Below are 57671 nucleotides of genomic sequence, written 5' to 3'. Positions count from 1 at the left end.
GGTGCACGCCATGACGGCGGTGCCCATGCCCGGCCCCGTGCGCGGGCTGCTGAGCCAGGTCGGCGAGCTGTTCGTGGTGGCGCTGGAGGGCATGCGGGGCAGCTTCGACGTCCGCGCGTGGTGGTGGGAGTTCGCCGACCAGTGCACGTTCCTGGCCAGAGTGACGAGCATCCCCGTCATCCTGGTCGCGCTCCCGCTGGGCGCGACGGTGGCGCTGCAGGTCGGTCAGCTGGCCGCGCAGCTCGGCGCGCAGTCGGCGACGGGCGGCGCGGTGGTGGTCGGCCTCGTCCGCGAGGTCGCCCCGATCGCCGCGGCGCTGGTGATCGCCGGGGCGGGCGGCTCGGCGATGGCCGCCGACATGGGCGCGCGGCGCATCCGCGACGAGCTGTCGGCGATGGAGACCATGGCGGTCAACCCGGTGCACCGCCTGGTGACGCCGCGGCTGTGGGCGGCGAGCCTGATCTCGACGCTGCTGGTCTCGCTGGTCATCCTGGCGGGCGCGGCCGGCGGGTTCTTCTTCAACGTGCTGCTGCAGGACGTGACGCCGGGCGCCTACTTCGACGGCGCCCTGTCGCTGCTGCAGATCTCCGACCTGGTCGTGACGGTCTTCAAGGCGTGGCTGTTCGGGCTGATCTCGGCGGTCGTCGCCTGCTACATGGGCATGAACTGCGCCGCCAGCCCGGTCGGGGTGGGGCGCGCGGTGAACCGCTCGATCGTGGTGTCGTTCATGCTCGTCTTCGCCCTCAACTACGTGATCACGACCGTGTACTTCGTCGCGTACCCGCCGAGGACATGATGGCCGGCCTCCAGCTACGCGAGGGTCGCGTCTCGCGCACCGTGACCGAGTCGGCCGAGCGCTTCGGGCGGCTGTCGGACTGGCCGGTCTTCGTGGCCAAGGTCCTGCTCTACTGCGTCGGGGACCTGATCCTGCGCCGCAAGTACGGCAAGACCGTGCTCCGCCACGTCAGCGACATCGTCGTCGGGGTCGGCGCCACCGTGGTCGGCGGCGGAATGATCTTCGTGATCTTCACGATGGCGTTCTTCGTCGGCACCGAGATCGGCCTGCAGGGCTACACCGGGCTGCAGTCCATCGGCGCCCAGTCGTTCATGGGCATCGTCGGCAGCTTCGCCAACGTCCGCGAGATCACCCCGGTCATCGCGGCGACCGCGCTCGCGGCGCAGTGCGGCTCGGCGTTCACCGCGGAGCTCGGCGCGATGCGCATCTCCGAGGAGATCGACGCGCTGGAGGTCATGGGCATCAGGTCGTTCACCTACCTGATCTGCACCCGGGTCGTCGCGGCGCTGATCGCGCTCATCCCGCTCTACCTGATCGCGCTGTTCGCCAGCTTCTTCGCGACCAAGCTCATCAGCACGCAGTTCTTCGATCTGGCGCCCGGCGTCTACGACTACTACTTCCGGCTGTACCTGCCGACCATCGACCTGGTCTACAGCTCGATCAAGGTCGCGGTGTTCGCGTTCGCCGTCATCGTCATCCACTGCTTCTACGGCTACTACGCGACGGGCGGGCCGGTCGGGGTCGGCCGCGCGGCCGGCCGGGCCATCCGGCTCTCGATCATCGTGATCGTCAGCCTGAACCTGCTGCTGTCCTACCTGTTCTGGGGCAGCGGCGCGACCGTGAGGCTCACCGGATGAACACTGACATGCCGCTCGGGCGGCGGCTGCTCATCAGCACGACCACGCTGGTCACCGTCGCGGCGCTGCTGTACGTGCTGGTCGCCCGGCCGTTCGAGGACCAGGGCGTGCGCGTCGAGGCGCGCTTCGGCCGGGCGGGGCAGTCGCTCGGCAAGCAGTCGCAGGTGAAGGTGCGCGGCGTGAGCGTCGGCTCGGTGTCGAAGGTGGCGCTGAACGACGACGGCACGGTCGAGGTCGTGCTGCGGCTGGACAAGGGCGTACGGATCCCCGACTCGGTGACGGCCGCCATCGAACCGGCGTCGGTGTTCGGGCCCAAGTCGGTCAACCTCATCCCCGGCGGGCACGAGGCGAACGGGCCCTTTCTCGCCGACGGGGCGCACATCGCCCGTACCTCCGACCCCAAGGACCTCTCCGACGTCCTCGGCGACGCCGGCCCGGTGGTCTCGGCGATCGACGCCAAGGACGTGTCGGTCATCGTGCGGACGCTGGCGACCGGGATCGGCGGCGAGGCACCGCGGCTGCGGGCGACCGTCGACGACGTCGACACCCTGTCGCAGGTGGCCTACCGGCGCCGGGACGAGGCGCGGCAGTTCCTCGGCGACGGCGCCGACGTCGCCACCACGCTGGCGGGCTCGGGCGACGACCTCACCGGCATCGCGGGCAACGCCAACACGCTGATCTCCGACCTCGCCGCCGGGCGCCAGGGACGGCTGGGCGACTTCAGCGTTCAGCTCGGCCGGCTGTCCGGGCTGATCGGGCACGGCCTCGACAAGCGCGGCGCGCAGATCGGCGAGGCGTTCCGCAGCAGCGAACGGGTCGTGGCCGTCTTCTACGCCCAGCTGGGCCTGCTCGGCAAGGCCGTTCGCTCCGGAAACCAGCTGCTGCCCATCTACGACGGCCTCACCAACATGCAGGGCCCCGGGGGCAAGCATTACGTCGGCGCCATCGCGCTGCTGCCGACCAACCCGTGCCAGTTGATCGTGGGCGTCTGCCCCAGCGGAGGACGGTGACATGGCGCGAGGTTCCGAACGGGCCCGCTCGAGAGCGTTCCTGCTCGCACGGATGTCGGCCTATCTGCTGGCGACCGGCGCGCTGACCGCGTTCATCGCCATGCAGATCGCGCGGGTCGGCTTCACCGGCGGCTACCACCTGACGGCCACCTTCGACGACGCGAGCGGGCTGCACGCGGGCGACCGGGTGAAGATCGCCGGCGCGCCGGTCGGGCAGGTGAGCGGGGTCGCCGTCGTGGACGGCCGCGCCCGCGTCTCGCTCACCGTCGACGAGGACGTCACGATCCCCTCCGACAGCGAGGCGGCGATCCGCTGGCGGGACGCGATGGGCCACCGCGTGGTCTACCTCATCCCGGGGACCAGCACCGAGAAGATGCGGCCCGGGACGCACATCTCCCGGACCCGGTCGGTCGTGGACGCCAGCGACCTGCTCGACCAGCTCGCGCCGCTCACCCGCAGCCTGAACGCCGACGACGTCAACACCCTGCTCGGCGCGCTCGCACAGGCGCTGGACGGCAACTCCGGCAACGTCAGCAGGCTGATCGCCAACGTCGACACGCTCTCGTCCACCATCGCCGTACGGCGCCGGACGCTGTCGCAGATGCTGTCGGACTACGGCGCGGTGACGGGCGTGATCGCCAAGAGGGACAAGCAGATCCGGCAGGCCATCGACAACCTGGTGACGTTGAGCGACGCCTACACCCGCAACAGCGGCCTGGTGGACGACACGCTGGTGCAGGTCTCGCGGATGAGCAAGACCGCCGACGACGTGTTCGGCAAGAACGCCGACCAGGTCGCCACGACGCTGGACCGGCTGGCCGTGCTGACCAGCGGGACCCGCCGCAACACCGACCTGCTCGTCAAGGTGCTCGCGGACGCCGGGCCGAAGCTCCAGCACTTCTTCTCCACGGTCGACCGAGGACATTTCATCAACCTCGCCGCTCCGTGCGTCAACATCGCGGGCCCTCCCTGCCCGTACGCGACCAAGCTGCCCGAGCGGACCGGATCGATCGCCTCGACCCGGTCGCTGGAGGACCTGCTGATCGGACGGCGGCCCTGATGCGCACACCCTCGTTCCGCACCCCAACGCTGCGCCGGCCGTCCCTGCGCGGCATGTCGTTCCGCGACCGCGATCCGATCGCCGTGGGCCTGGTGTCCTCGCTGGTCCTGGTGCTGCTGGTCGTCACCGTCTTCTTCACCGGCACCATGGGCCTGCTCCAGGACCGCTACAGCATGTCCGGGGTCTTCACCGGCACGGGCGGGATCAGGTCGGGGGACGAGGTCCGCGTCGCCGGCGTGCGCGTCGGCGAGGTGACCGGAGTCCACCCCGACTTCCGGAACGGCCAGGTGATCATCGACTGGAAGGTCGACAGCAAGGTGCATCTCGGCACGGCCACCCGCGCCGAGATCAAGACGGCCACGATCCTCGGCGGCCGGTATCTGAAGCTGTCCGGACCGGTCTCGACGCCGTACGTCCAGTCCCTGCCCGCGTCGCGGCGGCGCATTCCCGCCGACCGCACCGGCACCCCCGAGACCGTCAACGACGTGCTGAAACGTACGACCCACGCGGTGGACAAGCTCGACACCGCCGACCTCAACAAGGTCATCGACCAGATCGGCGGGATCAACGACCAGACCCGCGGGCGGCTCGGCCACTCGCTGAAGAACCTGTCGGCCCTGGCCTCGGAAGTGGACGAGAACGACCCCAAGATCCGTGAGCTGCTGGAGAACGGCGACCACGTCCTCGGCATCGCCGCCGACAAGGACCAGCAGCTGTCGCAGCTGCTGCAGGGCGCGCAGGCGATGCTCGCCGAGCTCCGCAGGCGCCGGGACGAGCTGACGACGTTCCTGGGCAGCGGCAGCGCGGCGCTGGGCAGCATCTCGCAGCTGATCGACAAGCAGCAGGCCAAGCTCGTCTCGGTCGTCGCCGACCTGCGCAGCACGCTGAGCAGGCTGCGTCCCGAGCTCGGTTCGCTGAACAGCCTGCTGACCTGGGCGGGACCGACCCTCAGCGGCATGTCGAGCGTCGGCGGCTACGGCCCGTGGGTCGAGGCCATCGCCACCGGTCTCGGCCCGCTGTCCCCGGGGGACCTGGCGCGGCTCGCGGCCGCCTCGCCGAAGGGAGGCTCATGAGAGCCCCACGCCCGACCGTCCTCAGGCGAGCCGCCGCGAGCGTCCTGGCGCTCTCGGTGGTCGCCGCGACCGGCGGCTGCTCCGTCGTCGGAACGGGACCCTCCACGTACCGGATGACCGCCTACTTCGCCAAGACACCGTCGCTGTACCCCAAGGCGCGGGTGCAGGTGATGGGCGCCAACGTCGGCACGGTCGAGTCGATCCGGCCCGAGAACGGGCACGTGCGGGTCGAGATCTCCGTCCGGCGCGACGTTCCGGTCCCCGCCGACGTCCACGCCGAGATCGCCGCCATCGACGCCCTCGGCGAGCGCAACGTCATCCTCTCCCCGCCGTGGCGGCCGGGCATGGCGAAGGCGGCGGCGGGCACGCGGATCCCGCAGGAGCGCACCGACCTGCCCGTGGAGGTCGACGACGCGCTCGCCGCGTTCACCAAGCTGACCCGGTCGGTCGACCCCGGCCAGCTCCGCAAGCTCACCAAGGGCGGCGCCGACGCGCTGAACGGCAACGGCGCCGACATCAACAGGACACTCGAAGCCACCGCCGGCCTCACCCACGACCTCGCCGGTCAGGACCAGCGCATCGTCAGCCTGGCCACCAACCTGCGCACGTTCGCCGCGGGCCTGAACCGCAAGGACCGCGACCTCGGCGGCACCATCGACGACATCGCCGAGGCCGGTCGCCTGCTCACCCAGGAACGCGCCCGGCTGCAGAACTTCCTGTCCGGGATGATCGCGATGATCCGCAAGAGCGGCGTGCTCATCACCGCCTACCAGGAGACGCTGCCGAGCGCGGCCGCCGACATCTCCAACATCGTCATGTCGCTCAAGGCCAACAGCGGATCGCTGAACCAGACCATCGGCGCGCTGTCGCGGTTCACCAAGGTCGTCATCTCCGGCTGGGACCGCAAGAACCACGTCGCGGTGCTGCGCGTGGTCCTCAACGCCACCGTCCGGGCCTGGCTCCAACCGCTGTTCGACGCCATGGGCTGGGGACGGGTGCCCTGCATCCCGGACAACCCGGCCCTCGCCAACTGCCCCAAGACGAGGGGAAGCAAATGAGGACACCGGCCGTCATCGCCACGGTCATCGTCACGGTGAGCGGCGCGTCGGTCTTCGCCACCGGCTGCTCGCTCCAGACCGCGGGCGCGCCCAAGGGCGGGGAGAACCTCTCGGCGACCTTCGACGATGTGCAGAGCCTGGTGGTCGGGCACGGTGTCCAGGTGTCGGACGTACGGATCGGCACCGTCACCCGGATCCGCCTGGCGGGCTATCGAGCCCAGGTCACGATGTCCCTGCAGAAGGGCCGTCGGCTGCCGGTGGGCACCACCGCCACGATCGCCAAGACCTCGCTGCTCGGCGAGAACTACGTGCGTCTCAACCTGCCCGCCGGCCGCGGCATGAGCACCGGCCCGTTCCTGCCCGACCACGCGGCGATCACCCAGACGTCGGTCGCGCCCGACCTCGAGGAGATCACCACGCAGGTCGGGCCGCTGCTCGCCGCGCTCGGCGGGCAGGACGTCTCGACCATCGTCGGGACCTCGGCCGCGACCGTGAACGGCAAGGGGGAGCAGCTGAACAGGCTGATCGCCCGGGTCAGCACGGTCAGCGACAGTTACGCGGCCGCCAGCCGCGACCTGGGCACGGCCCTGGACCAGCTCGCCAAGCTCGGCCGTTCGCTGGAGGCGGGCAAGGAGGACATCGACCGGCTCCCGGGCAACGTCGCCCTCGCCACGCAGCGGCTCAAGGACGACCGGGGACGGCTCAAGGAGGGCATCCAGGGGCTCCTCGACCTCGGCCGCTCGTTCAACGCGCGGATCCAGGAACGCCACGCGCCGCGGCTCGCCGCGCTGCTCAAGCGGACGAACGCGCTCCTCGCCTCAGCCGTACGCGGAAAGGAAGACCTCAAGACGCTCGCCACCGAGGTGCTGACGTTCCTGAGATCCCCGCGCGTCACCTATGAGGGCCAGGTGCTCCTGTACTTCTGGGTCAAGGGCTTCCTCCCGTCATCGGGTGCCCAGAACGCGCAGACCCCTCCGGCGAAGAACGCCGGTCCGAACGCCGGCCCGTCGGCGCAGCCGCGGCCCTCCAACATCCTTCCGGACCTGGATCACCTGGTGGGGCCGCGCTGATGAGACCTCGCATCCTGATCAACCTCGCGTTCTTCGCCCTGCTCGGCATCGTGCTGGCGTTCTGGGCGGGCGGGACGCTGATCCGCGTCGACGCGGTGGAACGGCCGTACCACGTCACGGCCGACTTCACCTCCTCGCCGGGGCTCCGCCACGACCTGGAGGTCACCTACCTCGGCGTCGGGGTCGGCCGGGTCGGCACCGTGCGGCTCGAGACGGGCAAGGTCACCGTGCGGCTCGACCTCGACCACGGCACGCACATCCCGGCCAACGCGCGCGCGACCGTGCTCCGCAAGTCCGCGATCGGCGAGCCGTACATCGACCTGTCCCTCCCGAACGAGTCACCAGGGCGCCCGTTCAAGGACGGCGACAGCATCCCGCTGTCACGGACCGCCGGGACCGTCGACTACAAGCGGCTGTTCGACGACTTCAGCAAGGCGCTCGAGGCGGTGAACCCGAACGACGCCCACACCGTCGTGCGGGAGCTCGCCGTCGGCCTCGCCGGGCGCGGCGACTCGATCCACGGGATCATCGGCGACACCCACCAGCTCACCTCGACGCTGGCCGACAACTCCGCGCTGCTCGACGACCTGTCGGTGCAGCTCACCCAGCTCACCCACACCGTGGCCGGTCACCGGGGGCAACTCGCCTCGGGCGTGAACGACCTGGATTCCTTCACCGCGTCGCTCACCGCCTCGCGCAAGCAGTTCGACGCGATCCTGGAGCAGGGCCCGACCTTCCTCGAACGCGCCCGGACGATGGTCGACACGGCCCGCCCGAGCCTCGACTGCCTGCTGGACGCGGCCGCCACCCCCGGTCCGCCGATCTTCACCGCGAAGACCTCCGCGACGGTCCGGCAGATCCTCATCACGATCCCGACCTTCAGGGCCCTGGCCGAGGACGTCACCCTGACCACCGGCGGCCACACCTACATCAAGGCCCGGCCGATGATCAGCGTCGCCGGCGTCCAGGCCGCCGAGGAGTATCCGACCCCCATCCCGCAGCCCGTCGCGCCACCGGTCTCACGCTGCCCGGCCGCCACCACGACCAGCGCGAAGACCGGCGAGAAGAAGACCGGCAAGGGGACGGACGTCGCGGACACGACCCCCTCGGCGAGCCCGGATCCGACCATCACCGGCTCGCCGGTCGCCGGGAACGAGCCGTCGAACTCCCCGGGGATCGACACCGCGCGGCTGCTGCCCCTGCTCCCGATCGTCCTCGGCGGCGTCGTCCTGCTCTGCGTCGTCGCCAACACGCTCCGCGTCGCCGTCCGCCGGCGCTCCGAATAGTCCGCCTACGCCTCGAGGAGGCCCGCATGAAGACCGACACCGAGAAGGCTGCACCCTCCGAAGAGACCGAGACGGCTGAAGACGCCGTTCAGGAGGAACCGACCGAGCCCGCCGAGGCCGAGGCTGAAGAGAAGAAGCCCGAGGAGAGCGAGCCCGAGCCGCCGCAGAAGCAGTCGTCGGTGCGGCGAGCGCTCGAACTGGCGCGTGGCTCCGCCCTGGCGACCCGGGTCCTGGTCCTCCTGGTGCTGGCGGCCTGCGTCATCACGGCGGGGCTGCAATGGCGCGAGGCGGGCAGGCTGAACGACCGCGAGAGCACCCGCGAGCAGATCCGGACCCGCGCCGGCGAGTTCGGGCAGGCCCTGCTCAGCTACAACCACAGCGACCCGGACGCGGCCCGTAAGCGCGTCCTCGGGTTGTCGGCCACCGACTTCGCCAAGTCCTACGACGTGGCGTTCAACGACGGCCTCAGGGGGATCATCACCAAGCTGAAGGCGGACGCCACGGCCAGCGTGCGGACGGTGTACGTCGACAACGTCCAGGGCGACAACGCCAAGGCCATCGTCGTCATGGACTCCGAGGTGAAGAGCACCGCGGGCACCCGGCGCGTCCTGGGCTCCTACCTGGAGATGGACCTCGTACGGCAGAGCGGCGCATGGATGATCAAGTCGGTGAACTCGATCGGGGCGCTCAATGAGAGCCTCACCAAGCCCGACGGGACACCGGTCTCCCCGTCACCGTCCTCCAAGCCCTCGAACGACCCGCTGAGCCCCCCGACCGGCTCCGGCGACTAGCGGGCCGGCGGGTCGAGCGGGCCGGCGGGTCGCCGCTCCTCAGCCGACAACGAAGGGGAGGCGCGCGGCGAGCGCGCCTAGCTCGGCCCGCTCGGCGTCGGTCGGGGCGCGGCGTCCGGTGCCGACCCGCAGGGCGTCGCTGTCGGAGAACGAGCCGGGGAACGCGGTGCCCGCGAACTGCTCCAGCATCTCGCGGGAGCGGGCCAGGCCCTCGGCGGGCGGGCCCGCCACGTCCGGCAGGTGCGCCACCAGGTCGAGGTGGTGCAACGTCCATTCCCACACGTAGGCGGACAGGTAGTCGCCCGCGGTGAGAACCATGTCCTGCGTGATGACGCGCAGGGCCGGGTCGGCGAGCTCGGCGGCGCGGCCGGCGGCGGCGCCGACGTCGTCGAGGTGGAACTTCAGCAGCCGCGGCTCCTCATAGGCGGCGGCCAGCCGGACGATCAGCGCGTCGAGGTCGTCCTCCCCGGTCGGCGGCGTCTGGGACACGGTCCAGTAGGTGATCGCGTCGTGCGTCGGCTCGGTGCCGGCGGGCGTCACGAGGGTGATCAGAACGTCCTGGGCGTCGATGACCAGGTGGCAGACGAGGTCGCGGACGAGCCATCCGGCGCAGCCCGACGGCCGCTCGAAGTGTTCGTCCGGAAGCTCGGCGACGGCCGTGAGCAGCGCCGCCCACGTGCGTGAGAAGAGATCCACATCGGCACGCTAGTGCGCGTTCTTGAGGGTGAACAAGCGCATTTCGCGGTCACACCGTGCCGCCGCCATCCGTCATATCAACAAGTGAGGAATTCAGGCGGAAGGAGCGACGATGGCATCGTTCGTGCACGAGATGGAGATCGCGAGGCCGCCGGACGTGGTGTTCGGCTACGCCTGCGACCCGTCGCGGTTCCCCGAGTGGCAGCGCGACGTGGAGAGCGTGCGGGTGGAGGGCGACCGGGTGGAGGGCGACCGCTTCGTCACGACCCGCCGGATCGGGCGGTCGCGGCGGACCATGACGCAGGAGGTCACGCGGAACGAGCCCCCGGTGGCCTGGGCCGCCCGGGGGACCGGCGGGCCGGTGCGGCCGAACGCGGAGGTGGTGATCGAGCCACTGGACGGCGGCACGCGCAGCCGCGCCACGTTCGTCCTCGACTTCGAGGGTCGGGGCATCGGCCGGCTGCTGGTGCCGCTGGTGGTCCGCCGGATGACGCGCAGGTACGCGCCGCTGAGCTTCCAGCGGCTCAAGGAGATCCTGGAGAAGAGCTGAAGGGTCAAGAGCCGGGGCGCCAGGCCTCCTGGTAGGCGGGGTGGTGGTCGTACACCTCGGCCAGGAGGCGCAGCGTCGTCTCCCACGGATCGACATATTGCTCGCCGCGGCCCTGCGAGGCCCGCCAGGCGTTCTTCTCGTACTCGGCGATCAGGCGGCGCCTGGTCTCGACGTCGCGCAGCACGCGGGCGGGGTCGTGGCGGGCGATGTGCTCGGCGTAGGTGAGGTTCTCGGCGGACGCGACGGGAGCGGGAGCGGGGGCGGCGTCGGAGTCGGGTGAGTCGACGACGATCTGGCCGGCGGGCAGGGCGCGCCAGGGGGCGGCGGCGCACGCCCGGGCCAGCGCCTCGTCCTTGTCGATCCGGGCGCGGAGGAAGTCCACCAAGTCGCTCATGCCGCCATCTTCTCCCGAGCGTCGGACGTTCCCCAGGCGATGGCGAAGAGGTCAGACCACTTTCGAAAAAAACTGCATGTAAGCGCTTTCTATCGCCCGGATTCCGTGTGAAGATCCGACCTATGTGGAGAGCGCTGGTAGCCGTGTTCAGTCTTGTGGTGTTCGCCGTCGCCCCCATCCGAGCGGAGGCAGCCGTGCCCGACTCCCCGGACCTCGCCCTGCCGGACGGCCTGGCCGCGACGCCGCCGATGGGGTTCAACAACTGGAACGCCACCGGATGCGCGATCAACGAGCAGATGATCCGCGACACCGCCGACCTGTTCGTGTCGACGGGCCTGAAGGACGCCGGATACCGCTACGTCAACATCGACGACTGCTGGGCCGAGCCGCAGCGCGACCCGCGGACGGGCCGGTACGTCGCGCACCACGAGCGGTTTCCGAGCGGGATCAAGGCCATCGCCGACTACGTTCACGCCAAAGGCCTGAAGCTCGGCATCTACACCAGCGCCGGCACGCAGACCTGCGCGAAGACCATGCCCGGCAGCCTCGACCACGAGGACCTGGACGCGCAGACGTTCGCAGACTGGGGCGTCGACTACCTCAAGTACGACAACTGCAACAACCAGGGCCGCGCGGCGCTCGAGCGCTACACCAGGATGCGGGACGCGCTGAAGAAGACCGGCCGCCCCATCGTCTACAGCCTCTGCGAGTGGGGCGAGAACAAGCCCTGGGAGTGGGGCAGGGACGTCGGGCACCTGTGGCGGACCACCGGGGACATCACCGACACCTGGACCTCGATGGTCGGCATCCTCGAACAGAACGCACCCCTCGCCCCCTACGCCGGCCCGGGCCACTGGAACGACCCGGACATGCTGGAGGTCGGCAACGGCGGGATGACCGGCCGCGAGTACCGCTCGCACTTCAGCCTCTGGGCGACGATGTCCGCACCGCTGCTCATCGGCTCCGACCTGCGCAAGGCGACCCCGGAAACGCTGGAGATCCTCGGCAACCGTGACGTGATCGCGGTCGACCAGGACTCGCTCGGCGTGCAGGGCACGGTGCTCCGCAAGGACGACGGGCACTGGGTCTTCGTCAAGCCGCTGGCGGGCGGTGATGTCGCGCTGACCCTGTTCAACCAGACCGAGAACGCCGCCACGATCGGCGCGACCGCGTCCGAGTTCGGCCTGCCCAAACGTCCGTCCTACGTCGTCCGGGACCTGTGGGCGCACCGCGACTTCGAGAGCGCGGGCACGTTCAACGCCTCGGTCCCCGCGCACGGAACGGTCATGTACCGGATCAAGGCGGGCGGCGACTGGTGGCGGCAGCCGCCGCTGGGGGAGTACGGCCTGACGCTGTCGCCCGCCGCCCAGGGCATCCCGGGGACCATCACGCCCGCCGGACGGCCGTTCACCGCCGACCTCAGCGTCACCAACCGGGGCCGTGCACCGCTCCTGCGCGCCAGACATGAGATCGCGGCGCCGTCAGGCTGGAAGGTCCAGCCGCTCGGCCGCGGCTCGACGCCCATCCTGCGCACCGGCCAGAAGCTCACCGCACGCTTCCGCGTCACGCCGCCCGCCGACCAGGCACCCGGCTCCTACACGCTGAACGCGTCGCTCGCCTACGCCTCGGTGACCGGTCAGAAGGTCCGTTCGGCCGCGACCGAGAGCCTGGTCGTCCCGAAGGCCGTACCGGCGGGCACGACCAACCTCGGCGACGCGCCCTGGGCCACCGCCCGCAACGGGCTCGGCCAGGTCGAACGCAACACCTCCGTCGGCGGCGCCCCGCCCGGCGACGGCAAGACCCTCACCATCAACGGTAAGACCTATCCCACCGGGCTCGGCACGCACGCGCCCGCCGAGATCGTCTTCTTCCTCGACGGCCGCTGCACCTCGCTCGGCGTGGACGTCGGCATCGACGACGAACGAGATCCGCGGCCCGACCCGACGCAGGGCACGGCGAGCTTCGAGATCTGGGCGGACGGCATCAAGGCCGCCGACAGCGGCCGCCGCACCTGGCAGGACGACGCGGTCCACCTGAACGGCGACCTCGGCGGCGCGTCGTTCCTGCGCATCGTCACCAACCCGACCTCCGACGGCTTCCGCTACGACCGCGGCGACTGGGCGGGCCCGGTCCTCACCTGCAAGGCGGCCTCATGAACGACATCTCACGCCGTACCGTGCTCGGCGCGGCCGTCGCCACCGCCGGCGCCGCCATGGTCCCGGCCCCGGCCTCCGCAGACACCGGCCTCATCGACGTGGACGTCGACTGGGGACGCTTCCTGGCGGCGTCCGACCTGATCTGGAAGCGGATGCCGCAGACCTGGTACGAGGGGCCGTTCCTCGGCAACGCGTTCCTCGGCTCGGGCATCTACGCCGAGCCCGGCGCGAACGCGATCCGCTTCAACGTGCAGCACAGCCAGGTGCAGGATCACCGCCCGCAGTACGGCTCGCTGTTCGGCCTCGCCCGCCTGCCCATCGGCTACCTGACCCTGGAGCCGGTGGGCGCGATCACCGGCGTCGACTGGCGCCTCGACCTCTGGAACGCCGAGTTGCGCGGCACGGTCACCACGGCGTCCGGCAGCTTGGAGCTGCGCGCCCTGGTGCACAACGACCGGTCCGTGCTCGCCGTCGAGGTCCGGCCGAGCGCGGGGGAGAAGGGCTTCCGCTGGGCGTTCCACCCGGCCAAGGCGATCAGCCCGCGGGCCGACCCGATCTTCAACAAGCCGCCGCCCGACGGCTACACCGCCAACCCCGACGCGACGGTGACCCGGCACGGCGACCTGGAGGTCATCGTCCAGCCGCTGCTGGCGGGCGGCGAGCACGTCACCGCCTGGCGGGAGACCGGCCGCGGCACGGCCCGCACGCTGCATGCGGGCGTCGCGTGGTCGTTCCCCGAACGCACCGCCGAGGCCCGCGCGGTGCGGATGGTCCAGGACGCCGCGCGCCGCCCGCTGACCGCGCTCGCCGCCGACCATCGGGCCTGGTGGCACGGCTACTACCGCAAGAGCTTCCTGTCGCTGCCCGACCAGCGGATGCAGGCGTTCCACCTGATCCAGCTTTACAAGATCGCCTCGGCGGCGCGGCGGGACGCGCCCGTGATGGCGACCAGCGGCCCCTGGCTGGAGCCGACGCCCTGGCCCGCGACCTGGTGGAACCTCAACGTCCAGCTCGAGTACTGGATGATCCACGGCTCCAACCATCTGGAGCTGGACGCGGTCACCGCCAGCCTCGACCGCTACCGCGACCGGCTGGTCTCCCAGGTGGACCCCGCCTACCGCTCCGACTCGGCGGGCATCCCGCGCACCACCGACATGACCCTGCTGAACGGCGGGGGATCGGGCAACAGCGGCTTCCCGGTCGGCGTCCCCGGCAAGGAGTCGCCGACGCCCGAGGTCGGCGACCTGACCTGGGCGCTGCACAACGTCTGGCTGTCGTACCGGCACACGATGGACACCGGGATCCTGCGCGACGTCGTCTACCCGCTGCTGCGCCGGGCGATCAACTACTACCGGCACTTCCTGGCGCCCGGTCCGGACGGCCGCCTGCACCTGCCGTTCACGTTCTCGCCCGAGTACGGCGTGAACGCGCCGGACTGCAACTACGATCTCGCGCTGATCCGCTGGGGCGCCCGCACCCTGCTGGAGTCGGCGGCCGTCCTGCGCGTGAACGACCCGCTGATCCCGGCGTGGAAGGGCATCCTCGCGGGGCTCACCGACTACCCGGTCGACGCCAACGGCTTCATGATCGGCGCGGGCGTGCCGTTCGCCAAGTCGCACCGGCACTACTCGCACATGCTGAGCGTCTATCCGCTCTACGACGTGACGTGGGAGCGGCCGGACAAGCGGTCCCTCATCGAGACCTCGCTCAAGCACTGGATCAGCTTCGAGGGAGCGCTGCAGGGCTACAGCTTCACCGGCGCGGCCTCCATCTCGGCGCAGATGCTGCGCGGCGACGACTCGGCCTTCTACCTGTCGGAGCTGCTGCGCCGCTTCGTCCAGCCCAACACCATGTACAAGGAGTCCGGCCCGGTCATCGAGACGCCGCTGTCGGCCGCGCAGACCCTGCACGACATGGTGTGCCAGAGCTGGGGCGGCGTGATCCGCGTCTTCCCGGCCCTGCCCGCCGCCTGGCCCGACCTGGACGTGCACGACTTCCGTACGCAGGGCGCGTTCCTGCTGTCGGCCGTGCGCAAGGCGGGCCGTACCGACTTCGTGCTGGTGAAGAGCCTGGCCGGCGCGCCCTGCGTGCTGCGCACGGGCATCGCGGGCGAGCTGAAGGTCCGCGGCGCGTCCGGCCGCCGCGTCCCGTGGCGCACGCTGCCGAACGGCGATGTCGAGATCGGCCTGCGCCGGGGCGAGGAGGTGGTGGTCCATGCCGCGGACCGCCGCCCCGAACTGCGGGTGGGCCCGGTCGTGCCGGCCACCACCACCCCGCCCTGGGGGCTGCCGAGCTGACCGGGTCAGCCGGGCCGGGGCTCTACGCGAGCTGGTAGCCCTTCATGTTCTTGATCAGGAGGTAGCAGTCACGTAGCGAACCGGAGGTGTCGCCGAGAGACCGGTAGATGCCCCACTTGGGCCGCACGCGGTCGGCCAGGAAGGTGTCGACGCCGGTCTTCTTGGCGTCGATGACCGTCGTGCCGCCGCTGTGCACGGCCCAGCGGACGCTGCCCGCCGAGCCGTTGCCGATCTTCATCTCGTACTCGATGTCGATCCACTTGTCGTGCAGCGGCTCGAGGTCGACGCGGCCCACGAGCACGTCGCCCTCGATGACCTTGTGCTCGATCGTCTGCCTGCCGCTCACCCGGCGCAGCGAGGTCACCGTGATCGGGCTGGTGCCGCTGCCCGGCTGCTTGGTCTGCATGATGTGGGTGAACGTGGTGGTCGCCAGCAGCGAGCCCGGGATGAACATCGAGTAGGTGATGCGCCAGGTCTCGCCGGACTTCATCTGGAGGTAGGAGCTGCTGCCCGTGCGCATCCCGGTGACCTCCTGGCGTTGCCGGTCGGTCATCGTGTCGCGGTCGACCTTGTGCATGTTCCAGCGCCAGTGGTCGTCCTCGGCGAAGATGTGCGGATGCCCGGCCGGGTGCGAGTTCGCGCGGTCGTCCTCGATCGTCTCGAACGCGCGCAGGCCGTCCTTCTTCGGGTCGGGGGACCAGCGGAGCTTCCAGGAGGGCGCGGCCATGAGGCGCGATCCTACGGGGAGCCCGGCGACGGCCAGGCCGCCGACCGCGCCGTAGGTGAGGAACTCGCGGCGTGATGAGGTCATCGGGACTCCGTTCGGATCAGCTGCTCGTTCATGATCAGGAATGCGCCGAGGCCGTGGAAGTCGTTGGTCTTGCGGCCGCGGCCGTAGTAGTAACCGAGCGAGTCGTCGACGTTGGTGCCCTCGGAGATGTTCGTGAGGTTGGTCAGGCCGTCCGAGCCCTGCGAGATGCGGGCGAGCACGCCCTGGTAGCCCTTGCGCGCGACGTCCTTGTAGGAGGCGTCCACGTAGCCGCGTTCGACCGCGCGGGAGATCGTGAAGGTGTACATCGACGAGCAGGAGGTCTCGGTCCAGTTGCCCGAGGCGTTCGGCTTGTCGACCACCTGCCACCAGCGGCCGCTCGCCGGGTCCTGCCAGCGCGCGTACGCGGGGACGAGCGTGCGGATGATGTCGACCAGCGCCGCGCGCCGCGGGTGGTTCGCCGGCAGCTGCTCCAGCACGTCGATCGTCGCCATCCCGAACCAGCCGATCGCCCGGCACCAGGAGATGCCGTTGGTGTTGCCGAGGGAGGGCTTCACCCAGCTCGCCGTCAGCCCGCCCGGCTCGTCATAGGCGTGGTAGAGCAGCCCGGCCGAGGTCCCGGTCGTGCGCAGCAGATGGCTCGCGTACACCTGGATCTGCTTGGCGGACTCGTCGTTCCCCCAGGACGCGTCGCCGAACTGCTGGCCGTAGCGGATGACGAACGGGTTGACCATGAACGCGCCGTCGCCCCACAGCTGCCCCTGCCGCGAGTCGGACGTCGAATGCCACCACCCGCCGTCCTTGGTCCGCGGGTAGGTGTTCAGCCGGGTGCGGATCTTCTGCGCGGCGACGCGGTAGCGCGCCTGGCCGGTCTCCTTGGCCAGCAGGAGCAGCACGTTGCCGGACTCCATGCTGTCCAGGTTGTTGAAGCTCTGGTCGATCGTGCCGTCGGCGCCCACGAACCGGTCCGCCCAGTTCTTGATGTAGGTCAGGTAGCGGGCGTCGTGCGTGCGCTGGTAGACGAGGTACTGCCCGTACATGTACAGGCCCGTCGTGTAGCCCCAGCCGCCGGCCGATCCCGGCGAGTGGCGGCGCATCGTCGACTCGACCACCGCCGCCGACCAGTCGGCGGGAGCCTTCGCGGGGGCCGCCGTGGCGGGGAGCGGGGTGAGCGCGGCGCCGAGGAGCAGGGCGACGCTGGGAATGATCATTACTGACCCTCCTGATGGTGTGTCCCCGAAGATACATCGGATGTCTAGTTTGTAAAGGTTCTTAACTTAGACCTTCCGTCTAATGAGATCGAACCTCCAGTACACAGGCGTCTTTCAGGTATTCAGTCCGTGTGATGTGAAATTTCAAGGCGTTGACACCGCAGCTGCCGCATGACATGACGTCATGCAAAGATCCAACCTTTCCGGAAGACGGAGGGATCCATGCGGCCCCTTGGTTCGTGGAAGACCCGACCGCGTGCGGTGGCGATGGCAGTGGCGCTGCTGCTCGTCGCCTGGGCGCTGTCGGCCGTGCCGGCCGCTACGGCCGGGGCGGCGGCGCCCGTCCGGTACGAGGCGGAGAGCGCGACGATCACCCAGGGGGCGGTGGAGTCCGACCACACCGGCTTCTCCGGCACCGGGTTCGTCAACGGCGACAACGTGACGGGCAGTTCGGTCGAGTGGACGGTGAACGCGGCGAGCGCGGGCCCCGCGACGATCGCGCTGCGCTACTCCAACGGCACGGCGGTGAACCGCCCGATGGACATCACGGTGAACGGCACCGTGGCGTCGGCGGCGCGCGAGTTCGCCGCCACCGCCAACTGGGACACCTGGGCGACCTCGACGTTCACCGCCACCCTCAACGCGGGCGCCAACAAGATCCGCGCGACCGCGACGACCGCCAACGGCGGGCCGAACCTCGACTATGTCGAGGTCGAGTCCGCGGGCGCTCCCTCCAGTGACTACCAGGCGGAGAGCGCCAAGATCACCCAAGGCGCCGTCGAGTCCAACCACGCCGGCTACACCGGCACCGGCTTCGTGAACTACGACAACGTGACCGGCTCCTCGGTCGAGTTCACCGTGAACGCCGCGAGCGCCGGACCGGCCTCGCTGGACTTCCGCTACGCCAACGGCACGACCACCGACCGGCCGATGTCGATCGCGGTCAACGGGACGGCGGTGGCGGGCAGCCTGTCGTTCCCCGGCACCACGGACTGGACGACCTGGCAGGAGATCAAGGTCAACGCCACGCTCAAGGCGGGCGCCAACACGGTGACGGCGACCTCCACCACCGCCAACGGCGGGCCCAACCTGGACCGGCTGCGCGTCGGCGCTCCCTCCGACACCGAGCAGCCGAGCGTCCCGGGCCAGCCGGTCTGCGACGCGGCCGACATCACCGAGAACTCGATCAAGCTGAGCTGGCCGACCTCGACCGACAACGTCGGCGTGGTCGCCTACGACATCTTCAATCTCGGCCAGAAGCTCGCCGAGGCTCCCAACCCGCCCGGCTCCCCGCACACCATTACCGGCCTGTCGCCGAACACCACCTACACGATCTCGGTGTTCGCCCGGGACGCCGCGGGCAACGTCTCGCAGAGCAGCCCCGAGGTGACCTGCAAGACCAAGGCCGGCGAGAACCAGCCGCCGTCCGCGCCCGGAGGCCTGACCGCCTCCGGCGTCGGCTCGACCAACGTCAGCCTGAGCTGGTCGGCCTCGACCGACAACGTGGGCGTCACCTCCTACGTCATCCGCAACGACGACAACAACGCCGTCATCGACCAGGTGAGCGGCAACCCGCCCGCGACCAGCCGCAACGTCACCGTGCTGGCCTGCGACACCGCCTACCGCCTGCATGTGGTGGCCAAGGACGCGGCGGGCAACACCTCGCCGAAGAGCAACGTGGTCAGCTTCAGCACCAGCGGCTGCGGCAACACCCCGAGCACGCCCGCGCAGGTGTCGACCGGCTGGGACGTCCCGTGGGACATCTCGTGGGCACCCGACGGCTCGTTCGGCCTGGTGACCGAGCGCGACACGTTCAAGGTCTTCAAGATCAACAAGGACGGCTCGGGCAAGACCCAGGTCGGCACCGTGCCGAACGCGCAGACCACCGGCGGCGAGGGCGGCCTCATGGGCGTCGCGTTCTCGCCTACCTGGAACGGGTCCGGCGACCGCGAGGTGTTCTTCATGCACACCGCGTCGGAGGGCAACCGGATCGCGAAGATGAACTTCGACGGTTCCGCGCTCTCCGGCTACACCGCGATCGTCACCGGGATCAAGAAGAACCGCTACCACAACGGCGGCCGGATCCGTTTCGGCCCCGACGGCTACCTGTACGCCACCTGCGGTGAGGCGCAGACCCCCGACCTCGCCCAGGACAAGAACTCCCTCAACGGCAAGATCCTGCGCGTCACCAAGAGCGGCGACCCGGCCCCCGGCAACCCGTCCGGCACCCGGATCTACAGCTACGGCCACCGCAACCCGCAGGGCCTGGCCTGGGACTCGGCGGGACGCCTGTGGGAGTCCGAGCTCGGCGACTCGACCGCCGACGAGATCAACCTGATCCAGCCCGGCAAGAACTACGGCTGGCCGACCTGCGAGGGCACCTGCGGCACGTCCGGGATGACCAACCCGAAGAAGACCTGGCCGGTCGCTCAGGCCTCGCCGAGCGGCCTGGCCTACGTCAACGGCGCGCTGTTCATGGCGGCGCTCCGCGGCCAGCGGATGTGGCGGATCGTCCTGAACGGCGAGAACGTCACCTCCGCCAACTCCTACTGGAACGGTACCTACGGCCGTCTGCGCGCCGTGGTGAAGGTGCCGGGCGCCAACGCGATCTGGTTCGGCACGACCAACTCCGACAACAACGGGGACGGCACGGCCGACCGCATCTTCCGGTCCAACGTCGGCTGATCTTGCCCGACTACTCAGCACTGCCCGTGGGGGGACGACCCCCCACACCCCCCGAGCCGACTTCGTCGGAATCAGAAGGAAGGCTGTCATGCGGTCACCGCTCCGGGCTCTCTCCAGCAGAGTGCTCGCGACGCTGGCCTCCGCACTGGTGGTGCTCGCGGTCACGGCGGTCTGCGCCGTGACCGCGGCACCGCCCGCCAAGGCGGAGCTACAGCACCCGCGCCAGGCGTTCCTGCGCGCGTCCCTCGGCGAGCTGTTCCTGCACTGGGGGATGCGCACCTCCCCGGCGCACACCAGCTGCGGCGCGTGGGAGTCGGCCGTCACCGGTGGCGGCTGGAAGCCCGAGTACTGGGTGAACGAGGCCAAGAAGCTGCACACGCAGTACCTCGTGCTGGCCACGTTCCACAGCAGGCTCGGCTACGCCCGCCCCTGGCCGTCGGCGATCCCCGGCAGCTGCAGCACCAAGCGCGACTTCCTGGGCGAGCTGATCACGGCCGCCGAGGCGCAGGGGATGCGGGTCGTCCTCTACATGACCGACGACCCGCAGTGGTGGAACGAGGGCCTGCCGTCGGGGCAGAGCTGGCTCAACTCCTCGGCCTACTCCTCCTACAAGGGCCACACCGTCGACCTGAAGACCCGCGACGGCTTCGGCGAGTTCTCCTACGACAACTTCGTCGAGATCATGCAGCGCTACCCGAAGCTCGGCGGCTTCTGGATCGACAACGACAACGCCTACTGGGAGCGCAACGGGCTCTACGAGCGGATCCGCCACGACCGGCCGGACTTCACGCTCAGCAACAACAACGAGGACACGCCGATCATGGACATGATCAGCAACGAGCAGAAGACCGGCATGTCCCCGTCCTACGACTACCCGCAGGCCGTCTACACCGCCGCGCCGCGCCTGACCGAGGCCGACTTCAAGCTGCCGACCAACGGCTCGTGGTGGTACACCGGCACCGACAACGCCGTCGACTACAAGCTCACCCTCGGCCGCCTCATCACCAACGCCGGATCGTCGATCAAGGCGCTGATGGCCGAGACGCCGATGAAGAACGGCCGGATGCCGCCCGCGCAGGAGGCGTTCAACAACTTCGCCGACACCTACCTGGAGGCGATCAAGCCGTCGCTGATCGGCACCGAGGGCGGCGGCTACATGTACGGCGGGCTGCAGCCCGGGTTCTGGAACGACGGCGCGCACGGCGTCACCACGGTCAGCAAGACCGACCCGAACCTGCACTTCGTGCACGTCGTCACCAAGCCGTCCGGCGGCACCCTGAAGGTGCGCGACAACGGCTACAAGGTCTCCGCGGTCACCAACCTGCGGACCGGGGCCGCCGTGAGCTTCAGCCAGAGCGGCGGCACCCTCACGCTCAGCGGCATTTCGAGCTGGGATCAGTACGACACGGTGTTCAAGGTCGTCACCAGCGGCCGTGAGGGCATCCTGCCGCCCTCCTCGTACACCATGAGCGCCAGCGCCTCGGCGAGCGGCCACCCCGCCTCCGCCGCGGCCGACGGCGACTACCTCACCTACTGGGACGCGGGCTCGGCGCAGCCGGTGTCGCTGCGGTTCGACCTCGGCTCGGCCAAGCGGATCCAGTACATCGGCATCAACCAGCGCGAGGACTCCACCACCTACCCCGCCTCGGGCTCTGCGCGGATCCGCGACTACCGGGTCTACGTCAGCGACGACGGCACGAACTGGGGGAGCCCCATCAAGACCGGCACGCTGCCCAACCACCGGGGCGTGCAGATCATCGACCTGCCCGTCACGACCGCGCGGCACGTGCGGCTGGAGAAGGTGAACAGCCAGGGCACCGCAAGGCTGCGGGTGGACGAGGCGTGGATCGGCACGTCCTACGCGGGCGGCGGGACGGCACCGGGTGGCCAGTACGAGGCGGAGAACGCCACGATCTCGCGGGGCGTCGTGGAGTCCGATCACGCCGGCTACTCGGGCACCGGCTATGTCAACACCGACAACGCCGCCGGGCCGTACGTGGAGTGGAAGGTCGACGCGGCGCAGGCCAGGTCGCACACGCTCGGCGTCCGCTACGCCAACGGCCCGGCCGCCGACCGTCCGATGGACGTCACCGTCAACGGCACGGTGGTCGCCGCCGCGCGGTCCTTCCCCTCGACCGGGAGCTGGACCGACTGGGCGACCAGCACGCTCACGGTGCCGCTGAACGCGGGGGCGAACACGATCCGGGTCACCGCGACCTCGGCCGAGGGCGCGCCCAACCTCGACATGATCACGATCGGATGAGGTTCCCATGCGATCAGCTCTGACCAGACCGCTCGCCCGGCTGGCGGCGATCCTGACGGCCCTGGTGGTGGCGGTGACCATCACCGAGGCGGTCACCGCCGCCGCCACGACCCACTCCATCACGCACATGGCGGGCACGTTCAACGTCCGCGACTACGGCGCGGCCGGGAACGGGTCGACCAACGACACCGGCGCCGTCAACAAGGCGATCGACGCGGCGGCGAACGCGGGCGGCGGGACCGTGCGGTTCCCGTCGGGCTCGTACCGTTCGGCCGGCACGATCCACCTGAAGAGCCATGTGACGATCCAGCTCGACTCCGGATCGACGATCCTCGGCTCGCCGAACGACACGTACGACGCGCCCGAGTCCAACCCCAACGACGACTACCAGGACTACGGGCACAGCCACTTCCACAACGCGATGATCTGGGGCGACAGGCTCACCGACATCGCGTTCACCGGGTCGGGCACGATCGACGGCGGCGGCAACCTGATCACCGGCAACCCCAAGTCCGGCGAGGCCGACAAGATCATCTCGCTGACGCGGTGCGACGGCCTCACGGTCGGCGGGATCACGCTGCGCCGTGGCGGCCACTTCGCGATGCTCACGAACGCGTGTAACAACATCACCTCCGACCACCTGCGGATCGACACCCAGAGCGACCGGGACGGCTGGAACGTCATCAGCGCCCAGCACGTCACGATCACCAACGCGGACATCTCCGCCAACGACGACGCGCTGGTCTTCAAGAGCGACTGGGCGCTAGGCCAGACCTACCCCAACGGCGACGTCACCGTGACCGACGCCAAGCTGTCGGCCGCCTGCTGCAACGCGCTGATGTTCGGCTCGGAGACCTGCGGGAACTTCACCGGATACCACTTCGAGCGGATCAGCATCAACGGCGCCGACAAGTCCGGCCTCGGCATGGTCTCGATGGACGGCACGGTCATCTCCGACGTCCACTACAAGGACATCACGATGACCAACGTCCGCAGCGCGATCATGCAGAAGATCGGGACGCGGCGAAGGTGCGGCGGCAGCCCAGGGGTCGGCCGGATCGAGAACATCACCTACGACAACGTGACCTCGTCCGGGCAGAGCAGCAGCAACTTCACCGCCACGCTGTGGGGCGAGTCCGGCACCAGCAACCGGATCCGCAACGTCACGTTCACCAACGTGAACCTGACAGTCCCCGGCGGCAGCGGCTGCGTCGGAACCGGCGTGCCGAGCAACGACCCCAAGGACTACAACCCCAAGAGCATCGGCACCCGGCCCTCCTACGGCTGGTACATCCACGACGCGCACGACATCAAGTTCGTGGACAGCTCCGTGCAGTTCGTGAAGAACGACTGTCGGCCCGCCGTCATCGCCAACACCGGCAGCGGGGTCACCTTCCAGCACTTCACCTACGAACGCGGCAGCAGCAGCTCGTTCGACCTCGGCTTCCAGTCGGTGACCGACTACTGCGTCGCCGACAGCGGATCGCCGCGGATCAACGCCAGCGGCGGCTCCACCTCAGGCTGCTCGACCCCGCCGCCGGGCGGCCGGGTGGAGGCGGAGAACGCCACGATCTCCCAAGGCGCGGTCGAGTCCGACCACGCCGGGTTCTCGGGGACCGGGTTCGTCAACTACGACAACGTCACCGGCTCGTACGTGGAGTTCCAGCTGAACGCCGCCCAGGCGGGCGACACGACGCTGACCCTGCGCTTCGCCAACGGGACCACGACCGACCGGCCGATGGACATCACCGTCAACGGCGCCGTCGTGTCGGCCGGTCACTCGTTCCCGGGCACCGGCGCCTGGACGACCTGGCAGTCCGCCACCCTCACCGTCCCGCTGAAGGCGGGCGCCAACACCATCAGGGCCGCCGCGACCACCGCCAACGGCGGCCCGAACCTCGACTACGCGGAGGTATGACCCCGTGCTCCCCGCTCTAGGGGCCGTGGTGCCCCATGCCCGAAAACCGACCGCTGTCCTGACGGCGCTCGCCGCGGCGGCCGCGGTGGCCGCGGTGGCCGCGTTCAGCGCTACGCTTCCGGCTCGTCCGGCGCTTGCTTTGGAGAACGGCCTGGCCCGCACGCCCCCGATGGGGTTCAACAACTGGAACGCCACGCAGTGCGGCGCGGACTTCAACGAGGCGATGGTCAAGTCGATCGCCGACATCTTCGTCGCGCGGGGGCTGAAGGCCGCCGGTTATCAGTACGTCAACATCGACGACTGCTGGGCCGAGCAGAAGCGCGACTCCGGTGGCAACCTCGTGCCGAACAAGACGCGGTTCCCGAACGGCATCAAGGCCGTCGCCGACTACGTCCACTCCAAGGGCCTGAAGTTCGGGCTCTACACCTCCGCCGGGACCAAGACCTGCAACGGGACCGGCGGTTTCCCCGGCGGGCTCGACCACGAGCAGCAGGACGCGAATCTGTTCGCGAGCTGGGGCGTCGACTACCTCAAGTACGACAACTGCAACAACCAGGGCGTGGACGCCCAGCAGCGCTACACGCGCATGCGCGACGCCCTCGCCCGGACCGGCCGCCCGATCGTCTACTCGATCTGCGAGTGGGGGAGGACCGGGCCACCGCGCGTATGGGAGTGGGGCGAGCCCGTCGGCAACCTGTGGCGCACGACCGGCGACATCAGCGACAACTGGTCCAGCATGATCGGCAAGGCCCAGGCCAACCGGGCGCTCGCGCAGTACGCCGGGCCGGGGCACTGGAACGACCCGGACATGCTGGAGGTCGGCAACGGCGGCATGACCGCCGCCGAGTACCGCACCCACTTCAGCCTCTGGGCCGTGATGGCCTCGCCGCTGCTCATCGGCTCCGACCTGCGCAAGGTGTCCGACGAGACGTTCTCGATCCTGGAGAACGCCGACGTCATCGCGGTCGACCAGGACAGGCTCGGCCGCCAGGGGACCGTGCTCAGCTCGTCGGGCGGCAAGGTCGTCTACAGCCGCACGCTTGCGAACGGCGATCGCGCGGTCGCGCTGTCGAACGAGACGACCTCGACGGCGACGATCTCGACGTCGGCGAGCGCGATCGGGATGGGCGGGTCCGCCTCGTACACGCTCAAGGACCTGTGGTCCAAGGCGACCCGCACCACGACCGGCGCGATCAGCGCCTCGGTGCCCGGCCACGCGACCGTGCTCTACCGGGTCTCGCGGGACGGCACCTCGCAGCGGTACGAGGCCGAGGACGGCACGTTCAGTACCGGTACGACCGTCGATCACAACCACTCGGGCTACTCGGGCGCGGGCTTCGCCAACACCACGAACGCGACCGGCAGCTTCGTCCAGCTCACCGTCGACGCCCCGAAGGCCGGCACCTACGCGCTCGCCTTCGACTACGCCAACTCCGGCGGCGCCGACCGGCCGACCGGCCTCACCGTCAACGGCGCCGCGGCGGGATCGGTCGCGTTCCCGGCCACCGGCGCGTGGAGCCTGTGGCAGACCGCCATCGCGACCGCCCCCCTCAAGGCGGGCGCCAACACCGTCCGCCTGACCGCCACCGGCACCGGCGGCGTTCCCAACCTCGACTTCCTCGACCTGGAGGCCCCCGCATGAGAAAACGCACGATCCTCGCCGGCGTCGCCTCTCTGGCCCTGCTGGCCCAGATGCCCGCCGCGACGGCCGAGGCACGCGAGCAGCAGAAGCTGGCGGCTCCCGGCATGGCCGTGGCGCCGTACGAGTACTTCGGGTGGGGCAGCCCGCCGAACCCCGTCTCGGTGATGAACGCGACCGGGGTCAGGTGGTTCACGCTGGCGTTCATCCTGGCCAACGGTGGTTGCGACCCGGCCTGGGACGGTTCGCGGCCGCTCACCGGCGGCAACGACCAGTCGAAGATCAACGCGATCCGGGGCGCGGGCGGCGACGTCGTGGTGTCGTTCGGCGGCTGGAGCGGGTCCAAGCTCGGCGAGAAGTGCTCCAGCGCCTCAGCACTGGCCGGGGCGTACCAGAAGGTGATCAACGCCTACAAGCTCAAGGCGATCGACATCGACATCGAGAACACCGAGTGGTCCAGCGCCACCGTCCGCCAGCGGGTCATCGACGCTCTGAAGACGATCAAGAAGAACAACCCGGGGATCACCACGATCATCACGTTCGGCACCACCTCGTCCGGGCCGGACTCGACCGGCGTCGACATGATCAAGCGGGGTGCGAACTCCGGGCTCGCCAACGACGTGTGGGGCATCATGCCGTTCGACTTCGGCGGCGGCTCCACCAATATGGGCTCGCTGACGACCAAGGCGATGGAGGGGCTGAAGGGCCGGGTGAAGTCGGCCTACGGCTACAGCGACACCGAGGCCTACTCGCACATCGGTCTGTCGTCGATGAACGGCAAGACCGACGACTCCGGCGAGCGGGTCCGCATCCAGGACTTCCAGACGATGCTCGCCTACGCCAAGCAGCACCACATCGCCCGCCTGACCTACTGGTCGGCCAACCGGGACCGCGCGTGCGGCTCGGGCAGCGACGGCGACTCCTGCAGCGGCGTCTCCCAGCAGCCCTACGACTTCCTCAAGGTCTTCGTGCAGTACACCGGCTAGGCCCTGAAGCGATCAGGCAGCACACATCACACCCCCTCCGGCCGCCGCCGGAGGGGGTGTCGCCGTACAGTATTGGACACACCGTCAGTGCCGAGAGGGGTCCCGGATGCGACGTCCACGCTCTGATCCGCATGGCGTACGGTTCTGTTCATGACCGCGAGCACGGTGACGACGGGATCACGGCGTGACCCCGACCGGAGGCGTGCCCTGCTGGAGGCCGCCGACCGGGTGATCCAGCGGGAGGGGCCCGAGGCCTCGATGGCCTCCATCGCGGCCGAGGCGGGGATCAGCAAGCCGATCCTCTACCGCCACTTCGGCGACAAGAGCGGGCTCTACCAGGCGCTCGCCGAGCGGCACACGCGCAAGCTGATCGAGGGCGTCCGGACCGAGTTCTCCCGGACCGACTCGATCCGCGCCCGCACCCGCACGACGATCGACACCTACCTGTCGACGATCTCGGCGAACCTGAACCTCTACCGGTTCCTCATGCACCGCGCGAGCGCCGAGGACGCGGCCACCCACAGCGCGATGAGCACCATGATCCGCGGGCTCAGCACCGAGCTGGCCGAGGTCATGATCGCCGAGGGCGAGCTGGCCGACCGCACCCGCGCCTACGTCTGGGGCCACGCCGTGATCGGCATGGTCCAGACGGCGGGGGACTGGTGGCTGGACCACACCGACGAGGTGCCCCGCGAGACCGTGGTGGACAGCCTCGCCGACCTGATCCTGGGCGGCCTGCCCGCCGCCGCGCTCTCCTCCGGCCCCTCCGCCCACGTCCTGGAACTGTTCCGCGACGAATGACCCGCCCCGACGGCCGGCCGCCCCGCCAGCCGCTTGTAGGTCCCGCCGGCCGTCACCTGGAGCCTCGCACCCGGCTGATTCCGCGCTGGTAGATCCGTTCGCCGGCCAGCCGCCACATGAGGCGGACGGGCGGCGGCAGCGCGCGGACGAACTCGGCCCGCTCCTCGGGCGTGGCCTCCTGCAGGATGCCGCCGAGGAACAGGAACGCCTTGCCGGGGCTCTTGGGGAGTGAGGCTCGTCCGCGCCGGCCCAGCGCGTCCCATTCGGCCCGGGTGATGCGGCCGGGCACCAGCGGCAGGAGCTCGGTCTCCTCCTCGGCCAGATGCTCGTCGAGTGCGGCGGAGGTGCGTGCGAGCACGTCCGCCAGTTCGTCGCGTGCGGTGGCCGCGGCGGTCCGCGCCCAGACCGGCAGGAGGACCTCGACGCGGTCCAGCAGGGCGGCCAGTGCGTGGTGCTGGGCCTCCATCCGTTTCACCAGGTCCGAGGCGTTACCGTCCAGGCGCTCCAGCAACGGCGGCCAGAGCAGGTCGTCCTCGCCCGCGTGGTGATGGTGGAGCCCGTTGGTGAGGTCCGCCAGGTATTCGGCCACCGTCGCGGCGCGGGCCTTGTCTCCGTCGTGGACGGCCCGGACGAGGCCGGGAGCCAGCCGGTACTCGCGGCGGAACAGGCGATGCACCAGGACCATTTCCCAGGTGTCGACGCGTTCGTCAGATGTGCGCATGCGAAGAATCTGGCCCGCGGTCCATACAGCGAGCTTGCAGGCGCTTTGTATGCTCGGTCAGTGCTTGTCCGCGTGCTCGGAGCGACGGAGGTCACCCGCGACGGTACGGCCGTGGACCTCGGGGGGCCGCTGCCCCGGCGGCTGCTCTGCGCCCTGGTGATGGCCGAGGGGCAGCCCGTCGGCGACGATCGGCTGGTGGAGGTGCTCTGGGGAGATCGGGCGCCCGCACGGCCCGAGGCAGCCCTCCAGGTGTACGTCTCACGGTTGCGCCGCGCCCTCGGGCCGCAGGACCGTGGGCTCCTGGAACGCGGCACGGCCGGTTACCGGTTCCGGCTCCCTCCGCAGGCGACCGACGCGGCCGGGTTCGCGGCCGGCGTCGACGAGGGACGCCGGCTGCTCGCCGCCGATCACCCGTCGCGTGGGCTGGCCGTGCTGGACGAGGCACTGGCACTGTGGCGCGGCGAGCCGTACGCGGATCTGCCCGACTCGGCGGAGACCGCGGCCGTCCGGCGCCGCTTCGGCGAGCTGCGCGAGGCCGCGGTCGAGGAACGGCTCGCCGCGCTGCTCGCGACCGGAGACGCCCCGCGCGCCGTGGCCGAGCTCGAGGAGGCGGTGTCCGCCGCGCCCTACCGGGAACGCCGCTGGGCCCTGCTCGTGCTGGGCCTGTACCGGTGCGGCAGGCAGGGCGACGCCCTGGCCGCGCTGCGTCGTGCGCGGTCCCTGCTCGCCGACGAGCTGGGGGTGGATCCCGGACCTGAGCTGCGGCGGCTCGAACGGCTGGTGTTCGCCCAGGATCCGCATCTGCTGCTCCCCTCGGTGAACCAGGCTCCGGTCGCCAGGCCGCTCTCGTCCTTCCTCGGCCGGGCCGAGGAGCTGCGCACGGTCTCCGGCCTGCTGGCGGAGCGTCGGCTGGTGACGCTGGTCGGTCCCGCGGGCGTCGGCAAGACCCGGCTCGCCGTGGAGTACGCCTCGACCGGGCCCGACGTGGACGGGCTGTGGCTGGTCCGGCTGGCCGACGTGCGGCAGCCGGAGGTCATCGCACAGGCGATCGCCGACGCCGTCGGCCTGGCCCAGGTCGCGGGCGACCCGCTGCCCGAGCTCGTCGAGGCGCTCGCGGGCCGGGCGGCACTGCTGGTGCTGGACAACTGCGAGCACCTCGTCGACGCCGTCGCCGCGCAGGTCGTCGAGCTGCTGGCCGGATGCCCGCGGCTGCGCGTCCTCGCGACCAGCCGTGAGCCGCTGCGCATCGACGGCGAGGCCACCGTGAACGTTGCCCCGCTGGCGGTCCAGGAGCCGGACGGCGGCGACGGGCCCGCGATGGCGCTCCTGTTCGACCGGGTCCGCGCCGTACGGCCCGGCTGGTCACCCTCGGCGGAGGAGCGCGTTCAGGCACGGCTGCTCTGCGCGGCCCTGGACGGCATACCGCTGGCCCTGGAGCTCGCCGCCGCCCGGACGCGGCTGCTGGGGCTGGATGAGATCGTTCAGCATCTCGATGACCGGTTCGCGCTGCTCGGGCCGGTCCAGAGAGGCTCGCTGGCGCCGCACGCCACCCTGGACGCCGCCATCGCCTGGAGCGTCAATCCGCTGCCCGCGCAGGACCGGGCGATGCTGCTGCGGCTGTGGCCGTTCGAGGGCGGGTTCCCGCTGGAGGCGGCCGAGGAGACCCGTCCGCAGGGCGTCTCGGTGCTCGAGTCGCTCTCGACCCTGGTGACCCGTTCGGTGGTCGGCGCGGACACGACCGCATCGCCCACCCGGTACCGGCTGCTGGAGACCATCAGGGCCTACTGCGAGGCGGCCGACCCCGACCCCCGTGCCACCCGGGAGGCGCACGCGCAGTGGGTGCGGGGACTGGTCTCGCGATCCGCCGCGGACATGGCGGGCCGGCGGGCGGGCCGTACGACCCGCACGCTCGCGCGGGAACTGCCCAATCTTCGCGCGGGCATCGACTACGACCTGGCCCACCATCCGGAGGAGGCGCTGCGCACGGTCGGGCTGCTCGAATGGTTCTGGGTCCGGTGCGGTCACGTCGCCGAGGGGCGGCGGCTGCTCCAGACCGCGATCGAGGCGGCGCCCGGGGCGCCGCACCTGGACCACGCCCGCGCCCGGCTGGCGATGGTGCCGAGCGGGTTCTTCGCCACCGAGATGACCGAGGCCCGGCGGCTGCTCGACGAGGCCCGGACCGCGATCGGCGAGCCGTCCGACGACGGCCTCCGCAGCCTGTACGGCAGGTTGCGCTACTACACGGCCTTCATCGCGCTCGCCTCGGGAGACGCCGGCGTGGCGCATCGGGCGGGGTCGACGGCCGCGGCCGTGGGGGCGGATCTCGGCGAGGACCACACGCTGGTGGCCGGGCAGATGACACTCAGCACCGCGATGATCCAGCAGGGCCGGGTCGGCGCCGGCGAGGCCGGGCTCATCGAGGCCGTTCGACGGGCGCGGGGGCAAGGCATCCTGTGGTGCGCGGGCTGGGCGGAGCTCGCCCTCGCCCAGTCGTACCTGCGCCGCCGGAACGCGGAGGCGCTCGGAGTGCTCCGGCGTGCCCTCGCCGACTTCCAGGGTGAGGAGGACACGACCTACGGGCTCGCGGTCCTCCATCACGGCGTCCAGGCTCTGGCGCTCGCCGGTCGCCCGCAGGACGCGATCCGGCTGCGGACCGCGGTGCGGCGGCATGCCCGCCTGGTCGGCCCGCGACCCGAGGTCCTGCGCCGCACCAGCGTTCTGGAACTGGCAGACCTGCTCATCGACCTGCTGGGCGACGACCGCGACGAGCAGGACGAAGGCGCGGGGCTGAGCTGGTCCGCGATGGCCGAGCTGCTGAACTCCTAGCCCGCGAGGCGCACGCTCTCGGCGACGTGGTGCGCTCGCGCCTCGTCCACGCCGGGGCCCCTGAGGGAGACCAGTCCCCAGGCCCCCGGTTTCCACTGCCAGGCCAGCTCGACGGCTCCGGGCCTGAGGATCGGCGTCCAGAGCACGAGTGTCCTGCCGCCGTACACCGGGTCCACGGTACGGCCTGAGGGGTCCTTGCCCTGGAGCGCGGCGGGGAGGCGGCCCCGGGGATACAGCTCGACGATGCCGTCGGCACCCTTCACTGCTCCTGCCGGATTCTCCGGCCTGAGCGTGATCCGCTGAACGAACGCCCCCGCGTCGTAGGAGCCGGGGGCGAAGCCGCCGCCCGATCCGATGGTGAACGCCCGGCGGCCCTGCGTGAAGGTCTCCGGGACGGCGGCCGGGCGGGGCTTGGCCTCGTGGGTGAGCGTACGGCCCAACACGGTCGAGCCGAGGACGACCACCATCACGGCCAGGGCGCCGAGCGTCGTTCCGGCGACCCGGCGGGTCCGCGACCGGCGCCGTCCGAGCTCCAGCGAACGCCGGGGCGACAGCTCGGTGCGGGCCTCGGGTTCGAAGTCGCGCAGCGGGCCGAGCAGGCGCGCCGCCTCGCCGTCCTGATCGTGCTCGTTCATCGCGGCTGCTCCTCTCCCAGCAGGGTCCGCAGCCTGGTCAGCCCATGGGACGTCTGGCTCTTCACCGTGCCCTCCGAACAGCCGAGGATCTCCGCGACCTCCGCCACCGGCAGATCGCACAGGAACCGCAGGACCAGCACGGCGCGCTGCCTGGGCGGGACGCGCTGCAGCGCGGTGTGCAGCACGGTCCGGGTCTCCACGTCCGGGCCGTCGGCGGCCGGAACCGCCGGGACGTCCTCCGGCCCGCCGGTCAGGCGCACCATCCGGGCCCACGCCAGCCGCCGCTCGTTCAGGAACGACCGGACCAGGATCGCACGCGTGTAGCGGTCCAGGTCGTCGGCGTTGCGGGCCCGCCGCCAGTGCACGTACAGGCGGGTGAGCGCGTTCTGCACGATGTCGTCGGCGCGGTGCGGGTCGCGGCACAGCAGGTGGGCGATCCGGCGCAGGCCGGGCAGGGCTCCCGTGACGTAGTCCACGTAGTCCTGCTCCTCGCTCACCCGCACGTTCCCTTTGACGCCCACGGCCACCATCAAGATCGGGCCTTTCGCATGTCTCGTACGTCCCAGAGCCAGACGCCGCCCTCGAAGCGGCCCGGCCCGAAGAGGCCGTCGAGCGTCTGGCGGAGGACGTTCTGGCGTGGGTGCGGTCCGAGGACGACCAGGTCGGCACGCCAGAACGCGAGGTCGGTCACGGCCGCGCGGCGTTCGTCGTCGCCGATGGCCGGTACGGCGTCGTCGTCGCGGGCCCGCCGCAGCAGGATCGAGGTGGGCCGCTGCGGCGCCCCGTAGACGCCGGTCCGTTTCGGGCCGAACGGGCCGACGAAGTAGCCCTCGGTGATCGGGAAGCCGAGCCCCGCGTCCACCTGCCAGTGGAGCGCGGTCGCGTCGGCGGCGTCGGGCGGCGGGACCGGCACCACCGAACGGCCCGGTTCGACGTAGCGCTTCCAGAGTCCGGCGGTGAAGAACGGCGGCGTCGCGGGGCGTTCGGCCGCCGCCAGGGGTTTTGGCGTGATCGGCAGCAGCGCTTGGACCAGTACCAGGCAGCAGGCCAGCCGGAGGCGGCGGTCGGGGGCGAGGCCTTGAGCGCGGTCGATGCCGATGGCCAGCAGCACGCCGATCGCCGGAACGGCGACCATCGCCAGCCGCGACTCCACCACCGACTCGAAGAGGGGGAGACGGGCCATCAGCGCCCATGGGCCGGGAACGCCCGTCGGGGTCCCGTACACCGTGATCTCGCGGCCGAGCGACAGCAGCACGGCGACCCCGATGACCGCGCCGAGGGCCACGACGACCGCCGAGCGCCGCAGCCAGGTCAGCAGCGCGACGACCAGGACCGCCAGCGGCCAGCCGAAGAAGGCGTTCTGCTCGGTCGGGCTCGCGTCCAGCGGTCCCGGCGTCGCCTGGTGACCGGCGAGCGACTGCCTCGCGAAGCCGGTGATCGCCGCGACGTCGTTGCCCCACGGGCCGTGGATGAGGCCGTCGTAGCTCTGCGGGCCGAAGAACTGCCAGGTGAGCGGGTAGGCGACGAGCGGGAGACAGACGAGCGCGGACACCCCGAGGCCGCGCGCCAGCCGCCCGGCTTTGGCGTGCGCGACGTCGGGCCGGGCGAGAGCGTAGGCGGCGGCGAACACCGTGAGCCCGGTCGCCGTCAGCAGCAGCGCCTCCTCGCCCAGATAGATCTGGTAGGCGATGAGGAGGCCGAGCATCGTCCCGTCCCGCAGGACGCGGTCGCGGTCACGTTCGGCGAGGCGTAGCAGGCGGCCGATGAGCAGCGGGATGACGAGCAGCACGACGAAGTTCGGATGGGCGTTCGCGTGGGAGATCATCGGCGGCGCGAAGCCGCAGAACGCGCCGCCCGCGGCCGCAGCGGTCCGGGTCCCGCTCAGGTGGCGGCGGATCAGGCCGTACCAGGCGGCGGCGGTCCCGGCCAGACCGAGGGTGAGGACGACGGCCCAGGTGACGGAGGGGCCGAAGATCAGCGTCACGGGCGTGAGCGGGATCGACAGGCCGAGCATGACCGTGTTGGCCATGAGGTTCACGCCGTCCGGATGGTTCTGAAGCGTGGTGAACAGCGGGTCGTCCAGGTGCGTGACCGCGCGGGCCGTCACGGCGAAGAACCACTCCCACTGGTTCTGGTCCTGGCCGCCGTCCACCAGGTAGCGGTGTTCGGGGTCGGCCCACAGGCGGCCTAGCACGGCGACCGCCGCCAGCAGGTAGCCGAGCAGGACGAGAAGGCCCCGGGCATCCGTGCGTACGACTGCCCCGTGCAGCCGCCTGATCCGGACCAGCTCGGCCAGGATCGTCGCGTAGTCGCGGTACCGGAACTTGGAGCCGGGCTGGTGCGACCACCTGACCGGGACCTCTGTGACGGGCCAGCCGAAGCGCGCGAACAGGCACAGGATCTCGACGTCGAAGCCCCACCCGTCGATGCGGGACATCTCGAACGCCGCGCGCGCCCGATGCCCGTCAAACAGCTTGAAGCCGCACTGGGTGTCGGCGAGCCCCGGCACCAGCGTGGCCCGGATGAGTGCGCCGCCGATCCGGGCGGGCAGCTCGCGCAGCGGATGGCGGCGCGTTGCGCCCGTACGTGAGCCGATCGCGGCGCCGAAGCCCGCGTTCACCTCGTTCAGCAGCTTGTCGAGTTCCTCGACCGGGGTGGCGAGGTCGGCGTCGGTGAACAGCACCAGCCGCCCCCGCGAGGCCCGCACCCCGGTCCGTACGGCATGGCCCTTGCCGTGGTTGGCGGGGGAGTGCAGGGCGCGGATGCGCGGCTCCGCCCGTGCCTCGGCGCGGATCAGGCTGCCGGTGCCGTCGGTGGAGCCGTCGTCCACGACGATCAGCTCCCACGCGCCGCCGACCGGCAGGCCGTCCAGGTGGGCGCGGAGCGCCTTGAGGGTGGCGGGCAGCCGGTGCCGCTCGTTGAAGGCCGGGATGACGACCGAGAGTTCGACCGGGTTCGCGTTCACACCCCGGAGACCGGCGCGACCGCCTGGGCGGTTGTATGACGTAGGTCACAGCGGCCCGGCATCGAGATCCCTGCCAGGATGGGTCAGTGAGCACTTATCTGGACCGGCTGCAGGAACCGCTGGCCGAGGTACTGGCCGAACGCTACGGACCCGGCGTCCAGGTGCGCGGCCTGAACCGGGGCGGCGGCGGTGCCTCCCGGGTGACCTGCCCGTTCGAGGCGGTCACCGCGGCCGGCGAGGAGCACCCGCTGATCCTGCGGCTCGCCTCGCCCGGCGCCGTCGCGAGCAGCCCGCTGCTGCACGAGGCCGCGCTGATGCGGGCGGCGGGCACGGCCGGGGTTCCGAGCCCCGAGGTGATCGCGGCGGCGGGGGAGGACGGCCCGCTGGGCGCCGAGTTCGTCGTCATGCAACGCATCGAGGGCGAGACGATCCCGCGCCGCATCCTGCGCGACCCCGCGCTGGCCGACATACGGCCGCGGATGGCGGGCCAGTGCGGCGAGGTCCTCGCGGCGATCCACCGCATCCTGGCGGCCGACGTTCCCGACCTCGACCAGACCGACCAGCTGGAGTCGTGGCGGGGGATCTTGGACGCGATCGGCGAACCGCACCCGGCGCTGGAGTTCGCGCTCCGCTGGCTGGACCGCAACCGGCCCCCGGCCCATCGGACCGCGGTCGTGCACGGCGACTTCCGCAACGGCAACCTCATCGTCGGTCCCGACGGCATCCGCGCCGTGCTCGACTGGGAGCTGGCCCACCTCGGCGACCCGCTGGAGGACCTGGGCTGGCTGTGCGTGAAGGCCTGGCGGTTCGGGTCCGAGCTGCCGGTCGGCGGGTTCGGGCCGTACGACCAGCTGATCGAGGCGTACGAGAAGGCGGGCGGCGACGAGGTCGACCGCGTCGCGCTGCGCTGGTGGGAGACGTTCGGCGTCGCGCGCTGGGCGATCATCTGCGTGATGCAGGCGCAGCGGCATCTGACCGGCGGCGAGCGTTCCGTCGAACTGGCCGCGCTCGGCCGCCGCGTCGCCGAGAACGAGTGGGACCTGCTGCAGATGCTCCCTTAGGAGCCTCTCCCCAGAGCTACCTGCCGCCTACCAGGTGGGCGTAGACGATGAAGTTGTCCTTGTAGGAGTGCTCGTCGCGGTTGTAGTCGCCGCCGCAGGTGATGAGGCGCAGGCCCGCGTAGTGCACGTCGCCGTACACCCGGGTGCGCGGGAACTCCCACTTGCGGATCTGCTCGGTCGCGTCCACCCGGAACAGCGCCGTGCGCTTGTCGCTGCGCTGGACCCGGATCTGCGCGCCCGGCTTCAGCTTGTTGAGCTTGTAGAAGACCGCCGGGCCCTCCTGGTCGTCGTAATGACCGAGGACGACCGCCGAGCCGCGCGTGCCGGGGGCCGGGCCGTGCTCGTACCAGCCGGCCTGGTCGCCGTTCTTGAACGGCGGGACCTCGACCGTGCCGTCCTTGTTCTGCCCGACCCGCATGATCTTGGCGTTCAGGCCGATCTCGGAGACCTCCAGCCGGACGGGCGCCGCGTCGGGCAGGGCGGTCCCGTCCGGGATGTGCCACAGGGCCTTGGGCCCGCCGAAGTCGCGGTAGACGTGCTCGGGCTCGTGGCCGCGCATGCCCTGCCCCATGGCCAGGGCGCCGAGGACGGCGAGCCCGCCGGCGATCAGATAGCCGCGGTTATGCGCGCCCACGGGCCTTCGAGCGGATCATGAGGAAGCCGCCGATGCCCGCCGCGCCGCCGATCAGCGCCAGGCCGAGCGGGGTCCACGGCACGTCCGGGCCCTGCGTTCCGCCGCCGCCCGTCATCGCCCAGCCGTCCGGCTCGCGGTAATGCTTCTTCTTGCGCTCGACCGTGAAGGTGGTGGATCCCGACAGGCCTGAGGCGTTGCAGGTGAAGCTCACCTTGTAGGAGCCCGGCTTCACGTAGCTGACGTTGCTGGTGGTGCTGAACGTGCCGTTCTGCCCGATGTCGGCGGTGGTGTTGTCGATCGCCTTGCCGGTGATGGAGGCCTGGGCGTCGTTGTCCTTGCTGCACGCCCCCGAGATCGTGACCTCGTCGCCGGGCCGCCCGGAGTCGGGGCTGATGTCCAGGTTCCCGGCCTCGGCCGGCCCCATCAGCGTCACCGCGCCCATTGCGCTGCCCAGCATGGCCGTGGCCAGAATCCCTGCGCGTGCGGCGATCCTCGTGCGCACTCTTCCCCCCGAAATGCATGGCCTTTCACAGCAGATCCTGTCGGGGTGATTCCCTCGGCGAGCCTGGTCAAGGCCCGGTTGACCCGTTCTTTGCGCACTCTTACCTGGCCTCCCAGAAAGAAGGCCGGGCCGTCCGTTGAGCATGGACGGCCCGGCTTGTCTCTCGATCAGAGGGGTGTCACTGGATGAGGGCCCAGGACTTGGGGCTGTACTCGGGCACCTGGCCGGTGCTCGCGGCCGTGGCCCTGAACAGCTCGCCCTGGTAGGCGACCAGCGAACCGGCCTTGTAGGCGGTGCCGTTCTGCCAGTTGGGCACGTCCACCGGCGAGATCCGGCTGAACCGGTCGTCCACGCTGCGCGTCCTGGTGAGCGCGTACGCGCCGACCTTGGCCGGGCCGCCGTAGGCCTGCCAGTGCACGCCGTCGGTCGAGTACTCGATGGCCAGGCCCGGGTTGCGGACGTTCGCCGACAGGGTGCCGCCGGAGATCTTCCCGCCGGGCAGCGGGATCCGGTAGTTCACGCCCTCACCGCTGACGCCCACCGGCCGGTAGTACGACAGCAGCGGGAAGGTGACCTGCCCGAGCGTGTTGTTGAAGACGTTGAACGCGGCGGGCATCTGCGCGGGCGTCGGGGTGTTGCGGTTCCAGGCGCGCTCGGCGGCTCCGAGGAGCTTGGGGAACGCCTGGTACTCGCGGAGCTGCGGGGTCATGCCGTTCTCGCCCCACAGCGAGGCCTCCATGCCGAGGATGTTCTTCTTGCCGGCCTCGGTCAGCTTCACCCAGTTGGGATCGGGCGTCACCGGGTTGCCCCACCGGTCGCCGTCCGCCGAGTTCGCGAACACGTTGAACGGCTGGTAGGTGAAGGTCGCCTTCTCGTCCACATAGTTGGCCCAGTAGTAGCCGGGCTCGTTCGGGTCCTTGTTGTAGGCCAGGTCCATGTAGAGGTTCGTCGCGTGCGCGAGGATCACTGGGGTGCCCTCGTTGGCGAACCGGTACGCCCAGTCCTCGCGTCCCCACGTCCAGACGTTCTGCCAGGGCAGCGGTGCGAAGTTCTTCAGCCGGAAGGGAGTGGTCGGGTTGGTGATGTCCTCCCAGCCCGAGGTCGCCGGGGCGTACTTGAGCGCGATGTCGTTCCACTTGGTGAAGAACAGCTCCTTGAGCTGCTCACCGGTCTTGCCCGCCGTCTCGGGGTTGGCCTGGCAGGCGGGCGATCCCGACCACCAGGTCGACTGGTCGCCCGGAGGTTCGTCGCCGCCCAGGTTCAGTCTGTTGAGCGGCGCGTGCGCCTCGCCGTACATCTTCTTGACCTCGGAGGCGACCTTGTTCAGGAAGGTGTAGGTGCTCGGCAGGCACGGGTTGACGAGGTTGTCGGTGTAGTACTGCACGCTGGTGTGCTTGGAGGTGTCGGCCGGGTCGAGCAGCCGGTAGGTCGTGTCACCGGTGTTCTGCTCGCGGCGCTTCATCGACTGGACCGCGGCGCGCGCGTGGGCCGGGACGTCGAACTCGGGGATCACCTCGATGTGCCGCGCGTTGGCGTAGGCGAGGATGTCGACGAAGTCGCGGACCGAGTAGTGGCCGCTGCCCTTGCCGACGAAGTTGAGCGTCGCCTGCTCCTGGCCCTGGTACGCGGGCGGGCGGCCCAGGTTGGCCTCGGTCTGGTTGCGGGCCTTGCCGTTGATGCCGTCGCCGCCGCCCAGGTCGTTCACCGAGCCCATGCCCTGGTGCAGCGACCCGGACTCGTTCAGGTCGAACGAGCGCTTGGAGCCGAAGCCGGTCAGCTCGGGCAGCCCGGGGATCTCCACCCGCCAGCCCTCGTCGTCGGACAGGTGGAAGTGCAGCTTGTTGAGCTTGCTGAAGGCCATCAGGTCCAGGAACTTCTCGACCGTCTGCTTGGACTCGAAATGGCGTGCCACGTCGATGCCCATGCCGCGGTAGCCGAACAGCGGCGCGTCGGCGATCGAGGCGCGCGGCACGTCGACGGTGGACCGCCCGTGGCCGGAGGCGGCGGCCTTGGCGGCCGAGGCCGGGATCAGCTGGCGCAGCGTCTGCACGCCGTACAGGACGCCGGACTTGTCGGCGCCGACGATCTCGACGCCCTTGGCGCCGATGGACAGCGTGTAGCCCTCGGAGTCGGCCTTGCCGTCGTGATCCACGTCGAGCTTGGGGTTCACGCTCAGGCTGATGGGCGCGCCCTTGCCGCGCGCGACGTCATTGAGCGCCGACTTGAGGTAGGACGCTTCGTTGCCGAGACCGGGCGCGGCGTTGATGGCCGAGGCGCCGCCGATCGAGGTCGAGCCGCCGGTCGCGGTGGCCGAGAGGGGCTGCGGCACGATGCTCTGCCGCAGGCTGAGCTTGACCTTGCCCGCGGTGTTGTCGGCGTAGCGCGACGCCGCCGTCTGGACCGGGCGGTTGTCGCCGGAGAACGCCTTGGTCTGCTTGATGTCGGTCGGGTCGAGCAGCGTCTTGGCCGGCACCCACCGCGGGTGCCGGCCGTTGAACGCGATGCTCCAGCCGGCCGGGGCGTCGGTCTTCTGGATCGTCCAGAGCTCGATGAAAATGTCGATCTGGCGGCGTTCGCCGGGCGCGACGGGCTTGAAGCCCGCGATCGGCTTCAGGGTGTAGAAGTCGCCGCTCTGCGCCTTGTCGGCCCGGGTGATCGCCAGGCCCTGGTCGGCGAGCTGCTTACGGGCGAGTTCGCCGTTGGCGTCGTCGTAGACCGCCATGGGCCGGCGTACCGAGTTGAAGTACATCGCCCAGCCGTCGCTGCCGAGCGCGCACTCGGCGCCCGAACCGTTCGACAGCGTGAGCTTGCCCTGGAGGTAGACGGCGTTGGTGACGGTGTGGTCGACCGGCTGGTAGGTGACCTGGAGGTCGCGTGCGTCGGGGTGGCAGGCCGCCGACGCCACGGCCGGCGTCACGACCGTGGCGAGGCCCGCGACGAGCGCGGCGGCCGGTACGACGGCCGCGGATCTGTTCGGAATCTTCATTGCTGCGTGAACCGCTCTCCTGAAACAGGGGGAGACCCGGCGCAGGGGGCGCCGGGGAGGGGATTGCCGCGAGCGGGGCGGCAACGGAGGCAGCGCGGTCGTACGAGGCGGGCGGACCGGCCTCAGGGACCGTCGCGGGGCCGGATCGGCGTCGATCTGAGCGGCATGCTCGTCGGCATGAATAGGAAAGTAACCTATCAATTTGCCGCGATCGGGGGCTCGATCCGGCCACCCGCGAAGGCCCAGGCAGCGGCGGCCGTCCGCTTCCGGTCAGACCGGGAAGCTTGACGGACGGCCGGTGATTCGGCGGTTCAGCGCAGCCCGAACTCCCAGGTGCGTCCCTCGGCGTACTCCTTCAGGATCCGGCGCGCCGTCGTGGTGATGTGCACCTCGTCCGGCCCGTCGAAGATCCGGCCCGCCCGCGCGTGCCGGTACATGTGGTCGAGCGGGGTGTCCTCGGTGAGGCCCTGCGCCCCGTGCACCTGGATCGCCCGGTCGATCACGTTGTGCAGCATCCGCGCCGCGGCCACCTTGATGACCCCGATCTCCACCCGCGCCTGGTCGCCGGCGTCGATCTTGTGCGCCGCGTGCAGTGTGAGGAGCCGCGACGACTGGATCTCGTTGTAGGAGTCGAAGACGTGCTGCTGCATCAGCTGCTTCTTGGCCAGCGGCTCGCCGAACGCCTTCCGGTCGTGCAGCCGCGCGCACATCAGGTCGAACGCGCGCTGCGCCTGCCCGAGGAACCGCATGCAGTGGAAGATCCTCCCCGGCCCGAGCCGTTCCTGCGCGATGACGAACCCGTGACCCCTCGGCCCGAGCAGGTTGTCCTTGGGAACGCGGACCTCGTCGTACAGCACCTCGCAGTGGGCGCCGTCCAGCCCCAGCACGGGCGTGTCCCGCACGATCGTGTACCCGGGTGTGTCCGTCGGCACCAGGATCATGCTGAACGACAGATACGGCGACGTACCGTCATCCTCCGTCCGGCACATCACCGTCGTGTAGGCGGCCCGGCTCGCCAGCGTCGTGAACCACTTGCGCCCCCGGATCACCCACTCGTCGCCCTCCAGCGTCGCCGCCGTCGTCAGCTGCGTCGGGTCGGAACTGGAGATCCCCGGCTCGGTCATCGCGAAGCTCGGATTGATCTCCGCCTGCACCAGCGGCTTCAGGAACCGCTCCCGCTGCGCCTCGCTCGCGTACCTGTGCAGCATGAGCGAGTCCTGCAGCGTGTAAGTCCCCAGCGCGATCTGTCCGTACTCACTCCGTCCCTGCACTTCGTTGACGTACACGTAGTCCAGGAACGGCAGCCCGCCCCCTCCCAGCTCCTTGGGGTGCCCCAACGCCCACAGCCCCTCGGCCTTGGCCTGCCTCTGCAGGTCGCCCAGGAGCTCGGCACCCTCCTCTCCGCCCTTCTGTAGAACGGGTTCGGCCGGCTCCACCCGTTCGATCATGAAGGCGTGCACGGCGTCGCGGATCGGCCGCACGGACTCGGGCACCTCGAAGCTCATGATCCCTCCTCATGTCTAGAATCGCATTCTGTCTTGTCTGGAGGAGATGCGCGATGCCCCAGCCGCACGATGTCCCGTCCGCCCGCGACCTCGTGACCGCCGTCCGCGAGTTCCTGGAGAACGACGTGCTGGCCACGCTCGAGGGCCGCACCCGCTTCCACGGCCTGGTCGCGGTCAACGTCCTGGGCATGGTCGAACGAGAACTGGACCTGGGCGAATCCCAAGCCCAGGCGCACCAGTCCCGCCTGTCCTCCCTCGGCTTCACCAACGACGCAGACCTGGCCGCCGCCATCCGCGAAGGCCGCCTGGACGACCGCTACCCCGAACTCAAATCCGCCCTGCTCGAAGCCGTCCGCGACAAGCTGGCCGTGGCCAACCCCGCCTACACCGCCTGACGACCGTTCCGGTGATCGGTCCGGTGATCGTCGATGCCTAACGTCGACCCCTGGCTCGTGCGTGCCCAGACGCACGCGCACGCGACGCCGGGAGGGCGCAGCACCGATGACCGAGACGACGGGCAGGCCGCACGCGTATCCGTTCGCACGGGGCTACGAGGGATGCCCGGGTCTGGACCTGGACCCCAAGTACGCACGGCTGCGGGAGAACGAGCCGGCCGCCCGGGTCCTGACGCCCGAAGGCGACCTGGCCGTCCTGGTGACCCGCTACGCGGACGCCTGCCGCGTGCTCGCACGCCCCGCCGAGTTCTCCCGGGAGCACGTGAACATCGCCAGCGACGGCCTGCGCGACGAGGTGTTCCTGACCGACATCGAGGGCGACCGTCACCAGGCTCAGCGGAACCTGCTCAAGAGCTACTTCACCCCTGCCAGCGCGGAGAGACTCCGCCCCAGGGCCGAGCAGATCACCACCGAACTCCTCAACCAGATGGCAGCCGCCGGCCCTCCGACCGACCTGGTAGAGGCCCTGGCGCTCCATCTCCCCATCGCCATCATCTGCGACGTCCTCGGGATCCCCAGAGACGACCAGGGCCAGTTCAGCGACTGGGCCCGTGCGTTCCTAGGCCTCCGCCCCGGCTCCCGTAACGAAGAAGCCGCTGCCGGCGCCGCGATGTACCACTACATGCAGATCGGCATCGCCGAGCACCGTGCCAACCCCGACAACACCCTGCTCACCACCCTGGCCCTCGCCGAAGACCCGACCGTCGACGAGCACACCCGCATCCTCCTGGCCATCGGCACCCTCGTCGCCGGATTCGAGACCACCGCCAACACCATCAGCGGCCAGGTGTACACGCTGCTGTACCACTACCCCCAACTCTGGCGGCAGCTGGCCGACCACCCCGAGCTGATCCCCACGGCCGTCGACGAACTGCTGCGCTGGATCCCCGTGGACGCCCGCGACGGCATGGCCCGCGGCACCACCCGCGACGTCGTCCTGAGCGGCTCCGTCCTCCCCGAAGGCTCAGCGGTCCTGGTCGCCAGAGGCGCCGCCAACCGCGACCCACGCCGCTTCGACGACCCCGAAAGACTCGACCTCTCCCGGCGCGTCAACCCCCACCTGGCCTTCGGCCACGGCCCGCACCGCTGCCCCGGCGAACACCTGGCCCGCATGCAACTCCAGGTCGCCCTCACCGGGCTGGTGTCCCGCTTCCCCGACCTCCGCCCCGCCGTGGCCGAGTCCGCGCTGGGCTGGAGACGCTCCACCATGCGAGGCCTGCGAAGCCTCCCCGTCACCTGGGCAACGAATTCACCCCGAACCCCTTAAGCCGGTGATCACGACATCTCTACGATGTGTGCTCCACGACGACGGGAACGGTGTGAACGATGGAAGTGCTGATCCTGGGGGATCTGGTCGTCCGGGACGATCGGGGGGAGCAGATCATCTTCCCGCGGCGGCAGCGCCGGGTTCGTAGTCTGATCGCCACGCTGGCGCTGATCGACAGGCCGGTGTCGGTTCGCGATCTCGCCTCGCTGCTGTGGGAGCACGATGATCGGGATCTGGGGTCGGCGCCGAGCAGTCTGGTTTACAAGGTCCGCAAGGAGATCCTGCCGCCCGGGCGGATCGTCACGGAGACGGACGAGTACGACCGTCAGGCGTACCGGCTGATCCGGCGGCCCGGTGACGCGTTCGACATCGACCGGTTTGCGTCGGCCATGACTTTGGCGGATCGTGCTCGTCGGTCCGGGGACCTGCAGCGGGCCGCCGATCTCTATGGGGAGGCGGTCGGGCTGTGGCGGGGTGGGCCTGCGGATCCGCCGCTGCCTGATCTGCCCGACACGCTGGCGGTTCGTCACTACACCGACCCGCTTCTCACTCGGCTGCGGCACGCTGTTGAGGCTCATTTCGAGGTGAAGCTCGAACTGGGTCGACCGGGGCAGGAGATCGCCGAGCAGATCCGTTCACGGCTGCGTTACGACGAGACCAACGAGCACCTGCACGGGCTGCTGATGACCGCGCTCTATCGCGCGGGGCGTGCCACCGATGCTCTTCGCGCCTTCAAGCATGCCGCCGAGATCCTGGACGCGGAGCTGGAGACCTCTCCCGGGCCCGCGCTCCAGCGTCTGCGTGAACGCATCATCGAGCACCATCCGACGCTGGACTGGAATCCGTCCCAGGTGGGCTCCCCGCCGGCCCGCATCGAGAGCGGCAAGATCCCCACCGTTCGCGGAACCATGGACTATCTGCTCGGCGGCAAGGACAACAGCAGCCTCGACCGGGAGTTCGTCACCCACGTCGTCGAGTCCACGGGAACCACCGCTCATGAGCTTCCTGAGGAGATCAGGAACTGGCTGGTGCGCGTGGTGCGCTTCCTCGCCAAACAGGGGATCGCCCAGTTCCTCGACCTCGGCTCGGGAATGCCGATCCCCGATGGGCGCAATCTGCACACGGTCGCGGAACAGATCACGCCGGACACTCGGGTGCTGTACGTGGACAACGAACCCATCACCGCAGCACATAGCAACGCGCTCATGGCCGACGGCGACCGGGTCATTTTCCTGGAGTCGGATCTGTCCGATGTGCCTGCCGTGCTGCACCGGGCCCGGGCGCACTTCAACCTCGCCCAGCCCGTCGGACTGATCTTTTGCAACAGCCTGCAGTACCTGGGCGAAGCCGACGCTGACCTGAGCACCGGGCCTGTGGCCAAGATCGTGCAGCAGTACATCGACGCCTTGGCGCCGGGTGGCTATCTGGCGATCAACACGATCACGGGCGACGACCTGGACCCGCAGTTGCGTCCGTTCGTCGACGCCGCCGACCCCGCTCCCGACGTGCCACAGGAACTGCGGATGCCGCAGTTTCTCCGCTCGGCCGAGCAGATCGAGCGGTTCTTCTGCGGCCTGCCGCTTCTGGAGCCCGGCCTGACCGACGTCGGCAAGTGGCGCCCGACCCGCCCTTTCGTCACACGCGGAATGCGCATCATCGGGGGAGTGGCCGCCATCGGGTGAGCGGGGCGTTCAGCCACAAAGCGGCGCGCCGCCGGTGGAATCGTTCCACCGGCGGCGCGTCCTTTCTGGTTCGGATGGGTTACTGGGGGCTGAGCTCCATGGGGTGGACCTTGGGGTCGCCTTCGTCGGCGGTGTAGTCGGAGGCCTTGGTGGCGTCGATGCCGTCGGCGAGCTTGGCGACCTTGCAGATGACGGTGCCGATGACGGCGACGGCGACGTTGGCGAGGAGGGCCAGGATGCCGACGTAGACGGTCATCTTGGTGTCCAGGCCAAGCTCGCTCAGCTTGTAGGCCGAGCCGCCGAAGTGCGCCTTGTGCTTGGCCGGGTTGGGGATGTTGTAGAGCATGTAGAGGCCGTACGCGAGGCCCGCGACCAGGCCCGCGATGAGGGCGCCGCGGTGGAACCAGCGGGTCATCAGGCCGAGGCCGACGGCGGGCAGCGTCTGCAGGATGATGACGCCGCCGATCAGCTGCAGGTCGATGGAGAACTGCGGGTCCAGGAGGAGGATGCAGGCGACCGCGCCGACCTTGACCACGAGGGAGACCAGCTTGGAGACGGTGGCCTGCTGCTTGTCGGTGGCGTCCCGGTTGATGAACTCCTTGTAGATGTTGCGGGTGAACAGGTTCGCGGCGGCGATCGACATGATCGCGGCGGGCACGAGGGCGCCGATGCCGACGGCGGCGAACGCGACGCCGGTGAACCAGTCGGGGAACATCTTGTCGAACAGCAGCGGGATGACGGTGTTGCCGTCGGGCTTGCCGTCGGTCGAGATCGGGACCACCTTGGCCGCGATCGCCATCAGGCCGAGGAGGGCGATGAGGCCCAGCACGAAGCTGTAGGCGGGCAGTGCGGCCATGTTCCGCTTGATCACGTTGCGGTTCTTGCTGGCCAGGATGCCGGTGATCGAGTGGGGGTAGAGGAACAGCGCCATCGCCGAGCCGAGCGCCAGCATCGCGTAGTTCAGCTGGTTGTTGTGGTTCAGCAGGACGCCGTCGCCCGGGTCGGGGGTCTTGGCGAACTTGGCCTGGCCGGCGTCGAAGATGTGGCCCCAGCCGCCCAGCTTGTGCGGGATGTAGAGGACCGCGACGATGATCACCAGGTAGATCAGGCCGTCCTTGACGAACGCGATCAGCGCTGGGGCGCGCAGGCCCGACTGGTAGGTGTAGGCGGCCAGGATGGCGAACGCGATGAGGATCGGCCAGTGGCCGTTCACGCCCATCGACTTCAGCACGGCCTCGATGCCGACCAGCTGCAGCGCGATGTAGGGCATCGTCGCGACGATGCCGGTGATCGCGACGGCCAGCGCCAGGGTCGGGGAGCCGAAGCGGGCGCGCACGAAGTCGGCCGGGGTCACGAAGCCGTGCACGTGCGACACCGACCAGAGCCGGATCAGCACCAGGAACACCAGCGGGTACACCACGATCGTGTACGGCACGGCGTAGAAGCCGGCCGCGCCCGCGCCGAACACCAGCGCCGGGACGGCCACGAAGGTGTAGGCGGTGTAGATGTCACCGCCGATGAGGAACCAGGTGACCCAGCTGCCGAAGTTGCGGCCGCCGAGGCCCCACTCGTCGAGGCTGTCCATGGTGGTCGGGCGGCGCCACTTGGCGGCCACGAAACCCATGCCGCTGACCAGCAGGAACAGCACCGCGAAGATGACCAGCTCGGTGGTCTTGACGTCCTTCACGGCTCAGTCCTCCCGCTTCTTGGTCATGTGGTAGACGACCGCCGTGCAGACGACGCCGAGCGGGATGAACGCGACCAGCTGCATCCAGTAGAACGCGGGGAAACCGGCGAGCCGGGGGGTCTCCTTGTTGTAGAGCAGGGTCAGCAGGGGCACCACGACGGGGACCACCAGCAGCCAGTTCCAGTGGCTGCGGTCGGAGCGCCCGGGCGCCTCCGGGGCCTTGGAGGCCTCCGCGGCCTCCGCGGGCGGGTCTTCTTTCGAGGCCAAGGTGTCCTCCTCGTCGCGCGCGGCATCGCACGTCGCACGCACAATCGCACGACCCGTCTCAGGTCGTGAGACGCGTCTTTCTCAGGGGTGATCGGCGGGAGCCTACCTTCCCGCAGGTCACAGGCCAATATCGGCTTAAGTACGAGTTGAGGTGGATCGGTCCATTGGTCCAGGATGTGGACCGTCCACACAGGGCCAATCGGCGGGACGGCGCAGGTCAGACGGTGCGGTCCGCGGCGGTCTTCGGCTCGTGCCGTACGTCGGACGGCAGGTCCAGCTCCCGCATCCAGCAGGCGAACTCCACCAGCACGCCGTCGGGGTCCTTGAAGTAGATCGACCGCACGAAAACGCCCTCGTGCACGTCCTTGGCGACGCCGAACTCGCTGTCGTCGTGGTTCAGCAGCACGCCGACGTCCACACCCTTGGCGACCAGCTTGTCCCGGTACTCCTCGATCTTCTCCGGCGGCACGTCGAAGGCGATGTGGTTCATCGAGCCGACCGCCGACAGCAGCTCGCCCCGATCGGGGAGGTTCTTGGGTGCCGACACACCGGGCACGCCCTCGGGGGCGTCAGGGAACCAGAAGAACGCCAGCGCGTTGCCGCCGCCGGCGTCGAAGAAGAAGTGCTGGCCCCAGCCCATCGGGAGCTCGATCGTCTTGATCAGCGGCATGCCGAGCACGCCGGAGTAGAAGTCGACCGTCCGCTTCATGTCCCTGCAGACCAGCGCCAGGTGGTTGACGCCGCGAAGTTCGAACTCGGTGTTCCGGTTGCCGGTCATGGCGGGAGGCTCCCCAGAAAGTAAGCAGGCCCTTGCATCTCATCATGACAAGACCTGGCCGAATTGAGAACCCGGCCGGTCCCGGCCCGCCTACGGGTTCGGCTCCGATGGGGCTGCTGGCCCTGGGGCTTCGGAGCCGGTACGCTCATCGCATGCGAATCGAAACCCACCAGTGGTGGTGGCGCCGCTGAGGCGGTGCCACGATTCGTGCTTGCTCGAACATCCAGGCGACCGCCCTCACCCGGCGGTCGTTTCGCGTTTTCGCCGGTGGAGAGGGCCTGATCACGAGGGGCCACCGCGGTGGAGACCGATCGATATCAGCCGCAGACCAGCGAGTTCGTGACCGCCGGGGGCGTACGGGTCACCCGTACGGCGACGCCGGTCGACCCCGAGCGCAAATCCGACGTGCTCAACGCCCTCGTCGCCGCCGTGGGGGAGCGGCGCGGCGGCGTGCTGTCCTCCGGCATGGAGTACCCCGGCCGCTACAGCCGCTGGCACATGGCCTACCTCGATCCCTGCCTGGAGATCGTCGCGCGCGGCCGCAGCGTCACGGCGCGGGCGCTGAACGGGCGGGGCGAGGTGCTGCTGCCCGCGCTGGCGGGCGCGCTGCGCGGCATCGGCGAGGTCAGGGCCGACGAACGCGACCGCTTCGAGGTCTTCGTCCCGCCTACCGAGGAGTTCTTCACCGAGGAGGAGCGCAGCCGCCAGCCCACCGTCTTCACCGCGATCCGCGCGGTGACCGACCTGTTCCGCTGCGACGACCCGCACCTGGGCCTGTACGGGGCGTTCGGCTACGACCTGTCGCTGCAGTTCGAGCCGCTCCGCCTCAACCTGGAGCGCCCCGACGACCAGCGTGACCTCGTTCTGCACCTGGCCGACGAGATGGTGGTCGTCGACCGCAAGCTCGAGGTCTCGCACCGGATGTCGTACGACTTCGAGGTCGCGGGCGCGAGCACGGCGGGCCTGCCGCGCGAGACCGAGCCGACCCCCGCCGCCGACAGGAGCGAAGCGAGTGGCGGCGGCGCAGCACTTGCCGGGGGGACTGAGGGGTCGTCCCCCCAGAATGACGCCGTGGTCGCCGCCGACCTGCCGCCGCAGCCGGTCCCCGGCGTCTACGCCCAGATGGTGCGGGACGCCAAGGAGAAGTTCATCCGCGGCGACCTGTTCGAGGTCACCCCGGGCCACGCCATGTACGCGCGCTGCGAGGCGCCCTCGGCGTTCTTCGAGCGGCTCCGCGAGACCAACCCGGCGCCGTACGAGTTCCTGTTCAACCTCGGCGACGGCGAGTACCTGGTCGGTGCCTCGCCCGAGATGTTCGTCCGGGTGAACGGCGACCGCGTCGAGACCTGCCCGATCGCGGGCACGATCAGGCGCGGCCAGGACGCGCTGGAGGACGCCGAGCAGATCCGGACCATCCTGACCTCCGCCAAGGACGAGTCCGAGCTCACCATGTGCACCGACGTGGACCGCAACGACAAGTCGCGCATCTGCGTGCCCGGCAGCGTCAAGGTGCTCGGCCGCCGCCAGATCGAGCTCTACTCCCGCCTGATCCACACCGTCGACCACATCGAGGGGCGGCTGCGTCCCGGCTTCGACGCCCTCGACGCGTTCCTCACCCACATGTGGGCGGTCACCGTCACCGGCGCGCCGAAGGCGTGGGCGATGCAGTTCATCGAGGACCACGAGGACTCGCCGCGGCGCTGGTACGGCGGCGCCGTCGGGTTCGTCGGCTTCGACGGCTCGATGAACACCGGCCTGACCCTGCGTACCGCCCAGATCCAGAACGGCGTCGCGACCGTGCGGGCCGGGGCGACGCTGCTGTACGACTCCGACCCCGACGAGGAGGAGCGCGAGACCCACCTGAAGGCCAGCGCCCTGCTCGGCGCCCTCGCCGAGACCGCGGCCGCGCAGGCCGAGGACGGGGCGGCCGCCGACGGCGGCGACGCCGAAGCCGAGCCGGAGGCCGAACGGGCCGGGGACGGCATGAAGGTCGTGCTGGTCGACCACGAGGACTCGTTCGTCAACACCCTCGCCGACTACTTCCGCCAGCAGGGCGCCGAGGTGGTCACGCTGCGCCACGGCTTCCCGGCCGAACTGCTGGACCGGCACGCGCCCGACCTGGTCGTGCTGTCGCCCGGTCCGGGCCGTCCCGCGGACTTCGCCATGGCCACGCTGCTGGACGCCCTGGACGATCGTGGCCTCCCGGTGTTCGGAGTCTGCCTCGGGCTGCAGGCGATGGTCGAGCACGCCGGCGGCGAGCTCGGCCTGCTTCCCGAGCCGTCGCACGGCAAGCCGGGCCGGGTGAAGGTCGCGGGCGGCGCGCTGTTCGACGGCCTGCCGGACGAGATCACCGCGGCCCGCTACCACTCCCTGCACGCCCGTCCCGAGCAGGTCAAGCGCTTCCAGATCACGGCGCTGACCGGGGACGTCGTGATGGCGATCGAGGATCCCGAACGGCGCCGCTGGGCGGTCCAGTTCCACCCCGAGTCGATCCTCACGGCGGCCGGTCGCTCCGGCCACCAGATCGTCGCCAACGTGCTGAGACTCTGCCGCGACCAGGACCGCGACCAGGGCCGCGGCGGGGACCGTAGCTAGGCGAAAAGGAAGGACCGGAACTATCTGGTGGTTTGCGGGGTTTCTATCGGGGGACCTCGCGGCCCATGTACACAATTCTGTGGCTCATCGCGGTGGTCATGGTCATCGCCGGCATCTACGTACTCATCGCCCGGCGTGAACTGCTGTTCGGGATCATCCTCATCGTTCTCGGACTGCTCATCGGCCCGGGCGGTGTGAGCATCTTCAGTTAGCCCCGGCGGACAGGCTCGGCCCCCAGGCCCAGAACCCCGCCGGGGGCCGACCGACACCCGCGAACCAACCCTGACGTGAACTGACAGGTTTTCCTGTGAGGCTCGTTCTCATGAACACCGAGAACGGGGAACTCAAGGGCAAGATCGCACTGGTCGCCGGGGCCACTCGCGGCGCCGGACGCGGCATCGCCGTGTCGCTGGGCGCCGCGGGGGCCACGGTCTACGTGACCGGCCGTACGACCCGTACGGCACGGTCGGAGATGGACCGCCCGGAGACCATCGAGGAGACGGCCGAACTGGTGACCGCCGCGGGCGGCGAGGGCATCGCCGTCCAGGTGGACCACCTCGAGTCGGGCCAGGTCGACGCGCTGGTCGAACGGATCGACGCCGAGCACGGGCGCCTGGACGTCCTGGTCAACGACGTCTGGGGCGGCGACCACCTCTTCGAGTGGAACACCCCGCTGTGGGAGCACTCGCTCGACAAGGGCCTGCGGCTGCTCCGCCTGGCGGTCGAGACGCACATCATCACCAGCCACAAGGCGCTGCCGCTGCTGATCAAGAACCCCGGCGGGCTGGTCGTCGAGATCACCGACGGCACCGCCGAGACCAACGCCGAGTACCGCAAGGGCAGCGGGTTCTTCTACGACCTGGCGAAGTGGTCGGTGATCCGGATGGGGCTCGGGCTGGGGGAGGAGCTCAAGGGGCACGACGCCACGGCGGTGTCGCTCAGCCCTGGGTGGCTCCGTTCGGAGCACATGCTCGAGATCTACGGGGTCACCGAGGAGAACTGGCGGGACGCCACCGAGAAGACCCCGCACTTCGCGATCTCCGAGACGCCGCGCTTCGTCGGGCGTGCGGTCGCCGCGCTCGCCGCCGACCCGGACCGCGCCCGCTGGAACGGGGAGTCCCTGTCGAGCGGCGGGCTGGCCCAGGTCTACGGCTTCACCGACCTGGACGGCAGCCGTCCCGACGCGTGGCGCTACATCAAGGAGGTCGAGTCGGCAGGCAAGCCCGCCGACGTCACCGGTTACCGGTAGCCCCCTGGCTCTTCCGGCCCTTCTGGCCGTAGAGGGCGACGACCGCCTCGGCGGTCTCGCGGAACCGATCCCTCAGCTCGGCGGGCTCGAGGATCTCGATCTCGGGCCCCAGCCGTACCAGCTCGGTGTGGGCGACGGCCGGGGACTCGACGGGCAGCGTGGTGGTCACCCACCCGTGCTCGTCGGGCTCCCCGGCGCTCGCCACGGCCCGCTCGACGGCGTACGGCTCGACGACGTACCGCAGCCGGCGCAGCCCGAGCGGGCTCAGCCGCACGGTGATCTCCTCGCGCAGCATCGACCGCAGGAACGCCTCCGCCTGCTCGGCCCAGTGGCCCGGCAGGTCGAACTCCTCATCGCGGTCGAACGTCTCGCCGACCGGCCGCATCGCTGTGATCTTCTCGACCCGGTAGGTCAGATGGCGTTCGCCGACCCGCGCGACCAGGTACCAGACCCCGTTCTTCAGCACGAGACCGTACGGCTCGACCGTCCGCGTCACTTCCTCGCGGCGCCTGTAGCGGATCTCCAGCGTCTCGTCCCGCCACACCGCCTGTGCCAGCTCCTCCAGCAGCGGCGGCGGGTCGGCGCTCCCGAACCAGCCCGGCGCGTCCAGGTGGAAGCGCTGCCCTGCCCGCGTCGAGGCGTCCCGGAACGTGCTCGGCAGCGCGGCCAGCACCTTCAGCTGCGCTGCGGCGACCGCGTCGCCCAGCCCCATGTCGCCCGCCGGGCCCGGCAGGCCGGACAGGAACAGCGCCTCGGCCTCCTCGCGGCTGAGCCCGGTGAGGCGCGTACGGTAGCCGTCGACCAGCCGGTAGCCGCCGTGCCGCCCCTGCTCGGCGTAGACCGGGACGCCCGCCGCCGAGAGCGCCTCGACGTCGCGGTAGACGGTCCGTTCCGACACCTCCAGCTCGCGGGCCAGCTCGGCGGCCGTCATCGTCCCGCGTGACTGGAGCAGGAGCAGCAGCGAGATCAGCCTGGACGCGCGCACCCTGCCATCTTCCCCCACCGGGCTCGACTAGAGTGGATGAGCCACTGATCCAGCATCTCCAGGGGAGTCGCCCGTGACCTCGCCGATCGCCCGCGACACCGTGGTCGACGCCCTCGCCGACCGGCTGCGCGACGACGTGCTGAGCGGGCGCTACCCGCCGGGCTCCTACCTGCCGCCCGAACGGGAGCTGGCCGCGGCCTACGAGGTGACCCGGACCTCGCTCAAGCACGCGATCGTGCGGCTGGCGCAGGCGGGCCTGGTGGAGACCAAGCACGGCGTGGGCACCCGGGTCCGTGACTACGTGCGGCTCGGCGGGCCCGAACTGCTGCCGATGCTGGTCCGCACCGTCGGCCCCGAGTGGATGACCGAGATCTTCGAGGTGCGCCGCGAGGTCGGCGCCCAGGTCGCCGCCAAGGCCGCCGCGCACGCCACCGCCGAGCAGCGGGCGCGGCTGCGCGAGCTGACCGGTGAGCTGCGCGGTGCCGCGGACGCCTCGGCGGCCCAGCTCACCGAGAGTGAGATCCACCGCGTGATCGCGGCCGCGACCGGCAACCGGGTGTACGGGTTCCTGGTGAACGCGCTCCTCAACGCCTACCTGGAGATCCGCGTGGGCTTCCAGCACGCGTTCACCGACCCGCCCGCGGCGGCCGACCGGATCACGCCGCTGATCGACGCGCTCTGCGACGGCGATCCGGACCGCGCGCGGGCGACCGCCGACGCCTATTTCACTGAGACCGAACGCCTCATGATCGGCGAACGGCCGTAGATCTCCGGCCTGCGGCCGTAACCTGACATATCTGTGGCAGAAACAGCGCTTTTGCCTATCCTGGCGCCGTTTCGGGTTGTTAGCGTCTCGCGCCATGACGACGTCCATCCACGCGTTCATCGACGCATTGCCCAAGGTCGAGCTGCACGTCCACCTGGTGGGCTCGGCCTCGGTGCCGACCGTTCTGGAGCTGTCGCGGCGACACCCCGACAGCCCGGTCCCGACCGGTGAGGAGGAGCTGCGCGCCTTCTACCGCTTCACCGACTTCCCCCACTTCGCGACCGTCTACGAGTCCGTGTCCAGCCTGGTGCGCACCCCCGAGGACGTGGCCACCCTGGTGCTCGGCACCGCCCGCGACCTGGCGGCGCAGAACGCCCGGTACGTGGAGCTCACCGTCACCCCGTACACCCACCAGCGGGCCGGGATGCCGATGCCCGCGATCACCCAGGCGCTGAACCTGGCCGCCCGCGAGGCTCGGGAACGGCACGGCATTCAGGTCGCCTACATCTTCGACATCCCCGGCGAGTTCGGCCCCGAGGGCTGCCGCCGTACGGCCGAGCACGCCGTCGAGCACCCGCCCGAGGCGCTGATCGGCTTCGGGCTCGGCGGGATCGAGCAGATGCGCGACGGCATCCGCGACGAGATCCGCGAGGCGTTCGGCCGCGCCCGCGCCGCCGGGCTGCACAGCCTGCCGCACGGCGGCGAGATGAGCGGCCCCGCGACGATCTGGGAGGTCGTCGAGGCGCTCGGCGCCGAGCGGATCGGCCACGGCATCAGCTGCCTGGACGACCCGCGCCTGGTCGCCCACCTGCGCGAGACGCAGATCCCGCTGGAGGTCTGCCCGACGTCGAACGTGTGCACCGGCCAGGTCCCCGACCTCGCCTCGCACCCGCTGCCCAGGATGCTGGAGGAGGGCCTGTACGTCACGCTGAACAGCGACGACCCGCCCATGTTCGACACCACCCTCACCGGCGAGTACCGGGTGGCGGCCGACGTCTTCGGCTTCGACCGCGAGGGGCTGGCCGGGCTCGCCCGCAACACGGTGAAGGCCTCCTTCATGGACGAGACGGGCAAGAAGGCCGTTCTCAAGGAGATCGACGCCCTCGTCTGACGTCTGACCCGGCCGAGATGCCGGCCGGGCCGTCAGCCCCAGGCCATGCGGCGCCAGGGGCTGGCGGGATCGTCGATGAGGAGCCGGTGGCCGGTCAGGGAACGGTCGTACCACTCGCCGAACTCGCCGTCGTCGAAGCGCAGCATCCGGCCGAGGATGTAGCCGGCCGAGAACCCGGCCCACGAGGTGTAGACCTGATGGGCGTAGTGACCGGCCCGCAGCACGCAGTCCTCGGCCGCCTCCCGATCGCAGTACCCGGCGTTCAGCCCCCAGCGGGACATGTTGACCGCGCGGCCGAAGTCGTAGCCGTAGACGCTCTCGACCAGCCCGTCCGGCGGGAGCAGCCCGTCGGAACGGAACCGCGCCTCGTACCGCAGGATCTCCCCGGACAGGTCCAGCAGCGCGTTGATCGTCTTGGTGGAGATGTCCTTCTCGCGGCACCAGTCGGCGATGGCGACCTGCCAGGCGTGATGGTCGGGCGTGCTCTGGTCCCGGCGGTCCAGCACGACCTGGATCGCCGGATCGGAGTTGTCGGCCTGCAGCAGCGCGTCCATCTGTTTCTGCCAGCCGGCGTCGTCGGTGACGCCCCAGTCGCGTTCCAGCAGGGTCCGGTTGTCGTCGGGGTCCTCGTCGTGGGTCAGGCTGTTCCACGCGGCGCCGTTGCCGACCGCCAGGTGCGCGCCGACGGCGAGCGCGGCGCCAAGGCGCCCCCATGCGGCCGAGTCCGGGTCGGTGACGAGGATGTCGTAGTCGCGGTCGGGCCGCCGCTGCACCTCGGCGAGGATCGCCGCCACCTGCCGGTGCGCCTCGCCGCCCGGCGGCATGTGGGTCATCAGCTCGTGCAGCGGCTGCAGCGCCTCGGAGGGGGAGGCGTCCTTGACGATGAGCTTGGCGGCATGAACGGCGGCGCGATCGGCCCGCCCGTTGTCGCGGAGCTGCCGGAAACCCACCATGGCGGCCCAGGCACGCCGCGCCGCCTCGGCGGTGCGTCCCGCGCCTGCCAGCACGTACGCGGCCTGCCCGTCCAGAACGGCCCGCGCGTCCGCCGCCTCGCGCGGCAGCGAACCCGCGGCCTGGTCGGCCCGCGCCAGGACCTGCATGGCCTCGTTCGCGCGACCCGCCGCCGCGAGCGCTCGCGCGTGCCGGGCCCGTACGGCGATCGCGGACGGCCAGTCGCCCTGCGCCTCGAAGGCGTCGGCGACCCCGGCGAAGGCCGCGGCGGCCTCCTCGGACCTGCCCTGGCGCTCGTACTTCTTGGCCCGCTCCAGCTGGGCGCCCGTGTCGATCACGGTCTTACTCTGCCAGCACCGCCTCGACCTCGACCCGGGTGTCGTGGAAGACGGGCCCGCCGCCCAGGTCGGTGTCGCGTTCATCGACGACCGCGTTGGGGTTCGAGCCGCCGCTGAGCTTGGGCCACCGGCCCTTGGTGGTGCCCGCGACGCCCGGCCGCACCCGGTCGGTGACCTCGACGATCGCCTCGAACGAGCCCCGGTCGTTGCGCACCCGGACGGTCTGTCCGTCGGTCAGGTCGCGCGCGGCGGCGTCCACCTCGTTCAGCTGCACGACGGGACGGTCGCCCGCGCGCTTGCGGAGCGCCTCGTTGCTGCCGAACATCGTGTTGAGCGAGTTGTGCCCGGCGGCCGACACGAGCGCCAGCGGGAAGCGCCGCGCGAGCTTCGCGTCGGACACCTCACCGCCCGAGATGTAGTCCGGGAGCGCCGGGTAACCGCCGCCGATGGCCCGCTGCGAACGGAACTCCAGGCGTCCCGACGGCGTGGGGAACCCGTCCGCGTACGGCAGGAACGGGTCGGGCACGTTCATCCGGACGAAGCCCTCCTTGCGCAGCCGGTCGAGCGTGATGCCCTGCAGCGACGGATGGTCCGAGGTCAGCGCCGCCTCGGCGAGCTGCTCGTCGGAGTCGTACAGGGCCGGCTCGGTGAGGCCCATCGCGCGCGCCAGCCGCCGGAACGTCTCGGTGGTCGACAGGCACTCGCCGGGAGGGGCCACCGCAGGCTCGTTCCAGGCCAGGTACATGTGCCCGTAGCCGGCGTTGATGTCGGCGTGCTCGTGCTGGATCGTCGGCGGCAGAACGATGTCGGCGTAGTCCACGGTGTCGGTCGAGAACGGGTCCATGACCACCGTGAACAGGTCCTCGCGCTCCAGACCGCGGCGGATCTTGTTCTGGTGCGGGGTGGAGCCCACGGGGTTGGCGCCGATCACGAACAGCGCCTTGACCGGCGGGTCGTTCACCTCCAGCAGGCCCTCGCCCAGGCGGCTCATCGACAGCACGCGCGTCGGACGCGGCAGCAGGTCCATGCGGACCAGGTTCCAGACATCGATCTTCACGTGGCCCGACGTGGAGCCGGCCAGCCCGCCGCCGCGCAGCTTCCAGTCGCCGGTCACGCCGGGGATACACGCGATCGTCCGCAGCGCCATCCCGCCGCCGGCGTGCCGCTGCAGGCCCTGCGTCGCCCGGATCGCCGTCGGTCGCGTCCGCGCGATCCGCTCGCCCAGCGCGACGATCGTCTCCTCCGGAATCCCGGTGATCTCCGCGGCCCGCCGCGGCGGGTATTCGGCGATCCGCTCGCGGAACTCCTCCCAGCCCAGAGTGTGGTCGCGCAGGAACTCCTCGTCCTGCGCGCCCAGGCCGACGATGACGTTCATCAGCGCCAGGCCCAGCGCGGCATCCGTCCCCGGGATCGGCGCCAGGTGCTCGTCGGCCTGCTTGGCCGTACGCGTCTGCACCGGATCGATCGCCACGACGTACGCGCCCGCCTGCCGCGCGTCCTGGATGAACTTCCACACGTGGTGGCCGCTGGTCAGCGGATTGGTGCCCCACAGGATGATGAGCTTGGAGTGGGCGAGGTCCTCGGGATCCATGCCCCCCGCGTTCCCCAGCGTCTGCTTGACCCCCGTGGCTCCCGCCACCGAGCAGATGTTGGGGTCGTGCCCCGAGGCGCCGAGCACGTTGAAGAACCGCTTGCCCGAGTACCCCTCAAGGCCCTGGAGGTAGCCGAGCGACCCGGTGCCCCAGTACGGCCAGATCGCCTCGCCGCCATCGGTGTCGACGATGCCCCGCAGCCTGGTGGCGATCTCCTCGAGCGCCTCGTCCCAGGTGATCCGTTCGAACCTGCCCTCGCCCTTGGCGCCCACGCGCCGCATCGGATGCAGGATCCGGTTGGGCTGCTCGGCGTGCTCCAGCCACCGGTTGACCTTCGCGCACAGGGCGCCCCGCGTGTACGGATGGTCCGGATTCCCGCGCAGCTTCGTCGCCTTGCCGTCCTCAACGGTGACGACCCACGAGCACCCGTCAGGGCAGTCCAGCGGGCACGCGCCCAGGACCTTCAGCTGTGTCCCCATCAGACCCGGCCCTCGAAGAAGTCGTCCAGATACGCGGCCACATCGGGCCCGTCCGGATTGGCCAGCACATGCCTGAGCCACGCCCGCCGCTCATGATCGACCGCCACGCCCTCCCAGACGCAGAAGATCGCCGGACTCGGATGCACCGCTAGCTTGCCCGGATCATCCAGCGGAGCCGAGTAGAGATGCTGATGGATCTCGTTCTCCCCGGACCACCAGTCATAGAGCACGAAACAGAAGTCACCGGCCCGATGGACGACCATGAACC

General features: G+C 70.4%; 47 protein-coding genes (1 of these 47 cut by a window edge). 28 read left to right on the top strand and 19 right to left on the bottom strand.

Translation table 11 applies throughout. From position 1 onward, the window contains the following. Window positions 1-10: 10 nt before the first annotated feature. Genes J4573_RS10885 through J4573_RS10845 form a run of 9 tightly spaced genes read left to right on the top strand, consistent with a single transcriptional unit; the run spans window position 11 to window position 9001 of the window. Window positions 11-796 (top strand): MlaE family ABC transporter permease, encoded by a 786-nt coding sequence (locus tag J4573_RS10885; protein WP_208255233.1) that lies wholly within the window; start codon window positions 11-13, stop codon window positions 794-796. Further along, on the top strand, window positions 793-1653 hold the full coding sequence (locus tag J4573_RS10880) for an ABC transporter permease (protein ID WP_208255232.1): 861 nt from the start codon (window positions 793-795) through the stop codon (window positions 1651-1653). The genes J4573_RS10885 and J4573_RS10880 overlap by 4 nt, the downstream gene beginning before the upstream one ends. Further along, window positions 1650-2663, top strand: a complete 1014-nt coding sequence (locus J4573_RS10875; RefSeq protein WP_208255231.1) for an MlaD family protein — start codon at window positions 1650-1652, stop codon at window positions 2661-2663. The genes J4573_RS10880 and J4573_RS10875 overlap by 4 nt, the downstream gene beginning before the upstream one ends. A gap of 1 nt (window position 2664) precedes the next feature. Next, window positions 2665-3723: an MCE family protein gene (locus J4573_RS10870; RefSeq protein WP_208255230.1), complete on the top strand. Its 1059-nt coding sequence runs from the start codon at window positions 2665-2667 to the stop codon at window positions 3721-3723. Beyond that, on the top strand, window positions 3723-4796 hold the full coding sequence (locus J4573_RS10865; RefSeq protein ID WP_208255229.1) for an MCE family protein: 1074 nt from the start codon (window positions 3723-3725) through the stop codon (window positions 4794-4796). The genes J4573_RS10870 and J4573_RS10865 overlap by 1 nt, the downstream gene beginning before the upstream one ends. Further along, window positions 4793-5854, top strand: a complete 1062-nt coding sequence (locus J4573_RS10860; RefSeq protein WP_208255228.1) for an MCE family protein — start codon at window positions 4793-4795, stop codon at window positions 5852-5854. The genes J4573_RS10865 and J4573_RS10860 overlap by 4 nt, the downstream gene beginning before the upstream one ends. After that, window positions 5851-6924 carry an MCE family protein gene (locus tag J4573_RS10855; protein ID WP_208255227.1) on the top strand — a complete coding sequence of 358 codons (1074 nt, stop codon included), beginning with the start codon at window positions 5851-5853 and terminating at the stop codon, window positions 6922-6924. Before J4573_RS10860 ends, J4573_RS10855 begins: the two co-directional genes overlap by 4 nt. Further along, window positions 6924-8210 carry an MCE family protein gene (locus tag J4573_RS10850; protein WP_208255226.1) on the top strand — a complete coding sequence of 429 codons (1287 nt, stop codon included), beginning with the start codon at window positions 6924-6926 and terminating at the stop codon, window positions 8208-8210. Before J4573_RS10855 ends, J4573_RS10850 begins: the two co-directional genes overlap by 1 nt. 26 nt (window positions 8211-8236) lie before the next feature. Beyond that, complete coding sequence (locus J4573_RS10845; protein ID WP_208255225.1) at window positions 8237-9001, top strand: hypothetical protein; 765 nt, start codon at window positions 8237-8239, stop codon at window positions 8999-9001. Between the two features lie 39 nt (window positions 9002-9040). Here J4573_RS10845 and J4573_RS10840 read toward each other — a convergent pair whose 3' ends face one another. After that, window positions 9041-9697, bottom strand: coding sequence for a maleylpyruvate isomerase N-terminal domain-containing protein (locus tag J4573_RS10840; RefSeq protein WP_208255224.1), 657 nt, complete (start codon window positions 9695-9697; stop codon window positions 9041-9043). A gap of 112 nt (window positions 9698-9809) precedes the next feature. Here J4573_RS10840 and J4573_RS10835 point away from each other — a divergent pair, with 112 nt between their 5' ends. Next, window positions 9810-10247, top strand: coding sequence for an SRPBCC family protein (locus tag J4573_RS10835; protein ID WP_208255223.1), 438 nt, complete (start codon window positions 9810-9812; stop codon window positions 10245-10247). A 4-nt stretch (window positions 10248-10251) separates the two neighbouring features. On the opposite strand, the gene J4573_RS10830 is transcribed toward J4573_RS10835, so the two are convergent. Continuing rightward, entirely contained in the window at window positions 10252-10641 is a 390-nt protein-coding gene (locus J4573_RS10830) for a DUF6221 family protein (protein WP_208255222.1), read from the bottom strand. Between the two features lie 194 nt (window positions 10642-10835). On the opposite strand from J4573_RS10830, the gene J4573_RS10825 reads away from it, so the two are divergent. Continuing rightward, window positions 10836-12797, top strand: a complete 1962-nt coding sequence (locus J4573_RS10825; protein WP_208255221.1) for an NPCBM/NEW2 domain-containing protein — start codon at window positions 10836-10838, stop codon at window positions 12795-12797. Continuing rightward, entirely contained in the window at window positions 12794-15094 is a 2301-nt protein-coding gene (locus tag J4573_RS10820; protein ID WP_208255220.1) for a glycosyl hydrolase family 95 catalytic domain-containing protein, read from the top strand. The genes J4573_RS10825 and J4573_RS10820 overlap by 4 nt, the downstream gene beginning before the upstream one ends. 22 nt (window positions 15095-15116) lie before the next feature. Here J4573_RS10820 and J4573_RS10815 read toward each other — a convergent pair whose 3' ends face one another. After that, window positions 15117-15905, bottom strand: coding sequence for a hypothetical protein (locus tag J4573_RS10815; RefSeq protein WP_208255219.1), 789 nt, complete (start codon window positions 15903-15905; stop codon window positions 15117-15119). Then, window positions 15902-17074 (bottom strand): glycoside hydrolase family 88/105 protein, encoded by a 1173-nt coding sequence (locus J4573_RS10810; protein ID WP_208255218.1) that lies wholly within the window; start codon window positions 17072-17074, stop codon window positions 15902-15904. Before J4573_RS10810 ends, J4573_RS10815 begins: the two co-directional genes overlap by 4 nt. Window positions 17075-17296: 222 nt before the next feature. Here J4573_RS10810 and J4573_RS10805 point away from each other — a divergent pair, with 222 nt between their 5' ends. The 6 genes from J4573_RS10805 to J4573_RS10775 all read left to right on the top strand — a co-directional run bounded on the left by J4573_RS10805 (window position 17297) and on the right by J4573_RS10775 (window position 27366). Continuing rightward, window positions 17297-19759, top strand: coding sequence for a PQQ-dependent sugar dehydrogenase (locus J4573_RS10805; protein WP_208255217.1), 2463 nt, complete (start codon window positions 17297-17299; stop codon window positions 19757-19759). 88 nt (window positions 19760-19847) lie between these two features. After that, complete coding sequence (locus tag J4573_RS10800) at window positions 19848-22022, top strand: discoidin domain-containing protein (RefSeq protein WP_208255216.1); 2175 nt, start codon at window positions 19848-19850, stop codon at window positions 22020-22022. 7 nt (window positions 22023-22029) lie between these two features. Further along, on the top strand, window positions 22030-23940 hold the full coding sequence (locus J4573_RS53865) for a glycosyl hydrolase family 28 protein (RefSeq protein ID WP_243772812.1): 1911 nt from the start codon (window positions 22030-22032) through the stop codon (window positions 23938-23940). A gap of 28 nt (window positions 23941-23968) precedes the next feature. Then, complete coding sequence (locus J4573_RS10785; protein ID WP_208255215.1) at window positions 23969-25582, top strand: CBM35 domain-containing protein; 1614 nt, start codon at window positions 23969-23971, stop codon at window positions 25580-25582. Further along, window positions 25579-26565 (top strand): chitinase, encoded by a 987-nt coding sequence (locus tag J4573_RS10780; RefSeq protein ID WP_208255214.1) that lies wholly within the window; start codon window positions 25579-25581, stop codon window positions 26563-26565. The genes J4573_RS10785 and J4573_RS10780 overlap by 4 nt, the downstream gene beginning before the upstream one ends. Before the next feature lie 150 nt (window positions 26566-26715). Continuing rightward, window positions 26716-27366, top strand: a complete 651-nt coding sequence (locus tag J4573_RS10775; protein WP_208255213.1) for a TetR family transcriptional regulator — start codon at window positions 26716-26718, stop codon at window positions 27364-27366. Between the two features lie 52 nt (window positions 27367-27418). Here the strand turns inward: J4573_RS10775 and J4573_RS10770 are convergent, their stop codons facing one another. Then, entirely contained in the window at window positions 27419-28087 is a 669-nt protein-coding gene (locus J4573_RS10770; RefSeq protein WP_208255212.1) for a hemerythrin domain-containing protein, read from the bottom strand. Window positions 28088-28147: 60 nt separating this feature from the next. Between J4573_RS10770 and J4573_RS10765 the strand changes: the two genes are divergently transcribed. Next, window positions 28148-30913, top strand: coding sequence for an ATP-binding protein (locus tag J4573_RS10765; RefSeq protein WP_208255211.1), 2766 nt, complete (start codon window positions 28148-28150; stop codon window positions 30911-30913). On the opposite strand, the gene J4573_RS10760 is transcribed toward J4573_RS10765, so the two are convergent. The 3 genes from J4573_RS10760 to J4573_RS10750 are packed head-to-tail and all read right to left on the bottom strand — an operon-like array spanning window position 30910 to window position 34513. Beyond that, complete coding sequence (locus J4573_RS10760; RefSeq protein ID WP_208255210.1) at window positions 30910-31548, bottom strand: hypothetical protein; 639 nt, start codon at window positions 31546-31548, stop codon at window positions 30910-30912. The genes J4573_RS10765 and J4573_RS10760 overlap by 4 nt on opposite strands. Further along, on the bottom strand, window positions 31545-32045 hold the full coding sequence (locus tag J4573_RS10755; RefSeq protein WP_208255209.1) for a SigE family RNA polymerase sigma factor: 501 nt from the start codon (window positions 32043-32045) through the stop codon (window positions 31545-31547). The genes J4573_RS10760 and J4573_RS10755 overlap by 4 nt, the downstream gene beginning before the upstream one ends. Before the next feature lie 32 nt (window positions 32046-32077). Continuing rightward, the gene (locus tag J4573_RS10750; RefSeq protein WP_208255208.1) at window positions 32078-34513 is read right to left on the bottom strand and encodes a dolichyl-phosphate beta-glucosyltransferase; all 2436 of its coding nucleotides are present in this window, start codon (window positions 34511-34513) and stop codon (window positions 32078-32080) included. An 86-nt stretch (window positions 34514-34599) separates the two neighbouring features. Here J4573_RS10750 and J4573_RS10745 point away from each other — a divergent pair, with 86 nt between their 5' ends. Then, window positions 34600-35574: a phosphotransferase family protein gene (locus tag J4573_RS10745; protein WP_307796593.1), complete on the top strand. Its 975-nt coding sequence runs from the start codon at window positions 34600-34602 to the stop codon at window positions 35572-35574. Between the two features lie 16 nt (window positions 35575-35590). Here J4573_RS10745 and J4573_RS10740 read toward each other — a convergent pair whose 3' ends face one another. The 4 genes from J4573_RS10740 to J4573_RS10725 form a co-directional block, all read right to left on the bottom strand. Continuing rightward, window positions 35591-36208 carry a class F sortase gene (locus J4573_RS10740; RefSeq protein ID WP_208255207.1) on the bottom strand — a complete coding sequence of 206 codons (618 nt, stop codon included), beginning with the start codon at window positions 36206-36208 and terminating at the stop codon, window positions 35591-35593. Next, a complete protein-coding gene (locus J4573_RS10735) occupies window positions 36195-36665 on the bottom strand; it encodes a hypothetical protein (RefSeq protein WP_208255206.1) in 471 nt (156 codons plus the stop codon). The genes J4573_RS10740 and J4573_RS10735 overlap by 14 nt, the downstream gene beginning before the upstream one ends. A 223-nt stretch (window positions 36666-36888) precedes the next feature. Further along, entirely contained in the window at window positions 36889-39696 is a 2808-nt protein-coding gene (locus J4573_RS10730; RefSeq protein WP_208255205.1) for a family 20 glycosylhydrolase, read from the bottom strand. Window positions 39697-40007: 311 nt separating this feature from the next. Next, a complete protein-coding gene (locus J4573_RS10725; protein WP_208255204.1) occupies window positions 40008-41201 on the bottom strand; it encodes an acyl-CoA dehydrogenase family protein in 1194 nt (397 codons plus the stop codon). Window positions 41202-41254: 53 nt separating this feature from the next. Here J4573_RS10725 and J4573_RS10720 point away from each other — a divergent pair, with 53 nt between their 5' ends. The 3 genes from J4573_RS10720 to J4573_RS10710 all read left to right on the top strand — a co-directional run bounded on the left by J4573_RS10720 (window position 41255) and on the right by J4573_RS10710 (window position 44605). Then, on the top strand, window positions 41255-41596 hold the full coding sequence (locus J4573_RS10720; RefSeq protein ID WP_208255203.1) for a DUF6285 domain-containing protein: 342 nt from the start codon (window positions 41255-41257) through the stop codon (window positions 41594-41596). Window positions 41597-41702: 106 nt separating this feature from the next. After that, window positions 41703-42923: a cytochrome P450 gene (locus J4573_RS10715; protein WP_208255202.1), complete on the top strand. Its 1221-nt coding sequence runs from the start codon at window positions 41703-41705 to the stop codon at window positions 42921-42923. Between the two features lie 59 nt (window positions 42924-42982). Continuing rightward, complete coding sequence (locus tag J4573_RS10710) at window positions 42983-44605, top strand: SAM-dependent methyltransferase (protein ID WP_208255201.1); 1623 nt, start codon at window positions 42983-42985, stop codon at window positions 44603-44605. A 79-nt stretch (window positions 44606-44684) separates the two neighbouring features. Here the strand turns inward: J4573_RS10710 and mctP are convergent, their stop codons facing one another. From mctP to J4573_RS10695, 3 genes are all read right to left on the bottom strand, one after another. Beyond that, window positions 44685-46292: a monocarboxylate uptake permease MctP gene (gene mctP / locus J4573_RS10705; RefSeq protein WP_307796592.1), complete on the bottom strand. Its 1608-nt coding sequence runs from the start codon at window positions 46290-46292 to the stop codon at window positions 44685-44687. A 3-nt stretch (window positions 46293-46295) separates the two neighbouring features. Then, the gene (locus J4573_RS10700) at window positions 46296-46559 is read right to left on the bottom strand and encodes a DUF3311 domain-containing protein (RefSeq protein WP_208255200.1); all 264 of its coding nucleotides are present in this window, start codon (window positions 46557-46559) and stop codon (window positions 46296-46298) included. Window positions 46560-46776: 217 nt separating this feature from the next. After that, on the bottom strand, window positions 46777-47337 hold the full coding sequence (locus tag J4573_RS10695; RefSeq protein ID WP_208255199.1) for a VOC family protein: 561 nt from the start codon (window positions 47335-47337) through the stop codon (window positions 46777-46779). A gap of 300 nt (window positions 47338-47637) precedes the next feature. Here J4573_RS10695 and J4573_RS10690 point away from each other — a divergent pair, with 300 nt between their 5' ends. The 3 genes from J4573_RS10690 (at window position 47638) to J4573_RS10680 (ending at window position 51181) form a co-directional block, all read left to right on the top strand. Then, a complete protein-coding gene (locus J4573_RS10690) occupies window positions 47638-49932 on the top strand; it encodes an anthranilate synthase component I (protein WP_208255198.1) in 2295 nt (764 codons plus the stop codon). Between the two features lie 65 nt (window positions 49933-49997). Next, window positions 49998-50144 (top strand): GPGG-motif small membrane protein, encoded by a 147-nt coding sequence (locus tag J4573_RS10685; RefSeq protein WP_208255197.1) that lies wholly within the window; start codon window positions 49998-50000, stop codon window positions 50142-50144. Window positions 50145-50254: 110 nt separating this feature from the next. Further along, window positions 50255-51181: an SDR family oxidoreductase gene (locus tag J4573_RS10680; RefSeq protein ID WP_208255196.1), complete on the top strand. Its 927-nt coding sequence runs from the start codon at window positions 50255-50257 to the stop codon at window positions 51179-51181. On the opposite strand, the gene J4573_RS10675 is transcribed toward J4573_RS10680, so the two are convergent. Next, entirely contained in the window at window positions 51165-52166 is a 1002-nt protein-coding gene (locus J4573_RS10675) for a helix-turn-helix transcriptional regulator (RefSeq protein ID WP_208255195.1), read from the bottom strand. The two genes, J4573_RS10680 and J4573_RS10675, sit on opposite strands and share 17 nt — an antisense overlap. A 73-nt stretch (window positions 52167-52239) precedes the next feature. Between J4573_RS10675 and J4573_RS56010 the strand changes: the two genes are divergently transcribed. Both J4573_RS56010 and add read left to right on the top strand, forming a co-directional pair. Then, window positions 52240-52932: a FadR/GntR family transcriptional regulator gene (locus tag J4573_RS56010; protein WP_208255194.1), complete on the top strand. Its 693-nt coding sequence runs from the start codon at window positions 52240-52242 to the stop codon at window positions 52930-52932. A gap of 94 nt (window positions 52933-53026) precedes the next feature. Then, entirely contained in the window at window positions 53027-54043 is a 1017-nt protein-coding gene (gene add / locus J4573_RS10665) for an adenosine deaminase (RefSeq protein ID WP_208255193.1), read from the top strand. Window positions 54044-54075: 32 nt separating this feature from the next. On the opposite strand, the gene J4573_RS56005 is transcribed toward add, so the two are convergent. The 3 genes in view from J4573_RS56005 to J4573_RS10650 are tightly spaced (at most 4 nt apart) and all read right to left on the bottom strand, a layout consistent with a single transcriptional unit that may run on beyond the window. Beyond that, entirely contained in the window at window positions 54076-55332 is a 1257-nt protein-coding gene (locus J4573_RS56005) for a DUF1266 domain-containing protein (RefSeq protein WP_208255192.1), read from the bottom strand. A 4-nt stretch (window positions 55333-55336) separates the two neighbouring features. Beyond that, window positions 55337-57403 (bottom strand): molybdopterin-containing oxidoreductase family protein, encoded by a 2067-nt coding sequence (locus J4573_RS10655; RefSeq protein ID WP_208255191.1) that lies wholly within the window; start codon window positions 57401-57403, stop codon window positions 55337-55339. Next, on the bottom strand, window positions 57403-57671 hold the 3' portion of the coding sequence (locus J4573_RS10650) for a hypothetical protein (RefSeq protein WP_208255190.1). It continues 208 nt past the right edge of the window; 269 of the gene's 477 nt are visible here — the last part of the coding sequence; its start codon lies off the right edge, out of view; it ends in the stop codon at window positions 57403-57405. The genes J4573_RS10655 and J4573_RS10650 overlap by 1 nt, the downstream gene beginning before the upstream one ends.

The sequence above is a fragment of the Actinomadura barringtoniae genome, from assembly GCF_017573505.1.
Lineage (GTDB): Bacteria > Actinomycetota > Actinomycetes > Streptosporangiales > Streptosporangiaceae > Spirillospora > Spirillospora barringtoniae.
This window is presented reverse-complemented; position numbering and strand designations above follow the sequence as displayed.

What these genes read in the sequence shown, in the direction of transcription:
- J4573_RS10760 (WP_208255210.1), bottom strand. Translation starts at nt 31,548, where the DNA reads ATGAACGAGCACGATCAGGACGGCGAGGCGGCGCGCCTGCTCGGCCCG.
- J4573_RS10885 (WP_208255233.1), top strand. Translation starts at nt 11, where the DNA reads ATGACGGCGGTGCCCATGCCCGGCCCCGTGCGCGGGCTGCTGAGCCAG.
- J4573_RS10860 (WP_208255228.1), top strand. Translation starts at nt 4,793, where the DNA reads ATGAGAGCCCCACGCCCGACCGTCCTCAGGCGAGCCGCCGCGAGCGTC.
- J4573_RS10695 (WP_208255199.1), bottom strand. Translation starts at nt 47,337, where the DNA reads ATGACCGGCAACCGGAACACCGAGTTCGAACTTCGCGGCGTCAACCAC.
- J4573_RS10730 (WP_208255205.1), bottom strand. Translation starts at nt 39,696, where the DNA reads ATGAAGATTCCGAACAGATCCGCGGCCGTCGTACCGGCCGCCGCGCTC.
- J4573_RS10800 (WP_208255216.1), top strand. Translation starts at nt 19,848, where the DNA reads ATGCGGTCACCGCTCCGGGCTCTCTCCAGCAGAGTGCTCGCGACGCTG.
- J4573_RS10715 (WP_208255202.1), top strand. Translation starts at nt 41,703, where the DNA reads ATGACCGAGACGACGGGCAGGCCGCACGCGTATCCGTTCGCACGGGGC.
- J4573_RS10770 (WP_208255212.1), bottom strand. Translation starts at nt 28,087, where the DNA reads ATGCGCACATCTGACGAACGCGTCGACACCTGGGAAATGGTCCTGGTG.
- J4573_RS10805 (WP_208255217.1), top strand. Translation starts at nt 17,297, where the DNA reads ATGCGGCCCCTTGGTTCGTGGAAGACCCGACCGCGTGCGGTGGCGATG.
- J4573_RS10680 (WP_208255196.1), top strand. Translation starts at nt 50,255, where the DNA reads ATGAACACCGAGAACGGGGAACTCAAGGGCAAGATCGCACTGGTCGCC.
- J4573_RS10830 (WP_208255222.1), bottom strand. Translation starts at nt 10,641, where the DNA reads ATGAGCGACTTGGTGGACTTCCTCCGCGCCCGGATCGACAAGGACGAG.
- J4573_RS10710 (WP_208255201.1), top strand. Translation starts at nt 42,983, where the DNA reads ATGGAAGTGCTGATCCTGGGGGATCTGGTCGTCCGGGACGATCGGGGG.
- J4573_RS10880 (WP_208255232.1), top strand. Translation starts at nt 793, where the DNA reads ATGATGGCCGGCCTCCAGCTACGCGAGGGTCGCGTCTCGCGCACCGTG.
- J4573_RS53865 (WP_243772812.1), top strand. Translation starts at nt 22,030, where the DNA reads ATGCGATCAGCTCTGACCAGACCGCTCGCCCGGCTGGCGGCGATCCTG.
- J4573_RS10655 (WP_208255191.1), bottom strand. Translation starts at nt 57,403, where the DNA reads ATGGGGACACAGCTGAAGGTCCTGGGCGCGTGCCCGCTGGACTGCCCT.
- J4573_RS10720 (WP_208255203.1), top strand. Translation starts at nt 41,255, where the DNA reads ATGCCCCAGCCGCACGATGTCCCGTCCGCCCGCGACCTCGTGACCGCC.
- J4573_RS10845 (WP_208255225.1), top strand. Translation starts at nt 8,237, where the DNA reads ATGAAGACCGACACCGAGAAGGCTGCACCCTCCGAAGAGACCGAGACG.
- J4573_RS10735 (WP_208255206.1), bottom strand. Translation starts at nt 36,665, where the DNA reads ATGCTGGGCAGCGCAATGGGCGCGGTGACGCTGATGGGGCCGGCCGAG.
- J4573_RS10685 (WP_208255197.1), top strand. Translation starts at nt 49,998, where the DNA reads ATGTACACAATTCTGTGGCTCATCGCGGTGGTCATGGTCATCGCCGGC.
- J4573_RS10855 (WP_208255227.1), top strand. Translation starts at nt 5,851, where the DNA reads ATGAGGACACCGGCCGTCATCGCCACGGTCATCGTCACGGTGAGCGGC.
- J4573_RS10820 (WP_208255220.1), top strand. Translation starts at nt 12,794, where the DNA reads ATGAACGACATCTCACGCCGTACCGTGCTCGGCGCGGCCGTCGCCACC.
- J4573_RS10875 (WP_208255231.1), top strand. Translation starts at nt 1,650, where the DNA reads ATGAACACTGACATGCCGCTCGGGCGGCGGCTGCTCATCAGCACGACC.
- J4573_RS10815 (WP_208255219.1), bottom strand. Translation starts at nt 15,905, where the DNA reads ATGACCTCATCACGCCGCGAGTTCCTCACCTACGGCGCGGTCGGCGGC.
- J4573_RS10835 (WP_208255223.1), top strand. Translation starts at nt 9,810, where the DNA reads ATGGCATCGTTCGTGCACGAGATGGAGATCGCGAGGCCGCCGGACGTG.
- J4573_RS10870 (WP_208255230.1), top strand. Translation starts at nt 2,665, where the DNA reads ATGGCGCGAGGTTCCGAACGGGCCCGCTCGAGAGCGTTCCTGCTCGCA.
- add (WP_208255193.1), top strand. Translation starts at nt 53,027, where the DNA reads ATGACGACGTCCATCCACGCGTTCATCGACGCATTGCCCAAGGTCGAG.
- J4573_RS10725 (WP_208255204.1), bottom strand. Translation starts at nt 41,201, where the DNA reads ATGAGCTTCGAGGTGCCCGAGTCCGTGCGGCCGATCCGCGACGCCGTG.
- J4573_RS10780 (WP_208255214.1), top strand. Translation starts at nt 25,579, where the DNA reads ATGAGAAAACGCACGATCCTCGCCGGCGTCGCCTCTCTGGCCCTGCTG.
- J4573_RS10810 (WP_208255218.1), bottom strand. Translation starts at nt 17,074, where the DNA reads ATGATCATTCCCAGCGTCGCCCTGCTCCTCGGCGCCGCGCTCACCCCG.
- J4573_RS10865 (WP_208255229.1), top strand. Translation starts at nt 3,723, where the DNA reads ATGCGCACACCCTCGTTCCGCACCCCAACGCTGCGCCGGCCGTCCCTG.
- J4573_RS10850 (WP_208255226.1), top strand. Translation starts at nt 6,924, where the DNA reads ATGAGACCTCGCATCCTGATCAACCTCGCGTTCTTCGCCCTGCTCGGC.
- J4573_RS10775 (WP_208255213.1), top strand. Translation starts at nt 26,716, where the DNA reads ATGACCGCGAGCACGGTGACGACGGGATCACGGCGTGACCCCGACCGG.